General features: G+C 63.6%; 37 protein-coding genes, 1 pseudogene and 1 riboswitch (1 of these 39 running past the window's edge). Of the genes and pseudogenes, 26 read left to right on the forward strand and 12 right to left on the reverse strand.

Annotated features, from left to right (window positions below; translation table 11 throughout):
- Positions 1–234 precede the first annotated feature (234 nt).
- From BR71_RS20470 to BR71_RS20485, 4 genes are all read left to right on the forward strand, one after another.
- On the forward strand, positions 235–654 hold the full coding sequence (locus BR71_RS20470) for a DUF488 domain-containing protein (RefSeq protein ID WP_052370924.1): 420 nt from the start codon (positions 235–237) through the stop codon (positions 652–654).
- A 19-nt stretch (positions 655–673) separates the two neighbouring features.
- Positions 674–1,102: a MarR family transcriptional regulator gene (locus BR71_RS20475; RefSeq protein ID WP_043641965.1), complete on the forward strand. Its 429-nt coding sequence runs from the start codon at positions 674–676 to the stop codon at positions 1,100–1,102.
- A 72-nt stretch (positions 1,103–1,174) separates the two neighbouring features.
- Positions 1,175–1,825, forward strand: a complete 651-nt coding sequence (locus BR71_RS20480) for a response regulator (RefSeq protein WP_043641631.1) — start codon at positions 1,175–1,177, stop codon at positions 1,823–1,825.
- On the forward strand, positions 1,822–3,243 hold the full coding sequence (locus tag BR71_RS20485) for an ATP-binding protein (RefSeq protein WP_043641633.1): 1,422 nt from the start codon (positions 1,822–1,824) through the stop codon (positions 3,241–3,243). The genes BR71_RS20480 and BR71_RS20485 overlap by 4 nt, the downstream gene beginning before the upstream one ends.
- A 1-nt stretch (position 3,244) precedes the next feature.
- Here the strand turns inward: BR71_RS20485 and BR71_RS20490 are convergent, their stop codons facing one another.
- From BR71_RS20490 to BR71_RS20505, 4 genes are read right to left on the reverse strand one after another with little or no spacing between them, the layout of a single operon-like run.
- The gene (locus BR71_RS20490) at positions 3,245–4,645 is read right to left on the reverse strand and encodes an efflux transporter outer membrane subunit (protein WP_162179243.1); all 1,401 of its coding nucleotides are present in this window, start codon (positions 4,643–4,645) and stop codon (positions 3,245–3,247) included.
- A complete protein-coding gene (locus tag BR71_RS20495) occupies positions 4,642–5,652 on the reverse strand; it encodes an HlyD family secretion protein (RefSeq protein WP_208854919.1) in 1,011 nt (336 codons plus the stop codon). Before BR71_RS20495 ends, BR71_RS20490 begins: the two co-directional genes overlap by 4 nt.
- Positions 5,649–6,368 carry an ABC transporter ATP-binding protein gene (locus tag BR71_RS20500; RefSeq protein ID WP_043641636.1) on the reverse strand — a complete coding sequence of 240 codons (720 nt, stop codon included), beginning with the start codon at positions 6,366–6,368 and terminating at the stop codon, positions 5,649–5,651. The genes BR71_RS20495 and BR71_RS20500 overlap by 4 nt, the downstream gene beginning before the upstream one ends.
- A gap of 10 nt (positions 6,369–6,378) precedes the next feature.
- Positions 6,379–7,506 (reverse strand): ABC transporter permease, encoded by a 1,128-nt coding sequence (locus tag BR71_RS20505; protein WP_043641637.1) that lies wholly within the window; start codon positions 7,504–7,506, stop codon positions 6,379–6,381.
- A gap of 752 nt (positions 7,507–8,258) precedes the next feature.
- On the opposite strand from BR71_RS20505, the gene BR71_RS20510 reads away from it, so the two are divergent.
- From BR71_RS20510 to BR71_RS25035, 11 genes are all read left to right on the forward strand, one after another.
- On the forward strand, positions 8,259–14,930 hold the full coding sequence (locus BR71_RS20510; RefSeq protein ID WP_208854920.1) for a type I polyketide synthase: 6,672 nt from the start codon (positions 8,259–8,261) through the stop codon (positions 14,928–14,930).
- A gap of 484 nt (positions 14,931–15,414) precedes the next feature.
- Positions 15,415–19,740, forward strand: a complete 4,326-nt coding sequence (locus BR71_RS20515) for a hotdog fold thioesterase (RefSeq protein WP_043641640.1) — start codon at positions 15,415–15,417, stop codon at positions 19,738–19,740.
- Positions 19,741–22,833 (forward strand): PfaD family polyunsaturated fatty acid/polyketide biosynthesis protein, encoded by a 3,093-nt coding sequence (locus tag BR71_RS20520; protein WP_081862771.1) that lies wholly within the window; start codon positions 19,741–19,743, stop codon positions 22,831–22,833. It begins immediately after the preceding gene.
- Positions 22,830–23,594 (forward strand): SDR family NAD(P)-dependent oxidoreductase, encoded by a 765-nt coding sequence (locus BR71_RS20525; protein WP_043641641.1) that lies wholly within the window; start codon positions 22,830–22,832, stop codon positions 23,592–23,594. The genes BR71_RS20520 and BR71_RS20525 overlap by 4 nt, the downstream gene beginning before the upstream one ends.
- A 250-nt stretch (positions 23,595–23,844) precedes the next feature.
- The gene (locus tag BR71_RS20530; protein ID WP_043641643.1) at positions 23,845–25,101 is read left to right on the forward strand and encodes an SDR family oxidoreductase; all 1,257 of its coding nucleotides are present in this window, start codon (positions 23,845–23,847) and stop codon (positions 25,099–25,101) included.
- 241 nt (positions 25,102–25,342) lie between these two features.
- Positions 25,343–25,975 carry a hypothetical protein gene (locus BR71_RS20535; protein ID WP_156039073.1) on the forward strand — a complete coding sequence of 211 codons (633 nt, stop codon included), beginning with the start codon at positions 25,343–25,345 and terminating at the stop codon, positions 25,973–25,975.
- Positions 25,957–26,736: an amidohydrolase gene (locus BR71_RS20540; RefSeq protein WP_043641646.1), complete on the forward strand. Its 780-nt coding sequence runs from the start codon at positions 25,957–25,959 to the stop codon at positions 26,734–26,736. The genes BR71_RS20535 and BR71_RS20540 overlap by 19 nt, the downstream gene beginning before the upstream one ends.
- Positions 26,737–26,830: 94 nt before the next feature.
- Complete coding sequence (locus BR71_RS20545) at positions 26,831–27,778, forward strand: ABC transporter ATP-binding protein (protein WP_043641647.1); 948 nt, start codon at positions 26,831–26,833, stop codon at positions 27,776–27,778.
- Complete coding sequence (locus BR71_RS20550) at positions 27,771–28,880, forward strand: ABC transporter permease (protein WP_043641649.1); 1,110 nt, start codon at positions 27,771–27,773, stop codon at positions 28,878–28,880. The genes BR71_RS20545 and BR71_RS20550 overlap by 8 nt, the downstream gene beginning before the upstream one ends.
- Before the next feature lie 395 nt (positions 28,881–29,275).
- Entirely contained in the window at positions 29,276–31,441 is a 2,166-nt protein-coding gene (locus BR71_RS20555) for a penicillin acylase family protein (RefSeq protein ID WP_052370926.1), read from the forward strand.
- Between the two features lie 95 nt (positions 31,442–31,536).
- Positions 31,537–31,681: riboswitch (yybP-ykoY riboswitch) on the forward strand.
- 56 nt (positions 31,682–31,737) lie between these two features.
- On the forward strand, positions 31,738–32,718 hold the full coding sequence (locus BR71_RS25035; protein WP_043641651.1) for a sodium:calcium antiporter: 981 nt from the start codon (positions 31,738–31,740) through the stop codon (positions 32,716–32,718).
- A 32-nt stretch (positions 32,719–32,750) separates the two neighbouring features.
- On the opposite strand, the gene BR71_RS20565 is transcribed toward BR71_RS25035, so the two are convergent.
- Positions 32,751–32,969: a DUF3761 domain-containing protein gene (locus tag BR71_RS20565; protein ID WP_043641652.1), complete on the reverse strand. Its 219-nt coding sequence runs from the start codon at positions 32,967–32,969 to the stop codon at positions 32,751–32,753.
- A 236-nt stretch (positions 32,970–33,205) separates the two neighbouring features.
- On the opposite strand from BR71_RS20565, the gene blaCHA reads away from it, so the two are divergent.
- Positions 33,206–34,093 carry a CHA family extended-spectrum class A beta-lactamase gene (gene blaCHA / locus BR71_RS20570; RefSeq protein ID WP_043641653.1) on the forward strand — a complete coding sequence of 296 codons (888 nt, stop codon included), beginning with the start codon at positions 33,206–33,208 and terminating at the stop codon, positions 34,091–34,093.
- Positions 34,094–34,315: 222 nt separating this feature from the next.
- On the opposite strand, the gene astE is transcribed toward blaCHA, so the two are convergent.
- Entirely contained in the window at positions 34,316–35,314 is a 999-nt protein-coding gene (gene astE / locus BR71_RS20575; RefSeq protein ID WP_156039074.1) for a succinylglutamate desuccinylase, read from the reverse strand.
- 652 nt (positions 35,315–35,966) lie between these two features.
- Between astE and speA the strand changes: the two genes are divergently transcribed.
- Positions 35,967–37,847 carry an arginine decarboxylase gene (gene speA / locus BR71_RS20580; protein WP_039755142.1) on the forward strand — a complete coding sequence of 627 codons (1,881 nt, stop codon included), beginning with the start codon at positions 35,967–35,969 and terminating at the stop codon, positions 37,845–37,847.
- A 127-nt stretch (positions 37,848–37,974) separates the two neighbouring features.
- Here speA and BR71_RS20585 read toward each other — a convergent pair.
- A pseudogene (locus BR71_RS20585) lies at positions 37,975–38,259 on the reverse strand (DDE-type integrase/transposase/recombinase); the annotation flags it as partial.
- Positions 38,260–39,084: 825 nt separating this feature from the next.
- On the opposite strand from BR71_RS20585, the gene BR71_RS20590 reads away from it, so the two are divergent.
- From BR71_RS20590 to BR71_RS23180, 4 genes are all read left to right on the forward strand, one after another.
- The gene (locus BR71_RS20590; RefSeq protein WP_043641656.1) at positions 39,085–39,603 is read left to right on the forward strand and encodes a fimbrial protein; all 519 of its coding nucleotides are present in this window, start codon (positions 39,085–39,087) and stop codon (positions 39,601–39,603) included.
- 71 nt (positions 39,604–39,674) lie between these two features.
- Positions 39,675–40,424, forward strand: coding sequence for a fimbrial biogenesis chaperone (locus BR71_RS20595; RefSeq protein ID WP_043641657.1), 750 nt, complete (start codon positions 39,675–39,677; stop codon positions 40,422–40,424).
- A gap of 55 nt (positions 40,425–40,479) precedes the next feature.
- Positions 40,480–43,047: a fimbria/pilus outer membrane usher protein gene (locus BR71_RS20600; protein WP_081862772.1), complete on the forward strand. Its 2,568-nt coding sequence runs from the start codon at positions 40,480–40,482 to the stop codon at positions 43,045–43,047.
- A 28-nt stretch (positions 43,048–43,075) separates the two neighbouring features.
- Positions 43,076–44,044, forward strand: coding sequence for a fimbrial protein (locus BR71_RS23180; RefSeq protein ID WP_162179244.1), 969 nt, complete (start codon positions 43,076–43,078; stop codon positions 44,042–44,044).
- 221 nt (positions 44,045–44,265) lie between these two features.
- Here BR71_RS23180 and BR71_RS20610 read toward each other — a convergent pair whose 3' ends face one another.
- Together BR71_RS20610 and BR71_RS20615 are read right to left on the reverse strand one after the other, a co-directional pair.
- Positions 44,266–44,559, reverse strand: coding sequence for a hypothetical protein (locus BR71_RS20610; protein WP_043641660.1), 294 nt, complete (start codon positions 44,557–44,559; stop codon positions 44,266–44,268).
- Positions 44,560–45,218: 659 nt separating this feature from the next.
- Positions 45,219–46,079, reverse strand: coding sequence for a LysR family transcriptional regulator (locus tag BR71_RS20615; RefSeq protein ID WP_043641661.1), 861 nt, complete (start codon positions 46,077–46,079; stop codon positions 45,219–45,221).
- Between the two features lie 136 nt (positions 46,080–46,215).
- Here BR71_RS20615 and BR71_RS20620 point away from each other — a divergent pair, with 136 nt between their 5' ends.
- The 3 genes from BR71_RS20620 (at position 46,216) to BR71_RS20630 (ending at position 47,545) form a co-directional block, all read left to right on the forward strand.
- The gene (locus BR71_RS20620) at positions 46,216–46,665 is read left to right on the forward strand and encodes a multidrug/biocide efflux PACE transporter (protein WP_043641662.1); all 450 of its coding nucleotides are present in this window, start codon (positions 46,216–46,218) and stop codon (positions 46,663–46,665) included.
- A gap of 94 nt (positions 46,666–46,759) precedes the next feature.
- Positions 46,760–47,212, forward strand: a complete 453-nt coding sequence (locus BR71_RS20625; RefSeq protein ID WP_043641663.1) for a multidrug/biocide efflux PACE transporter — start codon at positions 46,760–46,762, stop codon at positions 47,210–47,212.
- Positions 47,213–47,545, forward strand: a complete 333-nt coding sequence (locus BR71_RS20630) for a DMT family transporter (protein ID WP_043641665.1) — start codon at positions 47,213–47,215, stop codon at positions 47,543–47,545. It abuts the gene before it with no gap.
- Between the two features lie 141 nt (positions 47,546–47,686).
- Here the strand turns inward: BR71_RS20630 and BR71_RS20635 are convergent, their stop codons facing one another.
- The 3 genes from BR71_RS20635 to BR71_RS20645 all read right to left on the reverse strand — a co-directional run bounded on the left by BR71_RS20635 (position 47,687) and on the right by BR71_RS20645 (position 53,097).
- Positions 47,687–49,522 (reverse strand): amidohydrolase, encoded by a 1,836-nt coding sequence (locus BR71_RS20635; RefSeq protein ID WP_043641666.1) that lies wholly within the window; start codon positions 49,520–49,522, stop codon positions 47,687–47,689.
- Positions 49,523–49,807: 285 nt separating this feature from the next.
- Entirely contained in the window at positions 49,808–51,694 is a 1,887-nt protein-coding gene (locus BR71_RS20640; RefSeq protein WP_052370933.1) for an amidohydrolase, read from the reverse strand.
- A 176-nt stretch (positions 51,695–51,870) separates the two neighbouring features.
- Positions 51,871–53,097 carry a diguanylate cyclase gene (locus tag BR71_RS20645; RefSeq protein WP_043641668.1) on the reverse strand — a complete coding sequence of 409 codons (1,227 nt, stop codon included), beginning with the start codon at positions 53,095–53,097 and terminating at the stop codon, positions 51,871–51,873.
- A gap of 117 nt (positions 53,098–53,214) precedes the next feature.
- On the opposite strand from BR71_RS20645, the gene BR71_RS20650 reads away from it, so the two are divergent.
- Both BR71_RS20650 and BR71_RS23950 read left to right on the forward strand, forming a co-directional pair.
- Positions 53,215–56,046: a valine--tRNA ligase gene (locus tag BR71_RS20650; RefSeq protein ID WP_043641669.1), complete on the forward strand. Its 2,832-nt coding sequence runs from the start codon at positions 53,215–53,217 to the stop codon at positions 56,044–56,046.
- A gap of 65 nt (positions 56,047–56,111) precedes the next feature.
- Positions 56,112–57,671: the 5' portion of a deoxycytidylate deaminase gene (locus tag BR71_RS23950; RefSeq protein WP_156039075.1), read on the forward strand. 120 nt of this gene lie beyond the right edge of the window; 1,560 of the gene's 1,680 nt are visible here — the first part of the coding sequence; it begins with the start codon at positions 56,112–56,114; its stop codon lies off the right edge, out of view.

Consider the following 57,671-nt stretch of genomic DNA (forward strand, 5'->3'; position numbering starts at 1 on the left):
CCTCCTTGCCGTACTCAAGTACTGCCAGCGTCGGCGGGCCTTGGCTCAGGTTCTCTGCGAGGTTTTGTTAGCGGCTCTAAGAGCCTGTTCAAAGTCTCGCTCTAGCTCGCAAGACTTTAGAACAGCTTCTAATGGCGGCCCAGCCGCCTTTTTTTGACCATTAAATATCGTAATACGATATTTCTGACGACGCCGCACCGCCTCCGCCGCCAGATGAAATTAAGGAGTGACGCAATGGACGCAACAATCCGCCTGTTGCCGGTGAGCGAATACCGGCCGGGCCTTGAAAACGCTTTTCTGATTGAGGAAACCTGGCCAAAGGGCCTGCCGCGGCAGGCGCTGGACGCCGGCCACTGGCTGAAAAGCGTGGCGCCGGCGCCCGGCCTGCTTAACTGGCTGCGTCAGGATGAACGCCATTGGCCCACATTCTGTGAAGTGTATTGGGCCGATTTGGCGGCAAACCCGCAGCGCTGGTGGCCGCTGTGGAAGGCCAGCCGCAGCGGCGGCCTGGTGCTGCTGCACGCCGGCGGCGGCGAGAGGCAGCCGGCGCAGGCCTTGGCGCAGTTTCTGGGCGACAAGTTGGATGAGATAAAACGCATCGAGGCGGGGGAGCTGGCTTCACCGGTGTGCTACCGCGCTTTGCTGGATGGCTGAGCCGGAGGAGGTGCCCCGCGTGTCTGGCCCCCAGAGCTTTTCCAAGCAGGATTTCGAACGTCTGGCGGATTTCCGCTACCGCTTGCGCCGTTTCCAGCGTTTTAGCGAAGAGGCGGCCCAGCGCCATGGCATCACCATGCTGCAATACCTGCTGTTGTTGCAGATCAAGGGCTTTCCAGGGCGGGACTGGGCCACGGTGGCCGAGCTGGCCGAGCGGCTGCAGTCGCACCACCACAGCGTGGTGGGTCTGATCAGCCGCTGCGAGCAGCAACAACTGGTGGCGCGCAGCCCGGGGCGGGACGACCGCCGCTGCGTGGAAGTGCGGCTGACGCCCAAGGGCGAGGCGCTGGCGGAACGCCTGGCGCGCGAGCACCGCGAGGAGTTGCAGGCCCTGCGGCGGCTGGGCGACGTGCTGTCCCTGGACCACCTGCTGCAAGCTCAGGATTGACGCCGGCGCGGTAGATTTTGCCATGGCGCTCTGGCATGATTTTGACATTGCTTTGGCGTGCGGAGACATCCCGTGAACATATTGTTGGTGGAGGACGACCTGGCATTGGGCGAGGCGCTGGGGCAGGCCTTGCGCCAGGCCGGTTTTCGCACCGTCTGGGTGCGGAGGCTGAAAGAAGCGCGCACCTTTCTGGCCGATGAGCCGCAGGACGCCTTGCTGCTGGATCTGGGGCTGCCGGACGGCGAGGGCCTGCATTTGCTGCAGGAGTTGCGCGGCAACGGATCGACGCTGCCGGTGATCATCCTGACCGCGCGCGACGCGCTGGAGAGCAGGCTGACCGGCTTGCACAACGGCGCCGACGATTATCTGGTCAAGCCTTTCGCCATTCCGGAACTGCTGGCCCGGCTGCAGGCGGTGACCCGGCGCAGCAGCGGCTTCGTGTCGGCCAATTGGCAGATCGGCGATTTATGCATCAACGCCGACACCCGCGAGCTGTCGATGAACGGCGCGGCGGTGGCCTTGTCGCCGTCGGAATTCGCGCTGATATTCGAACTGGTGCGCAAGGCCGGCAAGGTGGTTAGCCGCGAGCACCTGGTGGAGCATCTGTGCTGCGAGTCCGACAACGCGCTGGAGGTGCATGTCCACAATTTGCGGCGCAAGCTGGGTTCGGACTGGATCCGCACCATTCGCGGCGTCGGCTATCTGTTGCCCAAGCCGGCATGATCATTCCCTCGCTGGCGCGGCGTTCGCTCTACCGGCGGCTGTTATGGACCAGCCTGAGCTCCCTGCTGGCGGTATGGCTGGTCCTGTTCGCCTGGTTTTACTGGGAAGTGACCCGAGTGGGGTCCGGCTACCTGGACGGGGATCTGCGCGGACTGGCGCGCACGCTGGCCACTGTGTACAGCGCCGACGTCAAGCCTGGGGAGCGCGTGCGCATCGTCGATCAACTGATAGGCCAGTTTGGCCATGGCTATAGCGAAAAGCCGCCGCTGCGCAGCGAGCTGGCCTACCGCATCGTCGACAAGCGCCAGCATTTGCTGGCGGTGTCCAATACCTGGCCGGAACTGGCGCAGCCTGTCAGTGCCGACGCGCCGGCCAACCAGGGGCGCTGGCGCATCCTGGTGGTCGACGCCGCCGATGCGCCGGTGCAGGTGCAGCTGGCGGTGGCGCGCAGCTTCGTGCAGCGGGTGCAAGCCGAGATCTTGGTCTTCTTTCTGATGCCGCTGATCGCGGCGGTGCCCATCATCATGTTGCTGCTGCGCGTCGGCTACGGCCGCGCCTTGCAGCCCTTGGCGACGCTGGCCACCACCATTACCTCGCGCGATGTGCAATCGACGGCGCCGCTGGCCTGCGCCGATCCCGAATACCAGGAACTGCGGCCGGTGTTCAATTCCGTCAACGAGCTGTTGTCGCGGCTGGCCACCTTTCGCGAAGGAGAGCAGCGCTTCTTCGCCGACGCCGCGCACGAACTGCGCACGCCGCTGGCGGCGATTGGCGCGCAAGTGCATTTGCTGGCGCGGGCGGAGTCCGAGCAGGAGAGGGCGGCGCTGGCGGCCTTGCTGGACGCCAGCATAGGCCGCAGCGGCGAACTGGTGGGCAAGCTGCTGACGCTGTCGCGGCTGGACGCGGAGTCGGCGCGGGTGCGGCCGGTGTCCTTCGACCTGGCGGCGTTAGCGCGCGCGGCCTTGGCGCGGCATGTGCCGCGGGCGATGGAGCGCAACATCACCCTGGCTTACGACGGCGCGCAGACGGCGGCTTGCTGCGGAGACGCCAGCGCGATGGACAGCTTGCTGGATAATTTGCTGGATAACGCCATCCGTTACTGCCCGGACGGCGCGTCCATCAATGTGGAAGTCAGCGAGGGGTTCTCCAATCTGCGGCTGGCGGTGCTGGACGACGGTCCGGGCATCGAGCCGCAGTGGCGTGAGCAGGTGCTGAAGCGTTTTGTGCGCCTGCCCGACAACACCGTCACCGGCAGCGGCCTGGGGCTGGCCATTGTCAAGCGGGTGGTGGAGCTGCACGGCGGCAGCCTGCTGTTGACCGATGGCCTGCACGGCAACGGCCTGGGGGTGGAAATCCGCCTGCCGCGCCGCGCCGCGCCGGAGGCCCCGGCCGCGGAGCGCGGGGCGCAGCCGGCATAGCTCAAGGCGTGGTCTTGTCCGCGCCCTCCCAGCCGCCGCCCAAGGCGGCGATCAGATTGGCCGCCGCCAGCAGCTGCTGGCGGCGCGCGCCTTGCACACCTTGTTCCGCCTGAAGCTGCGCCAGCTGTGCGCGCCATTCCGCCTGGCCGTCGCTGAGGCCCACGCCGCGAGCGTCGCGCTCGGCGCGCAAGCGGCGGCTGGCGTCCACGTATTGCCGCTGCTTGGCTTCCTGGTCCGTGCCGGCGAAATGGGCGGCGGCGGCCGCGTCTTCCACCTCGTACACCGCGCGGGTGACCGCGCCGCGCCAGGCCGCGTATTGTTCTGCGGCGGCAAAGTGCGCGCGCTGGGCTTCGGCTTTGCGCTTGCCTGCGTCGAACAGCGGAATGTCTAGCTGGGGCAACAGCGACCAGTTCAGCACCTTGCTGCCGCGCAATGCGGACCAGCTGCCGGCGCTGATGCCCAGGCCGCCATTCAGCGTCAGCGACGGCCAGCGAGCCGCCTCCGCCTCGTCGATGCGCGCGCGCGCGGCGTCGTAGCGGGCCTGGGCCGCGCTGAGGTCCGGCCTGCGTTGCAGCAGCCGGGCCGGCACTTCGCCGCCCACTTCCGGCAGCCTGAGTTCGCGCAGCGGCCGCGCCGGCGGCAAGCCGCAGGCGTTCGGCATCTGGGCGGCCAGCTGGCACAGGCTGCGTTCTATCCGCTTCAGCGCGTCGCCTTGCTGGGCAAGCAGGCGGGCGGCTTCGCTGGCCTCGCTGTCCGGTTCCAGCAACTGTCTACCGCTGGCCAGGCCGACGCGGCGTTTGGCGGCAACCCCGGCCAGCAGGCGCTGGCGCAGCCGCGCGGCCTCCCGGAGCAGTTCGATGTCGGCGGCCAGCTCCGCCCGCGTCAGCCACAGTTCCGTGGTCTGCCGCGCCAGGCTCAGGCCCAGCGCGTCGAGGTCGCCGCCGCTGGCCTTGAGATCGGCGCGGCCGGCGCGGACCGCGGCGCTGACCCGGCCGCGCAAGTCCACCTCATAGCCCAGCGCCAGCCGCGTGCTGTAGCGGGTGCTGGGGTTGGCGGTGTCTTCGCCCACTTCGCCCAAATCGAACTTGGACAGCTTGCGCCGCTCCACCGATTGTTCGAAGTCCAGCTTGGGGTAGCGGTCTGCGTTGAGCACGCCCAGTTCGGCGCGCGCGGCGTCCAGCCGCGCCAGGCTGGCGGCGAGGTCGATGTTGCCCTCGCGCACCGTCGCGATCCACCGGCTGAGGCCGGGATCGCCGAAACCGTCCCAGGCTTGGGCGTCCGGCGCATGGCCGGGCAGAGCCTGGCTGTAGCGCTCCGGCAGCGCCGGCGCGGGGCGCGAAGGTTCCATCCCGGCGCAGCCGCCAAGCGCCAGGAGCAGGAGCAGAGCGATGGGCCGCATCATGGTTTGCCCGCCTTGTCTTGTCGGGAGATGCGCACCAGCACCCGCTGGCCAATGCGGATTTCCGGCGCGTCCACCAGCGCCAGCACGCATTCAATCACCCGCACATCTTGTTTCTCGTTGGGGTCGTCGTTGTCCGGGCGGTTGCCGAACACCTGGCCCAGCCGCAGCACCTTGGCTTTGTAGACCTTGGTTTCGTCCGCCTCCAGCGTCACTTCCGCCGCCTGTCCGGGCGTTACCACGCTGACGTAACGTTCTTCCAGGTCGGCGCGGACGATGCGCGGCCCGTTGGGGGCGAACATGAACAGCGGCGTCACGTTCAGCGTGGAGGTGCCGTCGCCGGGGCGGGCCTGACGGCGGATGATGCGCCCGGCCAGCGGCGCGCGCACCACGTGCTGGTCCACTTCCAGTTTGCTGGCGGCCACTTGCGCGTCGGCGGTGGCTACCGCCGCCTGCTGACGAGCCAGTTCGGAGGCGCTGAGCCTGACCTGATTGCGGGCGTTGTCTTTTTCCTGTTTGGACACCACCTCGTCGCCGCTTAGCGCGGACACACGTTGCAGCTCGCGCTGAGCGATGGCGTGCTTGACCTGCAGCAGGGCCAGCGCTTGCCGCGCCTCGTCGCGCTCCTGCTCGCGCACCTTCATCGCCAGATTGGCTTCGCGGTCGTCGATCCGGGCCAGCACCGCGCCGGGTTTGACCTCGGCGCCTTCCTCCACGGACACCTCTCGGATAATGCCCGCGCGCGGCGCGGCGATATTGATCACTCCGCCTTCTATGCTGACGCGGCCCTTGGCGATGGCGGCCCAAGGGGATTGCTGAACCGGCGCGGGAGGAGGCGGTTCGGAACAGCCGGCCAGCAGCAGGCCCAGCGCCGGCAGCAGGGCTAGCCGGCAAGAATTTTTGGAGTGGGCTCGGAAAACCGCCGCGAGTGGTTCGAGAGCGCGGAGCAACGCAGCCATCGGGCCGCGTAGCGGGTTTTGCGAGGTCCCCTTGGACGCGTGGCTGCTCATGCTACCTCCATCGGCGTGTTATGGACGCGCAGATCCTTGACCACCTGGCCGTCTTCCAGGGTGATGACGCGGTCGGCGTGCTTGATCAGGCGGTTGTCGTGGGACACGCCCAGCACCGTGGTGCCTTGTTCCTGGGCGATCTGGTGCAAGAGGTCGATCACCACTTGGCCGTTGTGGCTGTCCAGCGCGCTGGTGGGCTCGTCGGCGAACATCAGCCTGGGCCGCTTGACCAGCGCGCGGGCGATGGCGACTCGTTGTTTTTCGCCGCCGGACAGCTCCATCGGCCGCAGCTTGGCGCGCGGGCCCAGGCCCACCAGCTCCAGGGCTTCTTGCGCACGTTTCTCGGCTTCGGCCTTGGTGATCTTGGGGCCGTAGTTCAGGGGCAGCAGCACGTTTTCCAGCGCGGTCAGCGAGGCGAACAGGTTGAAGCCCTGGAATACGAAACCGCAATGTTCCAGGCGGAAGCGGCTCAATTCTTCTATGGACCGCTTGGTCAGCTCCTGCCCCAGCGCGGTGACGCGGCCGGAGCTGGGCGGCAGTAGGCCGGAAAGCACGGACAACAAGGTGCTTTTGCCGGATCCGGAGGGGCCGATGATCAGGGTCAGTTCGCCGGGCAAGATGGACAGCGAGATATTGGTGAGCACGGTTTGCTCGGTCTTGCCGTTGCTGAACGAGCGGTTCAGGTTTTCGCCGACGATGGCGGGAGAGGCGGACATGAAAGTCTCCTTATCGCAATAGGGTAGAAGGCTCGGCCTGGTTCAGCGCGCGCAGCGCGGACAGGCCGGAGAGCAGAGCGATGCCCAGCACCAGGGTGCCGGTGGCCACGCATCCCCACAGCGGCACCTCCAGCGCGATGTGGGCGTGACGGGCGGCGGCCACCAGCAGCGCGCCGACCACGGCGGTGATCACCTGGCCGGCCAGGCCGACCCAGAACGATTGCTCCAGAATCACGGCGCGCAAGGCGGAGGAGGACACCCCCAAAGCCCGCAAGGTGGCGTATTCGCGCAGCGCGGCGACGATGGCGGCCATCAGCGTTTGGCTGGTGATGACGATGCCGACCAGCAGGCCCAGCGCGGAGGAAAACAGGAAACCGGAGCCGGCGCCGGACTCGAACAGCCAGTAGGTTTGCGACTGAGCGGAGAATTCCTCCGCGGTCCAGACCTGGAACGGTTTGAAGCTGCCGCTGGGTTGCAGTTGGTCGCGCACCTGCTCGGCGCGGTTGGGGTCGCGCAGCCGCGCCAGGAAGTAGTCGGTGGCGTCGTTGCGCAGATTGGGATCGATGCGGCGGGCGGTGTTCAGCGAGGTCAGGATGTTGGCGCCGCCCATTGCGCGCATACCGTTGACGGTGCCGCCGATACGCACCCGCTTGCCGCTGAGCTCGGCGTAATCGCCTATCTTGACCCCCAGTTTTTCCAGGTCGCTTTCATCCACCAGCACGGTGCTGGGCACCGTCAGTTCCTGGCGCAAGGCCGGGGTCAGCAGGGTGGCGAAAGTCATCGCCTGCGGCCGCGGGTCAATGCCGATCAATACCGCGCTGAGTTTGCCGCCGCCGGGCCGCTGCCAGTCCGCCATGGTCCAGGTGAAGCGTTCCACCGCGGTGACTTCCGGGTGCGCCCACAGGTTGTTCTCGGTTTTGCCGGGAATGGGGCGGGCCAGGTCCACGCTCTGGGTGGCGGGGTAGCCCACCCAAAGGTCGGCGCTGGAGCGGTCGATGTAGACGCCTATCGAACTGAACATGCCGAGGAGCAGGCTGAGTTGCACCTGAACCAGCAGGCCGGCGAATGCCACCGCCAGCACCGCGGGCAGAAAGCGGCGCCACTCGTAAATCAGCGAGGCGCGAGCGAGGGAGACCATGGTCAGGTCTCCACGCTGGGGCCGGACAGGCGGAGGGGATGAGTAGGCTGGGGCATGACTGTCTCCGGAATGAAATGGAGGCAGTATGCCCATTCCTGCTTAGGGTTTTCTGAGCGTTGCCAATGGTAATTAAGGGAACGGCGGCGAATAGGATTTTGGCCGATTAATACCACTGGTATTGGTTCGGACGTTGAATTTAAATGTCGCGCCAATAAGCCCCTGTTCTTATTGCTTGCTCAGACTCTCCTCAGTTTTCTTTTTTATGACCGCAAATTTTATTTTTCATTAAAGGATTTTACAAAAAATAATGACTTTGGCATCGGTGTGTCAATAAAGATACATTATAAAAATCAATAACTTATGTCGTTGTGTATATTTTTTCTCCAGATCTGTGGAGGTAAATCAACCAACTGCAAGAAAGCGCTAAGGAAATGCTAAGATTTCAACGTCATAATTTTACAAAACCGGATTTGGCAGCTTGGTTGGTAAAGATTTTGTCAAGTTTTTATCGCGGTTTTTAATGTGGTTTGGGTAATGGGCAGCAGGCGCGTGCGACGTTTGGTCGGGCGCGAATTCGATCCAGGCTTTGCGTGCGGGACCGGATTTAAAGAAAGGCAGTCGACCCTGGCCGTGCGGCCGGCGATTGCGCTTCCCGGTTGGTGCGCGGCGGCAAGCGAATGATGCGAAACAGCAGGTTCACCGCGGGAGGAGCAATGAGCAAGACCTTATCGAGCAGGATTGGACCAGGGACGTTGGATATCGCGATTGTGGGCATGGCCAGCCACTTTCCCGATGCGGCCACCTTATATGATTTCTGGACCAATATCGTCGACAAGAAGGATTCCCTGACCGACATCGACCAGAAAGACGGCGATGAATACTGGCGCAAGGAAGACTATTACAGTGCGGACCCGAGCGCCGCGGACAAAACTTACGGCCACCGCGCCGGCTTCGTGCCGGCCATCGATTTCGATCCGGTGGAATTCAAACTGCCGCCGCTGATGCTGGAGTCCATCAGCACCGCGCAAATCTTCGCGCTGCACGTGGCCAAGCAGGCAATGCTGGACGCCAGGCTGGTGGGCGAGGACGCGCTGCCGGTGGACAAAGACCGGGTGGGGGTGATTCTGGGCGGCGCCGGCAACGGCAACACCTCGTTCTCGCTGGCTTTCCGGCAGCAGGAGCCGTACCTGCGCAAGGTGCTGAACCACGCGGGCCTGCCGGGCGCGGTGGCCGACGAGGTCATCGATCGCGTCAATCACCTTTACCTGGAGTGGAATGAGGACAGCTTCCCCGGCTTCCTCGGTAATGTCGCCTGCGGCCGCATCGCCAGCTATTTCGATCTGGGCGGCACTTCTTACATGGTGGACGCCGCTTGCGCCAGCAGCCTGGCCGCGATCAAGGCGGCGGTGGGGGAACTGGTGGACGGCAGCTGCGACGTAGTGCTGACCGGCGGCGTCAACCTGGAAAACTCCATCTTCTCCTTCCTGTGCTTCAGCAAGACTCCGGCCTTGTCCAAGAGCAACCTGTCGCGTCCCTTCGACGAATCTTCCGACGGCATGATGCTGGGCGACGGCGTCGGCTTCCTGGTGCTCAAGCGCCTGGAAGACGCCGAGCGCGACGGCGACCGTATCTACGCGGTGATCAAATCGCTGCAGGCTTCCAGCGACGGCCGCGCCAAGAGCATTTTCGCGCCGCGTCACGAAGGTCAGGTCAAGGCGATGCGCCGAGCCTATGAGCGCGCCGGCATCTCGCCGGCGGAAATTCAGTTGGTGGAGGCGCACGGCACCGGCACCCAGTCCGGCGACGAGACCGAGATCAAGAGCCTGCGCGCGGTGTTCGAAGCCGGCGGCGCCCAGCCCGGCTCGGTGGCCATTGGCAGCGTCAAATCGCAGATCGGCCACACCCGCTGCGCCGCCGGCGCGGCGGCGATGATGAAGGCGGCGCTCAGCCTGTACCACAAGGTGCTGCCGCCCACCATCAACGTCAGCCAACCCAGCCGCGAACTGGCGGACAGCGCCAGCCCCTTCTACGTCAACATCGACAGCCGGCCGTGGTTGAGCCCGGTGAGCGGCGCGCCGCGCCGCGCGGCCTTGAGCGCTTACGGCTTCGGCGGCACCAACTACCACGCCATCATGGAGGAGCACCAGGCGCGGCCGCAGGGCGATTTCCGTCTGAACCTGCGCCCGGAAGTGGTGTTGTTGCACGCGGACGGCCCGGAACAACTGCTGGCGCTGGCCGAGCACAAGCTGGAGTCCTTCCGCGCCGCAGACGCCGGCTATCAGTTCCGCCTGCATCAAGGCGCCGCGGCGCGGGCGCCGGCCAATTCCGCGCGCCTCGCCTTCGTCGCAAGCTCGGCCGAACAGGCCGCCGGTTTGCTGGACGAGGCGATCAAGCTGCTGCGGGCGCGTCCGGATCAGGACTGGGAGCACCCGCTGGGCATTTATTACAAGCGCGAGGCGGCTCCGTTGGCCGGACGCGTGGTGGCCTTGTTCCCCGGCCAGGGCGCGCAGTACGTGAATATGGGCCGCGATATCGCCAACGATTACCCGGCGATGCGCGAAACGCTGGAAGGTCTGGACGCCGCGGCGCACGCCGACGGGCTGCCGTTGCCGTCCGCGTCCATCTTCCCGCCGCCGGCCTTCGACGCGGAAACGGCGGATCGCCAGATGGCGGAACTGACCCAGACCCGCACGGCGCAGCCGGCGATCGGCGCGATCAGCGCCGGCTACTACAAACTGTTGAGCGGCCTGGGCCTGCGTCCGGACTTCCTGGCCGGCCACAGCTACGGAGAAGTGACCGCCTTGTGGGCCGCCGGCGTGCTGAGCGACGAGGACTTCTACCGGACGTCGCTGGCGCGCGGCGCGGCGGTGGCCAGCCCGGTGCCGGGCGGCGAGCCGGGCGCGATGCTGGCGGCTTCGCTGCCGGAGAGCGAGGCCAGCGCGGTGCTGGAACGCTTCCCGGAGCTGGTGGTGGCCAATTACAACTCGCAGCAGCAACTGGTGTTCGGCGGTGCCAGCGACATCATCCGCCAGGCCCATGAGTTTCTGAACGAGCGCAAGGTGCGCAGCCAAGTGCTGGCGGTGTCCGCGGCCTTCCACACCGACTTCGTGCGCCACGCTTGCGCGCCGTTTGAAGCCAGCTTGGCTGGGATTCCGTTCCAGGCGCCGCGGGCCGCGGTGTACTCCACCGCCAGCGGCGAGCGCCACGCCGACGACCCGGCCAAGATCAAGCAGTCGCTGATCAGCCAACTGGTCAGCCCGGTGCGCTTCCAGCAAACCATAGAACGCATTCATCAGCAGGGCGGTTACTTGTTCGTCGAGATCGGTCCCAAGGGCATCTTGGGCAAGCTAGTGGCGGACATTCTCAAGGACAAGCCGCACGCGGTGGTGTCGCTGAACCCCAGCGCCAACGGCGAGGAAGCCCTGCAATTCAAACGCGCGCTGGCGCGGCTGGCGGTGGAGGGCGTGGAGCTGAGCTCCACCGATCCGCAGGCGGCCTTGCCCTTGGCCGCGGCGCCGAAGAAAAAGTCGCTGACTTACAAGATGAGCGGCGGTTTCTTCTACTCGGAGAAAGCCAAGCAGCGCCGCGCGCACGCCATGCGCAAGGATACGCGCGTCATCGACGCCTTCATCGACGAGCGGCTTGCCGCCAGCTCGCCGCCGCTGGCGCCGGAGACGGAGCGGGATAGTAGGGTAGTGGTGGAAACTTTGGTCGACAACAGGGACGACATGATGTGGCTGGAGCCCATCCATGTCATAAGCGGAGAGGGAATCATGCAACGCAGTAGCTCGGACAACGAAGTATTGAGCGTATTGGACGCGCAGATCCAGGCGCAGAACATGCTCAGCCAGGTGCATCAGCAGTTCCAGCTGAATCAGAAGGATTACATCCAGCTGCTGGATTCGCTGATGACCAAGCAATACACCTTGCTGGAGAAATTCCAGGGCAGCCAGCAATTGACGGAGGTGGTGGCCAGCCTGGGCCAGAGCCTGCAGCTGCTGGACAAGAATCAGGAACTCTACCACGTTAATCACGAGCACTATTTTGACAACCAGCAAGCCTTGCTGGGCGCCGATGTCGCCGCGCGCGGCGGCCAGGTGGCCGCGCGTCTGCAACAGCGCGCGCCGCTGGAAGTGAGCTTGCCGACCCCGCGCGCAGCGGTGGAATTGCCGGCGGCCGCTCCCCTTGCGCAGCCTGCCGTCGCCCCTTCCGCGCCGGTGGCCGCCGTGACCGAGGTTCAGGCGCCCAAGCCGAAGCTGCAGGACATCCCGCAAGCCGTCGCCCCGGCCGCGCCGGCTCCGATGGCCGCGCCCGCTCCTGTAGCCGCCGCGCCGGCCGCCGTCGCGATCAGCGCCGAAGACCAGGCCCTGATTCAGCGCTTCGAGGCCTTGACCGAGGCTGACCTGATCAAGCAACTGATCGACATCGTCAGCGACCGCACCGGCTACCCGGCGGACATGATCAATGAAGAAATGGACCTGGAAGCGGACCTGGGCATCGATTCGATCAAGCGCCTGGAAATCTTCGGCGCCATGTTCGACCAACTGTCCGCCGAAGTGCCGCACTTCCAGGACATGGAAAAACAGAAGGACATGGAAACCTTCGACATCGACGCCTTCAGCAACATTCGCAAGATGGGCGGCTTCTTCAAGCAAACCATCTCCGAACTGCTGACCGAACTGAAGCAGGGTTCCGCCGCCGCGCCGGCCGCGGAAGCCGCTCCGGCTCCGGTGGAAGCGCCGGCCCCGGTTTCCAGCGAACCCGCCTTGCACGAAACCCCGGCGGCGGAAGCCAAGCCCTTGCGTCAGCTGGGCGTGGTGTCGTCCACCAAGAAACTGGTGGCCGACGTTGCCGTGGAGGACTCCGCAGCAAAAAAATCCCTAGCTGAGCCCCGGGAGACGGCATCTGCCCTCGCTCAGCAATCCCCTGTAAGTGATGCCCATACGGTAACCGCGTCCATCCATCGTTTTCAGGCGCGGAAACAGGCTTTGCCCAAGCCGGACCTGCTGGAGCTGGCCGCCGGCCGGCTCTGGCTGCTGACCGACGACGGCAAGGGTTTAAGCGAAGAAGTGGCCAAACAGCTGCTGGCCCACGGCCAACAGGTGGCGCGGCTGGTATTCAAGTGGCAGCAGGCCAAGGGCCAGCGCAAGGCGATCAAGCACGTGAACGACTACGTGTTGGAACGCGCCGACGAGCTGGCGCTGGAGGACGTGCTGTCGCGCATCGCGGTGGCCGAAGGGCAGGTGGGTGGCTTCATTCATCTGCAGGCGCCGGCCGGCAACGTCAAATCGCTGGCCAACGCCTTCCCCGCAGCCGAGTACGACACCGCGCAAGCGCTGTTCCTGCTGGCCAAGCTGCTGCAGCCAGCGTTGGCGCAGCCCGGGCCGGGACGCGCGTGCTTCTTCGTGGCCAGCCAGCTGGACGGCGAGCTGGGCACCGCCCGGCGCGCCGCCTTCCCGGTGGCCGCCGCTGGCGTCAGCGGCCTGAGCAAGGCGCTGAACATAGAGTGGGAAGATGTGTTCTGCCGCACGGTGGACTTCGATCCCAAATGCGGCAAGAGCGCCATCGCCGCGATGTTGCTGGAAGAGCTGCGCGACGTGCAGTCCGACGTGGCCGAAGTGGGCCGCGGCGTCAAGGGCGAGCGGATGACGCTGGGCTTCGAGGCGGCGCCGACCGATCCTCAGGCCGTGGCCAATATCGACGCCAAGACCGTGTTCCTGGTCACTGGCGGCGCGCGCGGCATCACCGCCGAGTGCGTGATCGCGCTGGCCAAGCGTTATCCGGCCCGCTTCGCGCTGCTGGGCCGCACCCGCATCGACGCGCCGCTGCCGGAGTGGGCGGAAGGCGGCGGCGAATTGGCCGAGCTCAAGGCGCGCGCCATCCGCCACCTGCAGCAGCAGGGCGAGACGGTGACGCCGGTCAAGGTGGACGCCTTGCTCAAGGACGTGCTCCAGCTGGCCGAGGTGCGCGCCACCATCGCCAGTATCGAGCAGGCCGGCGGCCAGGCCATCTATCTGGCTTGCGACATCGGCGACGCCAAGGATGTGGCGCGGGCGGCTGCGGAGGCGCAGCGGCAGCTGGGGCCCATCCGCGGCATCATCCACGGCGCCGGCAACCTGGCGGACAAGCGCATCGAGAAAAAGACCCCGGCGGATTTCCGTTCGGTGTTCCACACCAAGGTGAAAGGGCTGGAGAACCTGTTGGCGGCGGTCAAGCCGGACGGCTTGCGCCACCTGGTGCTGTTCTCTTCGGTGTCGGGCTTCTTCGGCAACGCCGGCCAGACCGATTACGCGATGGCCAACGACGCGCTGAACAAGTTCGCCTACCTGTACCAGACCCTGTACCCGAAACAGCAGGTGCGCAGCATCAACTGGGGTCCGTGGGACAGCGGCATGGTCAACGACGTGCTGAAGAAGGCCTACGCCGACCGCGGCCTGGCCATCATCCCCACCTCCGTCGGCGCGCAGTTTTTCGTCGACGAGTTCGCCGCCGGCCTGGTGCCGCAGGTGATCGTGGGCGGCGGCAGCTACAAGGTGGGGCGCAAGCAGAAGACCCTGCCGGCGCTGACCCGGGTGGAGCGCGAGCTGGACCCGGCCGTCAACGGCTTCCTGGCCGATCACGTGGTGGGCGGGCAGCCTGTGCTGCCGGCCACCGCCGCGGCCGGCTGGATGGTGCAGCTGTGCGAAGACCTGCTGCCGGGCTACCGGCTGGAGACGCTGACGGACTTCCGCGTGCTCAAGGGCGTGGTGTTCGACGCCGGAGAGCAGCGGCGCTTCATCGCCGAACTGAGGCCGGTGGACGAAGCCGGCGGCAACGGCGACCGCCACACGCTGGACGTGAGCATCTTCAACCAAGTGGACGGCGCCGCGCTGAACCGCTACCAGGCGCGGGTGACCATGACCCGGCTGGCGGCGGAGCAGCCGGCGGACGGGCCGAAGGCGCCGACCGGCGCGCCGCTGGAGCATCCGCCGCTGTACGGCGACATGCGCGACGGCGCCTGGCTGTTCCATGGCCCGGCCTTCCGCGGCGTACAGACCTTGTTCCGTCTCGACGGCCAGGGCCTGCAAGCGGGCGGCCGGCTGGCCGCCGCGGCCGGACAGGGGCAGTTCCCGGTGAACTCCTTCAACCCCTACCTGGCGGACGTGGCGTTGCAAACGCCGCTGGTCTGGCTGATGTCGCAGTCGGACAAGGCGGGGCTGCCGCTGCAGATCGCCGAGTGGCGGCAGTACGCGCCGCTGGCTTTCGACCAGGCCTTCTATCTGAGCATGGCGGTCACGGCGCAAACCGCGACCACTCTGCTGGCCGACGTCATCGTCCACAGCGCCGACGGCAAGGTGTACAGCAAGCTTTCCGGCTTGCAGTTCACCGTGTCGAAGAAGCTGCGGCAGTTGATGTGCGACCCGGAGGCCAGTGTGGCGGTGTGACGCGAGCAAGGCCGCGCCCGCGGGCGCGGCCGGTCCTACAGCCGAGGCGCGGCGGCGGAGCGTTCGCCTGACCGCCGCCGCACTCGAAATCGGCCCGCGCCGGTTCAATCCTGATCCCGCGCCGCCGCCCGCCGCTTCAACAGCGGCCGGCGGCGGAGGGGGACGGTTGCGCCCAAGGTTTGGGAATGTTGGCTCTACTTTCAGGATCTGTTGACGTTTGTTTTTCTGTTGCGTTCGCTCCCAGGCGGATGCAGCGCGCGAAGCCCGCCTCGCCGCAGTGTCATTCACTGCCAGAGGCGGGCGACAAAGCGAGGCGCCGGCTGGGAGCGAACCCAGGGGCTGACCGGGAAAAGAACCCTCTACGGCGTTGTAAGGCTTGGCCTTGGTTCACCAAGGCCTGCGCCCTCCGCCTTGTAGAACGCACTTTTCTCGGTCAGCGCAGCGAGAAAAACAAACGTCAACAGATCCAAGACACGGAAGCATTATGGAAGAAATTGCCATTATCGGATTAGGTTGCCTGTTTCCAGGCGCCGAAACGCCAGAACAGTACTGGCGCAACCTGCTGGAGCGGCGGGATTGCACCTCGGAATTGAGCCGGGAAGAGCTGGGCGTGGACCCGGCGCTGTATCGCCATCCGGTGCCGGGCACCGCGGACAAGATCGCCTACAACAAGAACGGCCATGTGCGCGGCTTCAAGCTGGACGCCGGCCGCTACCGTCTGCCCGCCGCGCAGTTGGAGGCGCTGGACCCCTTGTTCCAATGGACGCTCTACGCGGCGGAACAGGCGCTGATCGACGCCGGACAGGGCGCCGCCCACAGCGCCGAGGCGCTGGAGCGCTGCGGCCTGATCATCGGCAATATCGGCATGCCCACGCACGCCGGCAAGAAACTGCTCAACGGCTTCTATCAAGGCATCCTGGAGCCCTACGTCCAGGAGCTGCTGCAACGCGACGATTTCCATTTCCGCCAGCCCTGGCAGGCGGAAGGCTTGTCCGATCTCAATCTGATGACCGGCAGCCACAACGCCACGCTGGCGGCCCAGGCGCTGGGCCTGGCCGGCCCCAGCTTCGCGCTGGACGCGGCCTGCGCCTCGGCGCTGTACGCCATCCGCGTGGCCAGCTATTACCTGCAAAGCGGCAAGGCCGATCTGATGCTGGCCGGCGCGGTTTGCCACGCCGACCACATCTATATCGATCATGGCTTCAATGTGCTGCAGGCCTTCCCGGCGGACGGCCAATCGGTGCCGTTCGACCGCAACTCCCAGGGCCTGAAGGCCGGCGAGGGCGCCAGCGTGATCGCGCTCAAGCGCTACGCCGACGCGGTGCGCGACAAGGACCGCATCTACGGCGTGATCGAATCCATAGGCCTGTCCAACGACGGCGGCGCCAAGCACATTCTGGTGCCGGACCTCAACGGCCAGTTGCTGTCGCTGAAACGCGCCTACGACGGCGTGGACAAGAACATCGATTATCTGGAATGCCACGCCACCGGCACCCCGGTGGGCGACCAGGTGGAGCTGGGTTCGGTGGAGACCTTCTTCGCCGATCAGGCGCAGCGGCCGTTGATCGGCGCCAACAAGGGCAATATCGGGCATATGCTGACCGCCTCCGGCATGGCCAGCATTCTCAAGGTGCTGCTGGCGATGCGCAGCGGCGTGATTCCGCCGACGCTGAACGTGGAAGACATGGTCAGCACCCCGGGCGGCCAGCTGGACATCCGCCACGTGGTGCGCGATACCACGCCGTGGCCGCAACGCGGCCAGGCCAAGCGCGCCGGCATCAACGCCTTCGGCTTCGGCGGCGTCAACGGCCACATGGTGCTGCGCGAACACCGCGCCGACGCGCCGGCGGCCGCCTGGCCGCAGCTGCCGGCGGAGCAACAAAGCCTGGCCATTGTCGGCGTGGGCGTGGCCCTGGCCGACACCGAAACCCCGGACGCCTTGCTGCGGACGGTGGCCGAGGGCCGCAGCCACTTCCGTCCGCTGCCGCGCACCCGCTGGCTGGGTCTGGAGGGGCGCGCCGACGTGCTGGGCGCGCGCGGCTACCGTCAGGCCCCGGCGGGCGCCTATATCGAGCAGTTCGATTTCGACTGCAAACGCTTCAAGCTGCCGCCCAAGGTGGTGGGCAGCCATCTGCTGTCGCATTTGTTCCTGATGCCCATCGCCGAGCGCGCCTTCTACGACGCCGGCTATCAGCTGGACGGCCGGAAGCGCAATATCGCCGTCATCGTCGCCGGCGACGTGGACTACAGCTGCTCGCGCTACCAGGCGCGCAACGAAATGGCCTGGCAGGTGCGAGACAGCCTGGCGCACAGCGGCATCTCGCTGAGTGAGGCGCAGACCGCGGCGCTGGAAACCATCGTCAAGGACAGCTTGTTCCCGGAGCCGTATCCGGAGGGCATCACCGGCGGCATCGGCAATGTGGTGGCCAGCCGCATCGCCGCCCACCTGAAGCTGGACGGCCCGGCCTTCTCCTTGTGCGCGCATGAAAACGCCGCCTTCAAGGCGATAGAGCTGGCGCAATTCATGTTGTCCGAGCAATTGGTGGACGCGGTGATCGTCGCCGGCGGCAGCTTCGCCGGCGGCCTGGAAAACGTGTTGTGGGCGCCGCGTCGCGGCGCCGGCCATGTCGACGCGCCGGTGGGCGAGGGCGGCGGCGTGGTGGTGCTCAAGCGCGAGCAGGCGGCGCTGGACGCCAAGGACCGCGTCTACGCGGTGATGCGCGGCCTGGCCATCGGCCACGCCTGCGGCGACAGTACCGAATTCCAACCCGTGGCGGACGCGGTGGCGCGTTCGGCGGCGGCGGCCTTGCGCCAAGCCGGCGCGGATCCGGCGTCGGTGGGGTATCTGGAGCTGAGCGGCGGCGCGCTGGCCAGCGACAACCAGGTGGAGATCGACGGACTGTCCCGGGTTTACCGCGACAGCGGCGCCGCCGCCGGTTCGGTGGCCGCCAACTACGGCCAGCTGGCCTCGGCCCAAGGCATCGTCAGCGTGATCAAGGCCGCGCTCTGCCTGTATAGCCGGCAACTGCCCGGCGCGGCGGCGTTGGCCGCCTATCCGGAGGACGCGCTGCGCGCCGTGTTCCGCGCCGGAGAAACCGGCGCGGCCTGGCTGGCGCCGGCCGGCGGCCTGAGGCTGGCGGCGGTCAACAGCCTGGGCCTGGACCGAGGCTACGCCCACATGATTCTGCAGGAGCCCGGCGAGGCCAATCGCCGGGAAGCCCGGACGCCGACGCCGCCGCAGACGGGCGGTCCGGCCCTGGTCGCCACCGTGCACACCGGCCGCGAACACACCATCGCCGAGATGATAGTCAACGACGCCAACCGCGCGCTGTTCGGCAACGTCACGCCCTGGCGGCGTCCGCAGCCGGCGGCGCAACAGGCGCAGCCGCTGCCCGCCGCCGCCGTGTCGGCGGACAGCGAGGCGCCGGCCTTGCAACGTCAACAGAGCCGGCAGGCGCAAACCCAGCTCAGCTATCTGCAGGCGGAACAGCGCTTCTACCAGCGCATCGCGCAACTGCTGGGCGCCGGCGCGCCGGCCGGCCGGCCCCGCGCGGCCAAGCCCAAGGCGGCGCCGCCGCGTCCACGCCCCTTGTTCGACGAAGCCCAGTTGGTGGAATTGACCGACGGCTCCATCGCCAAGGTGCTGGGCCCGGATTACGCCGAGGCCGACAGTTATCCGATCCGCACCCGCATGCCGTCGCCGCCGTATATGTTCGCCTCGCGCATCACCGCGCTGTCGGCGCAGCCGGGCAAGCTGGAGCCGTGCTTCATTGAGTGGGAGTACGACCTGCATCCCGACGCCTGGTACGTGTCCGACGGACTGGTGCCGGCCTTCGTGTCGCTGGAAGCCTCGCACGCGATGATTGTGGCCTTCACCTATATCGGCTGCGACCAGCTGTTCAAGGGCCAGCTGCGCTACCGGGCGGTGGATAGTCAGACCACGGTCTACGGTCCCTTGCCCAAGGCCGGCGAAGTGCTGCGCGGCCGCGTCAACATCAAGTCCTTCCTCAAGGTGGGCAAGAACGTGCTGATCGCCTACGAGTACCTGTGCTACGTCGGCGATAGGCTGAGCTTCAAGCTGGAGGCTAATTCCGGTTTCTTCCTGCCCAAGGACATCGAAAAGTCCAAGGGGGTCAACACCGCGCCCTATCTGACGGCCAAACAGCCGGCGGAGCCGTTCCAGCCGCCGCTGCGCTGCGGGCGCGATGCCTTCGACAACAGCCATATCGAAGCCCTGCAGCGCGGCGATTTCGTCGCCTGCTTCGGAGACGCCGCCTATGCCGCGCCGCGCGCGCCGCGTTTGTACGCGCCGGCGGCCAAGATGCTGGACCGAGTGGTGTCGATCTCCGCTTCCGGCGGCGCTTTCGGCCTGGGCGAAGCGGTGGCCGAGCGCGACATCGACCCCAGCCATTGGGTGTTCCGCGCCCACTTCAAGAACGACCCGGTGATGCCCGGCACCTTCCTGGTGGAAGGCTGCGAACAGCTGGTCAAGTTCTACCTGTGCTACCTGGGGCTGTACTCCTTGCCGGGACTGGCGCCGCACGCGCTCAGCCCGCACAGCTACAGCGCCAAGTTCCGCGGCGAAGTGAAGTGCGAGGCGGACACCCTGCGTTACCGGCTCACCTGCAAATCCATCCACTGCGACTACCAGGCCGACGGCCAACTGGAGCGGATGGCGCTGGTCTTCGTCGCCGAGATCATTTACCGCGGCAACGTCATCGGCATTTGCGACAACCTAGGCGCCGGCTTCAGCCGCGCGCCGGCAGCGGCGGGCGCATCCGCGCCGGCCCTGACAGCGATAGAGGCATGAATGAACCAAGACAAGCTTTGCGTGGTGCCGCGCTTTGCGGCCCCGGTGTACAAATGGCAGGGCCATGCCGGCAAATTCCAGCAGACGCCGGAACAGGCCCAGGCCCAGCTGCTGGACCTGGCGCGGCCGCTGCACGTGCTGCGCCAGCAGGACGCGGTGTTGCTGGAACCCGCCGGCGGTCTGGCCGGCAACGGCCAGGTGGATTGCCTGGGCATGGTGCCGGCGATGTTGCCGGAGTACTTCGGCGATCCGTCCTTCCTGCATGACTACGGCGTGCGCTTCGCCTACTACGCCGGCGCCATGGCCGGGGGCATCAACTCCGAGGACATGGTGATCGCGCTGGGTTCGCGCCGCATCCTCAGCGCCTTCGGCGCCGGCGGCCTGACGCTGGATCGCATCGGCAGCGCCATCCGCCGCATCAAGCAGGCGCTGCCCAACGGCCCGTACGCCATCAATCTGCTGCACAACCCCAGCCAGCCGGACTGGGAGATGAACTGCGTCAAGCTCTTCATCGAGCAGGACGTCAAAGTGGTGGAGGCTTCGGCCTACGTCAACCTGTCCGCCGCCATCGTCTACTACCGGGTCAAGGGTCTGGAAGCCGGCGACAAGGGCGCGGTGATCCGCCGCAACCGCGTGATCGCCAAGGTGTCGCGCCGCGAAGTGGCGCAGCACTTCCTCAGCCCGGCGCCGGAAAAAATCGTGCGCAAGCTGCTGGCCGACGGCCTGATCAGCGAGCGCCAGGCGGAGCTGGCCAAGAAAGTGCCGATGGCCGACGACATCACCGTGGAGGCGGATTCCGGCGGCCACACCGACAACGGCCTGCTCAGCTGCATCTTCCGCTCCATCGCGGAACTGCGCGACGAAATCTGCGCCGGCCAAGGCTACCCGTTCACGGTGCGCGTCGGCGCCGCCGGCGGCATCGGCAGCCCGCACGCCACGCTGGCGGCGTTCTCGCTGGGCGCGGCCTACGTGGTCACCGGCTCCATCAACCAGGCTTGCGTTGAAGCCGGCACCTCGGACCCGGTCAAGCAATTGCTGGGCAAGGCCAAGATCGCGGACATGGCGATGGCGCCGTCGGCCGACATGTTCGAACTGGGCGCCAAGGTGCAGGTGCTCAAGGGCGGCAGCATGTACGCGGTGCGCGCGCAGAAGCTGCACGGCTTGTACAAGCAGTACCCCGGCCTGGAGCACATCCCGGCTGCCGAAGTGGCCAGCCTGGAACAACAAGTGTTCCGCCAGCCGCTGGCCCAGGTGTGGGCCGACACCGAGGCTTTCTTCGCCGGCCGTGGCAATCAGGCGCTGATAGACGCCGCCAACGCCAATCCCAAGAAAAAGATGGCGCTGCTGTTCCAGTGGTATCTGGGCCAATCCTCGCGCTGGGCGATCTCCGGCGTGGCCGAGCGCGCGGTCGATTACCAGATCTGGTGCGGCGCGGCGATGGGCGCGGCCAACGAGTGGCTGCAGGGCAGCGAACTGGCGCCGGTGGCCAAGCGCAAGGTGGCCGACATCGCGGTGGAGCTGATGGCCGGCGCGGCGTATCTGAGCCGCGTGGCGGCCTTGCGTCAGCTGGGCGTTTTGACGCCGCCGCGGCTGGACCGTTACCGCCCGCTCAGCGCCCGCATGGCGGCGCTGGACGAAGACGACATCGGACCCGAACCCGAATTGAACGACATCCCTTCATCAACCGTAGCACCAACCGCAGCATCACAGGGCAAGCAAGAGGAGAGCAGGAATATGGAAGGCAATACCAAGCTGTCGCTGATCAAGTCCAAGGATTTTTACAAGCAATGCTGGGAGCTGCTGCCGGGCGGCACCCATTACAACTTCGGCGACCCGGAACGGCCGCTGGTGGTGCCGTTCAACCGCGGCCGCAATTCCCGGGTATGGGACCTGGACGGCAACGAGCACCTGGACCTGTTCTGCAAATTCGGCGCGCTTTTCGTCGGCCACCACAACGAGGCCTATAACGAAGCGCTGATCCGCTACATGCAGAAAGTGACCTCGGTGGACACTTGCGACCTGGAGGTCGAAGTCTGCGAACTGATGGTCAAGCACATCCCTTGCGCCGAGATGATCCGCTTCTGCCTGAGCGGCACCGAGGCGGTGCAGAACGCGCTGCGCCTGGCGCGCGGCTTTACCGGCAAGCAGCGTTTCATCCGCTTCCACGGCCACTACCACGGCAACGCCGACAACATCATGGGCGGCCGCAAGCGCCAGGACCTGAGCTTCCCGGTGCCGGAAACCTTCAAGGGCGACCTGCTGGACACCCTGGGCCGCGCCGACGGCGCGCTGGAAGACCAGTCCTTCATGCTGCCGTGGAACGATATTCAGGTGCTGGAAGCCACCATCGAGCGTTACCACAATGAAATCGCCGCAGTGTTGATGGAGCCGATCTGCGTCAACGGCGGCGGCATCTTCCCGCGCGAAGGCTATCTGGAGCGCGCCAAGGAAATCTGCGAGAAGTACAACATCGTGCTGATCTTCGACGAGATCATCACCGGCGTGCGTCTGGGCCTGTCGGGCGCCCAGGGCATCCTCGGCGTCACCCCGCACTTGTCCACCTTCGGCAAGGCGCTGGGCGGCGGTTCGATGCCGATCTCCGCCATCGCCGGCCGTCGCGACATCATGGATCTTTACACCCGCGGCAAAGTGATTCACGCCGGCACCTTCAACGGCTACCCGTTGGGCCTGGCCGCGATCAAGAGCACTTTCGAACTGATCGAACAAGACCCGGGCTGCTACGAGCGGATGGGCCGCTTCACCGAGCAGATCTCCGACACCTTCATCAAGGCCGCCCACGCCAACGATCTGCCGCTGGTGGTGCAGGGCATGCCCACCGCGCTGGTTTACCACTCGCAGGACACCATGGTGGACCGCTCCGAGGGCTATAGCGACAAGGTCAAGTTCTGCGACATCATCATCCGCGAAATCTCCAAGCGCTACGGCATCCAGTTCTCGCCGCTGTCGCGGATCTACTCCAACTTGCTGATGAATCAGGACGACGTGCGCTTCTTCGAGGAACGCATCTTCGACGCCATGGCCAACGCCCGCAAAGTGATCGACATCGCCTTCAAGGAAGGAGAGGTGGCGTGACCCGGCAAGTCGCCGTCGTCACCGGCGCGGCAGGCGGCTTCGGCAGCGCCATCGTCAAGTCGCTGCTGGAAGTGGGCTACGCGGTAGCCGCCACGGATGTGGACGCGGCGGGGCTGGAGCAGCTGGGCCGGGAGCTGGGCTGCCCGGACAGCCTGCGCGGCTTCGTCATGGATGTGACGGATTCCGCCAGCGTGGACGCGGCCAGCGCCGCCATCGTCGAACGCATGGGGGCCAACATCACGGTGCTGGTCAACAACGCCGGCGTCATCGGCCGCGGCTACTGCACGGCGGAGAAGAGCGGCGAGCTGGCGCGACGGGTGTTCGACGTCAACCTCAACGGCGCTTTCAACGCCACCGCGGTGTTTTCCCGCCACATGGCGCGGCTGAAATACGGCCGCATCATCAACATCGCCTCGGTGGCCGGCATCTGGGGCGCGGCCGGCGGGTCGGCGTACGCGGCATCCAAGGCCGGCCTGATCAAGGCGTCGGAGTCTTGGGCGCGGGAGCTGGGGCCGCTGAACATCTGCGTCACCGCGATCGCGCCGGGCATCTGCAAGACCAAGATGCTGGGTCAGTTCGTCGACCGTCAGATGGTGGAGCACTCCGACGAGACCATCGTCAAGTCCATCGTGCCGGTGGGGCGCTGGGGGCTGCCGGAGGACATCGCCGAAGTGGTCACCTTCCTGGCCACCTGCAAGACCAACTATCTGAACGCCACCGTTATTCCCCTGGATGGAGGCATGAGGGTAGGCACCCTGTAAGAACCTGTCCAAGGCTTGCCCCGCTTCGCCGATACGGCGTTGAAACCGGTTTCGCCTTGTATCGCTCTAGCTCGCGAGACTTGGATCAGGTTCTACAACATCGCGAGACGCAGAACCGGGGGCCGGCTATGCCGGGCCCCGGCTGGAATCAACCAAAGGGGACCTCGAAAAGCCGTAGCGAGCACGGAGCAACGCAGCTTTCGGGCCACGCGGTAGGTTTTTCGAGGTCCCCCAAATCAGAGGTGAAGTCATGGATTACCGAGCCAAGACCAGCGTCAAGAACATCGTGCTGACCGGCCCCACCGGCGTGCTGGGGGGCCGTTTGCTGCAGGAAATACTGGCCACCACCGACGCCAACGTCTATTGCGTGGTGCGGGCCGAGAACAAGGACGCCGCGCGCGCCCGCATCGAAGACGTGCTGTATTGCTACGATGAAGGCCGCAAGCTGTCCACCGAGGCCTGGCGCATCATTCCGGTGCTGGGCGACATCAGCCAGCCCATGCTGGGCCTGGACGCCAGCGCCTACCGCGACCTGGCCCACCTGGCGGACCTGGTGCTGCATTGCGCCGCCAACGTCAGCCTGGTGGCCTCCTACAACAAGATCGCCCCGGTCAACGTGGGCGGCACCGCCAACCTGATCGAACTGTGCCTGGCCGGCAAGGCTCCGCTGGTGTTCACCTCCAGCTTCAGCATGGTGGGCGACAAGCTGTATCAGCCGGACTTCGTGCTGCGCGAAACCGATCTGGACGTGGGCCAGGGCTTCGTCAACATGGATTACGAGCGCTCCAAGTTCACCGCCGAGCGCATGGTGCACGAAGCCGGCGAGCGGGGCCTGAACTGGGTCATCGTGCGTCCGGGCAATATCTGGGGCGACAGCCGGACCGGCTGCTACCCGCTGAAGCAGACCAAGGTCAAGGGCATTTACTACGAGATGCTCAAATCGCTGGTGGAAACCGGGCTCACCTTCGCCTCCGACGAAGCCTTCGATATCTCGCCGGTGGACTACGTGGCCCAGGCCACGCTGTTCGCGGCGATGAATCTGCAATCCAGCAATCGCCGCACCTACAACCTGACCAATCCGCGCCCGATCAGCTACGACGGTATCGTCGCCCGCCTGCGCGGCTACGGCTACATCCTGCGCGACGTGCCGTCCAAGGAGTACTTCGAAGCGCTGCAGGAAGGCCGCATACACCGCGGCGGCGCCGGCTACCGTTCCACCTTCACCGATCTGATGGCCATCTTCTACGACGGCAGCGATTGCAAGGAACACGCCAAGTACGACACCAGCGAGATCCAGGAACTGCTGGCCAATACCGACATCCGCTGCCCGGACTCGGACCAGGCACTGTTTGGGCGCTATCTGGACTACGCGTGCAAGGTGGGCTTCCTCAACGCCCCGTCGGCGCAAACCCCGCTGGCGGAAATCAAGCGTCACACCAGCATGGCCGGCGGCTATATGGAGAGCCTGTACGACGCCGACCTGAGCGACGCGGCGGCGGTGCGCTGAGATGCTGGCCGACGAGGAAGCGCTGATTGAAGCGCCGGGGGAGCTCGAAAAACCGTCGCGAGCGGTTCGAGAGCAAGACGCACCGCGCGCAGCGACCGAGATAGTACAAGGAGTACAGCGAGGGAGCCTGTGGCTGAACGAGGCTGTCGCCTCGCACGCCAACGGAGCAACGCAGCTATCGGACCGCGCAGCAGGTTTTTCGAGGTCCCCACCGGCCGCGGAACTGCTGCTGGACTACCAGGTGCTAAGCAACGGCGAGCCGATAGGCCGGCTGCGCACCGAGCGCCGCCGCGGCTGGCTGGACGATCTGCCGGTGCTGCAGGTCAGCAACCGCATGGACCTGCGCTGCAGCGGCCTGTGGTTCGACTACTCGCTGCAATCGGACGAGAGCATGGACTTCGGCGCCGACGGCCTGTGCCGTTACGCCGGCGTCTCCGACGAGGACGGCGACAAGACCGTGATCAAGGGCCGGCTGCGTCAGGGCGTGCTGACCCTGCGCCTGCACGACGGTCAGCTGGAAGTGCGCCGCTTCAAGCTGGGCGATTTCGACGCCAGCAGCGAAGACGCCGCCGAGCGCTTTCTCGTCGGCGGTGGGTCCGAGGCCACGCTGCGGGTGCTGGATCTGGAGCACTTCGACATCGACGAAGTCCGCTATCAGCGGCTGCCGGACGAAACGCTGGACCTGCTGGGCCAGCCGCGGCGGACGAGGGTGGTGGCCTATCAATCCAAACGGCGCAAGATCAGCGGCACCGGCTGGTATCTGTCCGACGACGGCGGCGAAGTGCTGGTGCGCCAAAGCAGCCGCGAACGCGGCGACCACAACGAAGTGATATTGACCCATTGGGAAAGCAAACCATGCCAAATCAAGACTTAGCCGTCACCCTGGTGCAAAGCGACATCGCTTGGGAGTCGGTGGATCAGAACCTGCAGCGGATGGAGCGCCACCTGAGCGCGGTGAACGACAGCCAGTTGATCGTGCTGCCGGAAATGTTCACCACCGGCTTTAGCATGCGGCCGGAAAAGATAGCCGAAACCATGGACGGCAAGGCGGTGCAATGGCTGCGCGACACCGCGCGCGCCAAACGCGCCGACCTAGTGGGCAGCGTGGCGATAGAAGACCAGGGCCGCTACTACAACCGCCTGTTGTGGGCCAAGGCAGACGGCAGCCTGTTCAGCTACGACAAGAAGCATCTGTTCAGCTTCGCCGGCGAGCACGAGCACTACACCCCCGGCGACGCGCCGCTGATCGTCAAGGTGGACGGCTGGTCCGTGGCCGCCTTCGTCTGCTACGACCTGCGTTTCCCGGTCTGGTCGCGCAACAACAAGAGCCAATACGACCTGGCGCTCTACATCGCCAGCTGGCCGGAACGCCGGGCCAAGCACTGGCAAACGCTGCTGCCGGCGCGGGCGATAGAAAACCAGGCCTTCGTCATCGGCGTCAACCGCGTGGGCGTGGACGGCAACGACATCCGCTACAGCGGCGACTCCATGCTGATAGACCCGCTGGGCGACACCCTCTACCACGGCCGCCAGCTGGAAAGCGTGTATCAGGCCAAGCTGTCGCGCGCGCAGCTGGACGATGTGCGCGCTCAGTTTCCTTTCCTGAAGGATGCGGACCGTTATCAACTCGTTTGACAGGGCGGCGGCAGTGAAAAGAGGCGGATAAGCCCTGCGGCTGCGCGGGGTTTTCTGCTGCTTAGGTTCTCCTTCGGCTCCTACGGAAAGTGAAATGCACCAAGCCACAACAAGAGAAAAAGTCATCGAATTCCAATCGGTGACCAAGCGCTTCAACGACTACACCGCGGTCAACGACGTGTCGCTGGACATCTACCGCGGCGAATTCGTCGCCCTGCTGGGCCCCAACGGCGCCGGCAAGACCACGTTGGTGGAAATGCTGGAGGGGCTGAAGCAACCGGAGGCCGGCTCCATCCGCATCCTGGGCCGCAGCTGGCAGCAGGACGAAAGCTATCTGCGCCACCGGCTGGCCGGGGTGCTGCAGGAGTCCTTGTTCATCAACAAGCTGCGGGTGGACGAAACCGTCAACCTGTTCGCCAGCTTCTACGGCCGGCCGCGCAGCCGCGCCTACGAGGTGCTGGAACTGGTGGAGCTGATCCCCAAGCGCAAGGTCATGGTGGAAGGGTTGTCCGGCGGCCAGCGTCAGCGGCTGGCCCTGGCCATCTCCATTCTCAATCAGCCGGAAATCCTGATTCTGGACGAACCCACCACCGGCCTGGACCCGCAAGTGCGGCGCGGCACCTGGGATATCCTGCGCAAGCTCAACAAGGAGCTGGGCTCCACCATGTTGCTGACCACCCACTACATGGAAGAAGCCGAATACCTGTGCGACCGCATCTGCATCATGCATCAGGGCCGCATCCTGACCCAGGGCACGCTGGACGAACTGCTGGCGGCGCACGAGCCGGGCGAAGTGGTGGAATACCGGGTGAAGAGCGGCGCCGGCGGCGCCGAACCCAAGCACAAGGACAACATCATCAGCTACAGCTACGACCAGGCATCCGCCAAGGCGCGGCTGCTGGTGCGCAACGGCTCCGCCTTCCTGTTCCGCCTGTCCGAGTTCATCCGCGAACAACAAATCGACATCGACGAAATCATCGTGCGCAAAAAAACGCTGGATGATTTATTCCTGTCACTGGCCGGCCGAGGTTTCCATGAATAACGCCTTGCTCAATCTGATCATCACCCAATTCCGCCAATACCTGCGCGAGCCGCAAATCCTGTTCTGGTCCTTTGGCTTCCCGCTGCTGCTGGTGTGGTTGCTGGGCGTGTCCTTCTCCGGCGGCGAAATCAAGGAACGGACCATAGGCGTGGTGCTGCCGGCCAATGTGCAGGAACAGGCCGCGGTGCGCGCCTGGATCAGCAAGGTGGAAGCCCGCAACCAGCCGCTGTCCAGCGTCATCAACGCCGACGAGATCAAGCGCGGCCACCTGATCCGCATGAAATACCGCTTCCAGTACTACCCGGACCGGGAATCGGTGCTGCGCGGCCTCAAGCGAGGCGACGTGCAAGTGTTCATGGAACCCAGCGCCGACAGCGGCAAACGCATCTACTACCTGGACCCGCAGAACAACGAGGCGCTGCTGACTTACTTCTTCCTCGGCGACGACTCGGACGCGCTAAGCCAGGCGGTGGACAAGAATATGTCGGTGCTGGACAGCCCCGGCCTGCGCTATATCGACTTCCTGGTGCCCGGCCTGGTGGCGATGGCGGTGATGGAAACCTGCCTGATCGCCGTCGGCTGGTCGCTGATCGAAAAGCGCGCCACCCGCGTCACCCGGCAGATGCGCATCACCCCGATGCGCAAGACCGATTTTCTGCTGGCCCATGTGCTGGCCTGCCTGGTGTTCAGCCTGCTGGAGACCCTGGTGCTGTATCTGTTCGCCAGCAGTTATTTCGACGTGCACGCCCAGGGCGGGGCGCTGCCCTTCATCGTGCTGCTGCTGGCCGGCAATGTCTGCTTCGCCGGCATCGCCATACTGGCCGCCTCGCGCGCCACCAAGGCGCAGACCGCCAACGGCCTGCTGGAGATGACCATTCTGTTCCTAGTGATCTTTTCCGGCATCTTCTTCAGCTACAAGCACTTCCCGGACTGGATGGTGTCGGTGATCGAGGTGCTGCCGCTGACCATACTCGCCGACGGCATGCGCATGATTTTCGTCGAGGGGGCCGGGGTGCTGGAAATCGCCCGTTCGGCGGTGGTGCTCACGCTGATCGGCATTGCCGGCTTCGTCAGCGGCGCGCGGGTGTTCCGCTGGTACTAGGGGCATGAGGCATCCGCTGCGCGGATGATGGTTTTGATTGCCGGGGCTGCCCGGCGAGCAGGGAGAGGATATTTGCTTGGCCAAATATCCTCTCCACTCCTAAAGGCCACCCTGCAAGCCTGGCCTGCGGCTTCCCGCCGGGGCCCGTCAGACCCGAGGCGCGGCTGAACTCGCGATTTGCTAACGTCAAATCGCTCAGACAAAGCAGCCGCTTAAGACCTCGGGCCTGGCACCCGTCGGCAGTCTTGAAGGGACCTGGGGCGCGTCGGATTCGTGTTTGTCTTCGCACCCAACAAGCGACTAAGGGCGCATCACTTGAGTCACTCGCCAGGCTGCAGGAGCAGGGGAGCCGCTGTGGCTGCAGCGCCATGAACGCATTGAAAGGAGGAAGGGTAGTGAAACGCTTGATCCTCGCCCTATTGGGCATCGCCATGCTGTCCTTGCTGACGGCCTGCGAACTGGACGACGACGGCAAGCCGCGCGGCAGCCAGGTGCTGTGGGACCGCAGCGGCGTGCCGCACATCTACGCCGCTCGCGCCGACAGCCTGGCCTACGCCTTCGGCCGCGCCCAGATGCAGGCGCATCCGGAGTTGCTGCTGAGGCTGTACGCCCAGGGCCGCGGCCGCGGCGCTGAGTACTACGGCGCGGTGTTCGAGGCCGGCGAACCCTTTCCCAGCAATATGGCGGAAGTAGACCGCCTAGTGCGCGCCATGGGTTTCCCCGAGCGCTCCAAACAATGGCTGCAACAGCAAAGCCCGCGCATGCGCGCCTACCTGGACGCCTTCGTCGCCGGCGTCAACGACCAGGCCGCGGCCAGTGGCGGCCTGAGCCCGGCGGCGCGCGCGGTGTTGCCGGTGCGCAGCGAAGATGTGCTGGCCCACACCCTGCGCATCTTCTTCAGCTATCTGAGCGGCGCCACCGCCACCGGCGCGGCCAATTGCTCGCTGATCTACCCGGACGCGGTGGCCACGCCCGTCAATCTGATCGGCGGCTCCAACGGCTGGGCGCTGGGGCCGGCCAAGAGCCGTTCCGGCAACGCCATGCTGCTGGCCAACCCGCATTTGCTGTGGGGCGGCAGCCACACCTGGTTCGAAGCCCAGTTCAAGAGCCCGGAATACGATATCTACGGCGCCACCCTGGTGGGCCTGCCGGTGATGCGCATCGGCTTCAACCAGCGGCTGGGCTGGGTGCATACCGTCAACACCCAGGACGGCTGCGACCTCTATCAACTCAAGCTCAGCGGCCGGCAATACCTGCTGGACGGCGTGGCGCGCGATTTCGAAACCAAGCGCGAAACCCTGTATATCCGCCAGCCGGACGGCAGCCTGCAAGCCGAGCAACTGACCTTGCGCCGCGCCGAGCAGGGCCCGGTGTTCGACAAGGACGGCCAGAGCTACGCGCTGCGCATCGTCGGCGTCGACCAGCTCCAGACACCCGGCGTGCTGGAACAATGGTGGGACATGGCGCAGGCGCCTGACTTCCTGGCCTTCCGCAAGGTGGTGGCGCGGCTGCAAAATCCTTACCACAACATTATCTACGCCGACGCCCAGCGCAATATCTGGGCGGCCTTCGGCGGCCTGACCCCGCGTCGAGCCGGCGGCGACGCCGCCTACTGGGCGCAGCCGGTGGACGGCAGCCGCAGCGATCTGATCTGGCGCCAGGCGCTGCGCCTGGACGAATTGCCGCAGGCGACGAATCCGGCCAGCGGCTGGGTGCAAAACTCCAACAGCGCGCCCTGGTATATGAGCAAGCCGGCGCTGGACCCGGCCGCCTACGCCGCTTATCTGTCGCCGCGGATCTCGCCCTTGCTGCGCGAACAGCGCGGCATCGAGCTGATCGAACAGACTCCAAGCTTCACGCTGGATACGCTGCTGAGCGCCAAGCACGACACCCGGCTGCTGCTGGCGGACCGGGTGCTGGACGATTTGATCGGCTATGCGCGCGCTTCCGGCGACGCCGGCCTGATTGCCGCGGCGCAGGTGCTGGCCCAATGGGACCGGCGCAGCGACGCCGCCAGCAAGGGCGCGGTGCTGTTCGCCGCCTGGGTGGCGGCCTCCGGCGGCGAAGACGCCTTGCCTTACCGGCAGAAGGCGGACCCTGCGCAGCCTTACAGCACGCCGGCCGGCCTGCGCGACGCCGGTTTCGCGCTGAGCAAGCTGGGCGCGGCGGTCCAGGGGTTGCAACAAGCCGGCGTGCCGCTGGACGTCGCCTTTGGCGAAGTGTACCGGCTGCGGCGCGGCCCCGCCGGCGGCGCGGCGCGGCTGGACCAGCCGGCCAGCGGCGGCGCCGAGGGCCTGGGGGCTTTCCGCACCTTCAGCTATATCGGCGATAGCGACGGCCGCCAGCGCGTCATCTTCGGCGACACGTTCACCGCGCTGGTGGAGTTTGGCCGGCCGCTGCGCGCCAAGGTGATCAATACCTATGGCAACAGCAGCCTGCCGCAATCGCCTTACTACGGCGACCAGTTGCCGCTGGCGGCGCAAAACGGCATGCGCGACGCCTTGCTCAAGCGCGAGCAGGTGGAGGCGGCGCTGGCCAAGCGCGAGTGGTTCCGCCGCTAGCCGGCCGGCAAACAGGCCGGAGGCGGGCAAGCGCCTCCGGCTCCGCATGACGAGAGACTAGGTTTGCGCCATTGAGTCCGGGCTGGCACAATGGCGCCGTTGTCATTGGGGAGTAGCCATCTTCGGCCCCGCCGAAGAGGCCGCGTCAACAAACTTGAGGAGCTTTCCTCATGGCGCGGTCAGCGGCCGGCATTGCCGGCGCCGCCAAGCGAGACCTTTGGCCACGATGCGTTTGCCGCCGGGCAAGCCGCGTCGTTGCGCCATTGTCCATTCGCTTGCCCGGCCCAAGACCATCCATGCTGTTGACCCTGTTGTTTCTGCTCGGCCTAGCCGTCCTGATCTATCTATCCTGTCAATACTTCGTCAACGCCATCGAATGGTGCGGACGCCACCTGAACCTGGGCGCCAGCGCCGTAGGCACCGTGCTCGCCGCTTTCGGCACCGCCTTGCCGGAGAGCGCGGTGACTTTGACCGCAATGGCCTTTGGCGACACGCCGCAACATAAGGACATCGGCGTCGGCGCGGCCTTGGGCGGGCCGCTGGTGCTGGCCACGCTGGCTTACGCGGTGGTGGGCTTTGCCCTGTGGCGCAACCGCAGCCGGCTGGGACGCGGCGATTATTTGCTGCGCGTCGATCATCGTCGGCTGGCCGGCGACCAGTTGGCCTTCCTGTTCGTCTTCGCCCTGAAGGTGGCGCTGGGCTTGGTGGCCTTCGCCGTCAAGCCCTGGCTGGGCGTGCTGTTTCTGGCCGCTTACGCAGCCTATGTCTGGCGCGAGATCCGCAGCGCGGACACCGCGCCGGAAGAGGAGGATCTGGAAGCCTTGAAGCTGCGCGCCGGAGGCGGCCTGGGCTGGGCGGCGACGCAGGCCTTGTTGGCCCTGACGGTGATCGCGGTAGCGGCGCACGGCTTTGTCGCGCAGCTGGAAGCGCTGGCCGGCCATTGGGGCGTGGCGCCGCATTTGGTGGCCTTGCTGCTGAGCCCGGTGGCCACCGAGCTGCCGGAAATCATGAATGCGCTGATCTGGCTGCGTCAGGGCAAGGAGCGTTTGGCCTTGGCCAATATTTCCGGCGCCATGATGATTCAGGCGACGATTCCCAGCGCTTTCGGCCTGTTCTTTACCCCGTGGATGTTCGATAGCGTCTTGCTGTGGTCCGGCCTGGCCACGATGGCCGCGATTGCAGGGTTGTGGCTGTTGTTCCGCCGCGGCAGCGTGGACGGCCGCTGGCTGCTGGGCGCGGGCGCGGTGTATCTGGTGTTTGCCGGCTGTCTGGTGTGAGCCGGGTTGAGCGCTTGCTCAACGCCGTATCGTCAAAGCGCGCAGGCGCCGGCCGGCGCTTTGGCGGAACGGGGACGGGCCGGGCTGTGAACCTCTACGCTGTCGGAGTTGGTGTGGCAGTGTTCCAGCCACCGCTCCTGTGCCGGCGCGCTGGCATGGCGATAGCGGTGCGGGGCTTTGGCTTGAACCGGGGAGGCAGACAGGGTCAGGCTGAGGCCCAGAAAGCCGGCGATGCGCCGCCGGATCGGCATGCGGAACTGAGCTGGATTTTTTCTGTCATTCGATTGTTTAATGATTCATTAAAGCTGCTTGAATCTGTCCATGATGCTTTGGCGTGTCGATGCAATGAATTCAAGCCAAAAAAATAGGTACTACATTTTAGTTCATTGTCATTTTGCGGGTAAGGACAATGCGCATCGGGGGAACTAAACCGCGATGGCCGGCCGTGTCATCGGCCGCGTCGTCATACCGATCTGGGGATGGAACTATGGATTATTTCGCGCAGCGGCGCGCCTTGCTGGCGGCCTTGGCCGCCTCGCCTTTGATTTTGGGTTGTGCGCGTCCGCCCTTGCGAGTGCCGGGTGATGCGCCGACGGCGCGGCAGCTGGCGGAGCTGGAACGCAATGCGGGCGGCCGCATCGGCGTGTTCGCGCAAGAGGTGGACAGCGGGCGGAGCCTGGCCTATCGCGCCAATGAGCGCTTTCCGATGTGCAGCACTTTCAAGTTACTGCTGGTGGGGGCCCTGTTGCAGCGCAGCGCGACGCAGCCGGACTTGTTGTATCGCCATGTCAGTTACCGGCGGGAGCAGTTGATCGATTATTCGCCTATCGCCGAACAGTATGTGGAGCAGGGCATGTCGGTGAAAGACCTGTGCGACGCGGCGATGCGCTTCAGCGATAACACCGCCGCCAATTTGTTGCTGGAGGAATTGGGCGGGCCGCAGGAAGTGAACCGTTTCGCCCGCTCGCTGGGCGATGGCCTGACTCGTCTGGATCGGATCGAGCCGGAACTGAACCGCGCCGAGCCGGGCGATCCGCGCGACACCACCACGCCGGCGGCGATGACGGCCAATCTGCATGCCTTGCTGTTTTCCCCGTTATTGCCGGAGCGGCAGCGCGGGCTGTTGAACGACTGGCTGCTGGGCAACACCACCGGCAACCTGCGCATCCGGGCCGGTTTGCCGGCGGAGTGGCGGGTGGGGGACAAGACCGGCAGCGGCGGCCACGGCGCCGCCAACGATGTGGCCGTGGCCTGGCGGCCGGGCAAGTCGCCGTTGTTGCTGTCGGTGTTTTACTGGGGATCGCCGGCGATGATGGATGAGCGCAACGCGGTGATTGCCGCGGTGGCGAGGGTGGCCGCCGCCGAGTTTGCTTGAGCTGCCGCGCGTGGCGGGCAATCCTGCCGGAATGAAAAACGCCGCAACCTTGGTTGCGGCGTTTTTGCGCGCGGATCTACGAGCCTGTTCAAAGTCTCGCGAGCAAGAGCGAGACAAGGCGAAAACGGCTGAGAAAGCGGAATGGTCAAGTGGTACATGAGCATTTTGAGCTGGTACTCACCGTGCAAGGCTTCACGAAGCGCCGCAGACTTTGAACAAGCTCTAAGGCAAGCGCGCCGGCTCCACCACGATGCCGGCGCGCAGGCCGGGCTTGACCGTGGGATTGGGAAACAGAATGCGCTCCTCGCCGCCGACGGCCACGTAGCGGTGCTCACCGTCCTCGGCAATCAGGAAACCATCCGGCAGCGCGGTGAAGTTCTCCACGTCGTCGGCCAGGTGCAGGCGGAAAGCCTCGCTGTGTTTGACGATGTCGTACTTGGCCTGGAACAACGGCAGGTCGCCGTCGCGGTAGCCGGGCAGTTCTTGTTCCGGCTCGGACAGCAGCCGGCGCAGCGCCTGGTCGATGCCGGCGAAGCGGGACAGGTCGTTCTGGCCAAACGGCCGCGCCTTGCCCAGCTCCAGCGTGAAGGCGTCCGCCTGGCAGTGGCGGCTGGTGAAGTAACTGAAGGTGTTGGCCGGCTGGCTGTGCAGCAGCACGGTTTCCACCTGGCAGCTTTTCAGCCAGGCCAGTTGCTCGCGGCTGTGCAGGCGTTCGTGGATATACGGATAGATGGCGAACTTCTCAAACACGGAGCCGCGGATGGCGGTGTGCAGATCGTAATGCCAGCGGCGGCCGCGGGCGGAGGCGAAGAAGCCCGCCGCGGCCTGTTCCAGCCTCGCCGCGCGCGCCGCTTCGCGCGCGTCCGGTTGGCGCGCGTGAGCGCCGTTGAACAGCCGGTTCATGTCGTAATCCAGATAACGCTTGCCCAGCCGCATTGCGTCCAGATTGCCGAAGATCACCAACAGCCGGCAGCGCAGCGTCAGCTTGCCGCCGGCGATATCGGCCAGGATGGCGTTGAGCACCTCTATCGGCGCGGTTTCATTGCCGTGCACGCCGCTGGACAGCAGTAGGGAGTCGTCGGCGGCGTCGACGGGCTCCAGTTCTACGACACCGTAGTCCAGCCAGCGCGCCCGCACGCCTGAGTGGAGCAGCCATTCGGCGGAGGCCGAGGAGGCGGGGTTCATGGTCCAGGACAGAAAATCGTGGTGATGCTCGCGCATGGGCTGGCTCGTGCTTGCGGCTAGTGATGACCGGGGCATTGTAACCAGAGCCGGCGCGGCTGGTGGCGGCGCGTGGCGCAGATTTGAAAAAACATGCCGTGTTTGGCTTAAAAGCCTTGTCTGGCGAGGCTTGGCGAGCCAGATCGCGCTGTGGTTTTTTTAGAGGGCGGCTTAGGAGGCTGGGCCACGTTGTTGTTGAATATTTTGGACAAGCCCATTGTCCGAACAACAAGGCCTTCGCCCGGAGAAACGGCCGCTGGCCGGCATGAGGAAAATATAGGGGGCTGTTTTTGCTCAAGCCTTGCCGGACAAGGCTTGCCGGGCTACCCGGCGCGGGCTTGTCGATTAAATTGGACATGCGGATTTTTATACATTTTTTTACTTGTCAAGCAGCGTGATGTTGTTACAATCCGCGCTCGTTTGCAGCTTTGCAAACCTACAATTCAATTGTTTCGCTCCGACATCCCAGGCCCACATAAAAGCTGTTCAGCCCGAAAGCCGCGCACTAAGGAGCGGGGTTATCCATCATAAGGATGCTCCTGCGGCTGGCTCATCGCTTTTTCGGCGGCGGCCTGGGCGCGTCCTTTGGAAATCCCTGTCCACCCACCGCGCGGGGTTCAGGGCTTTCCGTCAGTTCTTGAGGGGAAAACTCATGGCTTGGTCTGTGGCTGATAGCCGGGCGTTGTATGGCATCCGGCATTGGGGAGCGGGGTACTTCGACATGGGCGCCAACGGCAATATCGTTGTGCGTCCCAATGTGCGCCAAAACAAGGAAATCGACCTGCATCGCCTGGTGGGCGAGCTGTCCGGCAAGGGCCTGGACCTGCCGCTCTTGGTGCGGTTTCCCGATATTCTGCAAGACCGCGTCACCCGTTTGTGCGCGGCTTTCGACAAGGCCATAGCCGAACAAGGCTACGGCAATCGTTACACCGCCATCTATCCGATCAAGGTCAACCAGCAAGAAGCGGTGGTGAAGAGCATCATCGCCACGCCGGACGTGTCCATCGGCCTGGAAGCCGGCTCCAAGCCGGAACTGATGGCGGTACTGGCGCTGTCGCCCAAGGGCTGCACCATCGTCTGCAACGGCTACAAGGATCGCGACTACATTCGCCTGGCTCTGATGGGCGAGCGCCTGGGCCATCAAGTATTCATCGTTATCGAGAAAGAGTCGGAAGTCGAGCTGGTGATCGATGAGTCCCGCAAGCTGGGCATCCGTCCCAATATCGGCATGCGCGTGCGCCTGTCCTCGCTGGCTTCCAGCAAATGGGCGGACACCGGCGGCGAGAAGGGCAAGTTCGGCCTGTCCGCCGGCCAGCTGATTTCCGCCGCGGACAAGCTGACCGCCGCCGGCCTGGCCGATTGCGTGCGCCTGATGCATTTCCACATGGGGTCGCAGATCGCCCATATCGGCGATTACCGCAGCGGCTTCGGCGAGGCCATCCGCTACTTCGCGGAACTGCGCGCGCTGGGCCTGCCCATTGATCACGTGGACGTGGGCGGCGGCCTGGGCGTGGATTACGACGGCACCCATTCCCGCAACGACAGCTCGATCAACTACGACATGGACGAGTACGCGCATGTGATTGTGTCCATGTTGTCCGAGTTCTGCGGCGAGAACGGCATTCCGCATCCGCGCATCCTGTCCGAATCCGGCCGTGCGATGACCGCTCACCACGCGGTGCTGATCATGAACGTGACCGATGTGGAGCGCCTGCCGGACGAAGTGCCGCAGGTGGACGACCTGGCCGCCTTGTCGCAGCCGGTGCGCAAGCTGTTTGAGCTGGTTCAGCTCAACGACGACGATCTGGTCACTGAAATTTACTACCGCGCCAGCCACTATGCGTCGGAAGTGACCGACCTTTACGCCTCCGGCCGCCTGTCGTTGAAGGAAAAAGCGCTGGCGGAAGACGTGCACGCCGCCTTGTGCCGCCGCTTGCACCGCCAGCTGCAAGCCAGCCAGCGTTCGCAGCGTCAGGTGTACGACGAACTGACCGACCGCCTTGCCGACAAGTACTTCTGCAACTTCTCGGTGTTCCAGAGCCTGCCGGACACCTGGGCCATCGATCAGATTCTGCCGATCACCCCGCTGCACCGTCTGAACGAGCAGCCCACCCGCCGCGCGGTGCTGCAGGACCTGACCTGCGACTCCGACGGCAAGCTCAAGCAGTACGTGGACCAGCAGAGCATTGAATCCAGCCTGTCCGTGCACGAGGTGAAGCAGGGCGATGAGTATCTGATCGCCGTGTTCCTGGTGGGCGCTTATCAGGAAATCCTGGGCGATATGCACAATCTGTTCGGCGACACCGACTCGGTCAACGTCTATGTGCGCGACGGCGGCGAGCTGGAGTTCTCCGGCGTGGAAGAGCACGACACCATCGAAGACATGCTGCGTTACGTGCACCTGTCGCCGGAAGACATCCTCAACCGTTACGAAGCCAAATCGCGCGCGGCGGACCTCAGCAGCGAAGAGCGCAGTCTGTTCTTCGCGGAGTTCTGCCGGGGTCTGAAGCAGTCGTCCTACTTGTCGGTCTGATTTGACGCTCAAGAGCTCGCGCCTGTAAGACTTCATGATTTGGTAATAGTCATGCCTCGGCTTCGGTCGGGGCATTTTTATTTGAGCTGACGCGACAGGCGCTGGGCCTGGGGACTTAATACGCCTAATTGTCGCGGCAGTTCGCGAGCTGGCTCATGCCAGGCGCCAAATGGTGCGCTTTCAGGAAGTCCTGTCAGTCATCACCACTGAACAGACTCTCCTGGTCGGAATGCACCAGCGCCTTCTGCTTTGGCTGGCGTGGCCATACCGCCATCAACAAGGCATTCAGCACCAACTCTCCATCGATGCGTGATGGCATCAACCAGCCAATGGCCTGCCGCCAGAGCCGGTCCAGCACCACGGCCAGGTCTAGCCAGCCCTCATGCGTCCGGGGGTATGTGATGTCAGTCACCCGGGCTTTATCGGCGCACCCTGCGTCTCCAGTTGCTCATCCCACTACCAAAGCCGAATTCCTGCTGGAGGCGTTCCCAAGGCACGCCTGTGGTGAGAACAAGCAGGATGTCGTTGAGCGTTCAACATCATCCTGCCGGGTCGTCCGCCTTGGCGGAGGAGGCGGCTGTAATCACTTCCGGAATTCCTGACTGACAATTTTCCGTTTTATCTCCGCTAGATGCGGGCATGTGCCCCCTGTGCCAACAGGCTTTGTTCGCGGGTTTTAAGGTTTGAGGCGAGGGAGCAGGGACGGCGTGCGGGGAGGATGACGCCGGTTATCCGGAGGAGGAAGCGGTTCATTGCCAGGGCGCGGGATTCATCACAGGAACTTAATAGCGTGGGCGCTCGGCCGTGTTTTTATCGCGATTTGGCCTGTTTGGGGACGGTTTATCGTTCCAGTGAGCACGATGTGACGAATATGCCACAGTAAGCGGGGCTGTGATTACAGTGACGCGCGTCTTGTCTGGTGTGGCCGGGCGTTGGCGCGGTTTTCATTCGTAATAATTTTAAACTAATTGTGATTTGTGTTGTTTTGCATGTTTATTTATATTGCTCGTCATGCATTTGGTTGTACTTGTGAAATCTGATTAAATCATTTGTTTTCAATGTGAGAGAACGGAAGCAGAAGATCAGATGGAGCCGATGCTTTCCCGCCTTGGGCGGGAAAGCTAGATAGCGGGTTTTCGCCGCGCTGGCGTGACGAAGCTATGGGAGCGTCTTTCCACTTGGAAGGACGCGCATTCGGACGCGATAAGCGCCCGGCAATCGCAATGGAGCATGAGCAATGAAGAAGCTTGTTACCGTACTGGCCGCCGGCCTGAGTTTTTACGCCGCGGGCGCGTTGGCTGCCGACGGCACCATCACCATCAATGGCAACATTGTCGCCAATACCTGCACGATCAACAGCACTGGGGGAGCCAGCTTTACCGTCACCCTGCCCACCGTCGGCGTATCTTCGCTGGCGACTGCTGGTCAAACCGCGGGCTCTACCCCGTTCAGCATCAATCTGAGCAATTGCCCCGCCACACTGAAAAACGCAGTGACCCACTTCGAAATCGGGCCGACGGTGGATGCTGCTACCGGCAACCTGAAGAATGCCGGCGCGGCCACCAATGTGGAAGTGCAGTTGCTCAACAACACCCTGCAGGCGATCAACCTGGCCAACAACACCAACTCGCAGATAGTGCCGATCAGTTCCGGCACAGCGACGCTGAACTACTACGCGCAGTACATCGCCACCGGCGGCGCGGCCGGCGCAGGCGCGGTGAACACCAGCGTGCAGTACTCGATGACTTATCAGTAAGCGACGTGGGCAGTCGTTGCCAGCCGCGCTGTGCGCGGCTGGCGTTTCAAGTCAGAAAATAGGCAGAAGTCATGACAGCATTCGTAGTCCGCGGCGTTGCGATCTGGGCCGCCCTTACTTTCTTCACCAGCGCGGTCGCCAACGCTGGCGTGGTGATTTCCGGTACCCGGGTGGTGTACAACGCCGCTGACCGCGAAGTGACCGTCAAAATCAACAACCCCGGCAAAGCGCCTTCGCTGGTGGAGGTGTGGGCCGATGCGGGCAACGAGAAGTCGACGCCGGATACCGCGGATGCGCCGTTTCTGATCATGCCGCCGATTTTCCGGGTTGATCCTGCCAAGGGGCAGACCCTGCGAATCACCTTCACAGGCGCCGATCTGCCTCAAGACCGCGAATCGGTGTTCTGGTTGAACGTGCTGGATATTCCGCCTTTGCCCAAGAGCGCCGAGGAGCAGCGCAACTTCATGCAGGTTGCCTTCCGCTCGCGGATCAAGTTGTTCTACCGCCCCAAGGGCCTGCCCGGCAGCGCCGACGACGCGGCCGACAAGCTGAGCTGGTCGCTGCAGGCCGAGCCCAACGGCAAGGGCTATCTGCTGCGCGCCACCAATGCGGAGGCCTACAACGTGTCGCTGAATCGCGCGGTGCTGACGGCAAACGCCCGTTCCTACGAGACCGACAGCGGCATGGTGCCGCCCGGCGGCAGCAAGGATTTCCCCCTGAAGGACTTGAAGTCCAAGCTTGGGGGCAAGTTGCAGTTCAGTTACGAGAGCATCAACGATTTTGGCGCGGCAGTGATGCACGACGCCGCTCTGGCCCCCTGACCATTCGGGCGGCCGCCTGTTGTCCGGTCGCCTGCGCAGCAAAACGGATTGCGCGATGAAACCTTCCTCGACTCGATTACAGGCTGAATGCTGGAGCCTGTCGCTTCTTGCCTCGCTTATTTGCGGGTTGTTCGGCGGCCCTTTGGCCTGGGCCGATGCGCCGGCGGCGCCGACATCACCGCCGGACGATGTACAGTTCAATCCGGCGTTCTTGACCCGGCCGTCAGGCATGCCGCCGTTGGGACTAAGCCGTTTCAACCAGGCAGGAGGGGCGCTGCCCGGCAATTATCGCGCCGACGTGTACGTCAACGATGCCTGGATCGGCCGTCGCGACGTGCTGATGAAGGAGCGTGATGATCACAAGGTGTTCGCCTGTTTCAGCCGAAAGGCGCTGGAAGAGATGGGCGTGGATTTCAAGCGCCTGGAGCAGCAGCCGGAGAGCGCGCCGATGCAGGACGAGCCCTGTCGGGATATTGCCCAACTCGTGCCCGGCGCCTTCTCCGGCTTCAATAGCGGCGATTTGCACCTGGACGTCAGCGTGCCGCAGAAATACCTGCGCGCGCATGCTCGCGGCTATGTCGATCCCCAATACTGGGATGCCGGCGCGCCCTTTGCCGGCTTCCTCAACTACAACGCCAACGTCTACCGTTACGACACCGGATCCAACGGCGCGTCCACCCAATATTATCTGGGCGCCAACGCCGGTCTGAACCTCGGCATGTGGAGGCTGCGCTATAACGGCACCGTTACCCAGCAGGATGGCGGCAACGGCAGCCAGCGTCATTACCAGGGGACGTCGGCCTACGCCCAGCGCGACATCACCGACTGGCGCTCGGTTCTGACCGTCGGCGACAACTTCACGCCGTCGGACTTGTTCAACAGCGTGCCCTACCGCGGGGTGCAGCTCAATTCCGACGACCGCATGCAGCCGGAATCGATGCAAGGCTATGCGCCGGTGGTGCGCGGCGTGGCGGAGACCAACGCCAAGGTATCGATCCGCCAGAACGGCAACCTGATATATGAAAACACCGTGCCGCCGGGCGAGTTCAGCATCGACGATTTGTACAACACCGGCTTCGCCGGCGATCTGAACGTGACCGTGACCGAGGCCGATGGCCGGGTGCGCACCTTCGTCGTGCCCTACGCCTCGGTGCGGCAGCTATTGCGTCAGGGTCAATCGCGCTATTCGGTGACGGCTGGGCAGTGGCGGGACAGCACGCTGAGCCAGCATCCGGACTTCATGCAAGCCACCTACCAGCGCGGCGTGAATGGCAGCTTGACGCTGTACGGCGGCGGCATCGCCGCCGAACATTACCAGGCCGGCATCTTCGGCGCTGGGCTCAATACCGCCATCGGCGCTCTGGCGCTGGATGTCACCCAGTCCTGGGCCAACCGCCTTCCCAATGTCGCGGGCAGCGAAAACATGAGCGGTCAGAGCTATCGCCTGGCTTATAGCAAATTGCTGGAAAGCACCAACACCAACTTCACGGTAGCGGCGTACCGCTACTCCACTACCGGTTATCTGCAGTTCCGGGACTATGTCAATCTGCTGAATCAGAACGGCATGGTGTACCGCACCCGCAACCAGTTCCAATTGAACGCCGACCAGCCGCTGCCGGCGGGCTGGGGCAATGTGTACATCAGCGGCTCGACGCAGGACTACTGGAATCAGCGCGGCCACGACGTGACCTATCAGGTTGGTTACAACAACCGCTTCAAGGGGGTCAACTTTAGCCTGTCCGCTGGCCGGCTGCACGATGCTCTGGGCAACAACGTCAACCAGTACACGCTGAGCGTGTCGATGCCGCTTGGCCGCGCAGCGCACGCCCCGCTGCTGACCGCCAGCGTCAACAGCAATAGCGATCACAGCGGCAGCACTCAGTTAGCAGTCAGCGGCACCAGCGGCGAACTGAGCAACCTGAGCTACAACGTCTACGCCAGCGATACCCGCGCGCCCTCAGGCAGCAGCAGCGGCGGCGGTGGAGCCAGCGTGCAGTACGCCAGCTCGGTGGCCACGGTCAGCGTCGGCGGCAGCAGTGTTGGCCATTCCTCGCAAGTCAATGCCGGGGTCATGGGGGCCCTGGTGTTCCATCCGGGCGGCGTCACTGCGGCGCAATCGGTGGGCGAATCGTTCGCCGTCATCAACGCGCCGGGCGCGGCGGGCGCGGCGGTCAACAATACCAATGGTGTGCGCGTCAATCAGGACGGTTACGCGGTGGTGTCGTCGTTGATGCCGTACCGGCAGAACGAAGTCTCGCTGGACCCGAAAGGGATGAGCGAGAACGTCGAGCTGCAGGAGACCGCGCAACAGGACGCGCCGCGCGCCGGAGCCATCGTGATGCTCAAATTCGCCACCGAACAGGGCAAACCCGTCATCGTGACTTTGAAGCGGGCCGACGGCAGCGCCGTGCCGGTGGGGGCGTCGGTGCTGGCCGACAACGGCGACGTGCTGGCGATGGTGGGGCAGGGAAGCCGCGTCTTCCTCCGAGGCATGGAAGGGAAAACCTTGCGGGCCAACTGGGGTAGCGCGCGGGATCAACAGTGCCGCTTCCATTATCCGCCCTCGGCACGACTGAATGGCGCGGGTTATTCGATAACCGAAGCAGTATGCGATGCCGAGTGAAGGCTAGCGATCAGAAAGCGAAAGAATGATGAGCCAATCGATTATCCGCGTGCTGCGCGCCTGGCTGTGCGCGATCTTGCTGTGCCTGCCGGTGACCAGCCATGCCCTGGCTTGCTGGAATGGCGCCAGCTCCTCAGGCAGCGTGACGTCCACCTTGAGCCTGCCCGGCAATCTGTACGTTTCCGCAGCCGTGCCAACCGGCACGGTCATCTGGCAGTCGCCCTTGCAGACCATCAGCGTCTATTGCCAGCAGAGTCTGGGCGAGAATGTGTATTTTTGGGTCAATCCCAAGAAGGTGGCGCTGGCGGCAGGCCTGCAGGTCGGCATCATCTTCAACGGGCAGACTTACACGCAGTCGAACGGAGCGATCAATACCGGCATCTTTGTGCCGGTTGCGGGCACCATCTCCAAGACGCTGCAATACTCCATCGTGCTGCTCAAAACCTCGGGCGCGCCGTCCAGCGGTACCGTGGCGGTTAGCCAGTACTCGGTGTTTCAACTGGACGGGGTTGGGGGCTTGAATGGTTATCCCGGGGTCAACTACAACCAGTTGATCAACGGCTCGGTGACGTTCACGCCTGGCGGTACTTGTAATCTGAGCACAGCGGATGTCAACCGGGTGGTGACCCTGCCAACGATAGGCGTCAGCGCCCTGCCTGCGGTGGGCAGCGCGGCGGGTAGCGTCAGCTTCACGATTACCGCGAACAACTGCTCGACAGCGCTGCATACCGCCACCTTCAGTTTTTCCGGCACGCCGGATGCGAATAACCCCATCCTGTTCGCGAATACAAGCGGCACGGCCAAAGGCGTGGGGGTTTTCATGGGAACGCTGGCGGACGGGCGGAATATAGGAGCGAACAGCACCAACAACACCCGAGTTGTGAATATCCAGTCGCAGACGGCGCAATTGCCTGTGTTCGTCGAATACATGCGGACAACGACGGTGGTGCCTGGCACGCTGCAATCGGTGGTGACGCTCAATATGCTGTATCAGTAATCTGATTTTACGGGCAAAGCAAACGCCGCCGCCGCGGAGTGTCCGCGGCGGCGGCGTTTTTGAGTTCTCACGGCGCTGAGAACGTGTCTACGGTCTAGCGAGCATGAGCGAGACAAGGCGAAAACCGCTGAGAAAGCGGAATGTACAAGTAGTGCATGAGCATTTCGAAGCGGTTTTTTTAACACCGTATCGCCGCAGCGCGGCAGATCGTAAACAGGTTCTTAGTTGTATACGACGGTAACGATCTGGCCTTCGGTGAACTGGCTGGTCTTCACATTGCTGATCGTCACGGACTGGGTGTTGTCCATGCCGGAGCAAGTAGGGCCGGACGAAATCTTGCGAGCGGCCTGATACAGTTGCGGATGCGAAGAGTAGCGGACCAGTGTGCTGGCTTCCTGCGCGCACGGCTCTTTGACGATGGCGCCGGAGAAGCCGATGACACCGCCTTGGGCAGCCAAGGTCAAGCCGGATTGCATGGCCGCCAGCGCAGCCAAGGTGGTGATGAATTTGTTCATATTGAGCCTCTACTGGATTCGTTTTGCCTGTTTCAAGCAGATTGCCGGCCCGCTTGTCGCTGTTTTGATCTCTACCTTGTTTAAACTGAAGGTAATGATCTGTAAAGTTTTATGAATACCGAGTGTAGTTGTCGGGCTTGTTAAATTCAATATTGAAAATTGTTTAATTATTGGTAATTAATTATTTAATATGAGAATTTGGCGGAGCCGGTGGTTGACTGCAGAAGGTTTTGGCTGGATTGGTCTGATGGCTAAGACGGAGATGCATGTGGATTTTGCATGATTGTTTGGGTGAGAGCTGTTGCGCGCAGGATGCAGTCAGTCGTTGAGCGCCGGCTGGGGCGTCTCAGTGATGTTCGCAGTGGAAAATCCGGTTCAGTTCGTTAGAGCCTGTTCACGATCTCGCGTGCAAGAGCGAGACAAGGCGAAAACGAGCGGAAAAGCGGAATGGTCGAGGGGTACATGAGCATTTTGAGCTTGTTGTTAACGCCGTATCGCCGTAGCGCAGCGGATCGTGAACAGGTTCTTAGGAGGACGCCGCGTCGAAGACGTAGCCTTCGCTATCGAAATCGCGCAGCGTGGCCGGATTGGTGACGCCGCGTTCGGTGGCCCTGCGCGCCATCCCCCGCGTGGGGCTTGGCCGCGGCGCGGCGGCGTAGTCATGAGCGCAGCAGCTGCTCGCGCACCCAGACGGCGGCCATGCCCAGCGGCCGCCGCCGCGACCACACCAGATCAATGTGGCGCGCCTTGGGCCAGCCCGGCGCGCGCAGCTCGCGCAGCCGCTCCGCGCCGAAGGAGTCCGCCAGCCAGCGCGGCAGCTCGGCCCAGCCCGCGCCCAGAATCGCCATCTCCAGCAGCATCAGATAGCTGGGCGCGAACCAGCAGCGCCGGCTTATGGTTTCCGGTTTGCTTTCGGTATAGGTGTTGAGCCGCAGTTCGCGGTGGCGGCTCAGCGCCTGCCGGTCCACCTGTTCCAGCGCCGCCAGCGGATGGCTGCGCGCCACATACAGGGCCACTTCGCTAACCTCGCCCAGCGTGGCGTGGCCGATATCGGCCGGGTACTGCTTCTGCGCCGCCATGCAGCCCAGGTGCGCGCGTCCGGTCTGGATCAAATCCAGCACATCGTCCTGTTCGCCCACCAGGCATTCCAGTTCCAGCGCCTCGAAGTTCTGTTCCAGTTGGCGAGTCACTTCCTGAAAACGCGAAGACTGATACGTGTCCGACAGCACCAGGGTCAGCCGGGGCTCCAGCCCGGCGGTCAGCAACTGCGCCTGCTGATTCAATTCATCGCCAATCGCCAGCATCTGCCGTGCATAGCCCAGCAGGTGGCGGCCGGCCTGGGTCAGCGTGGGCTGGCGGCTGCCGCGGTCGAACAACTGCACCGCCAGGTCTATCTCCAGGTTGGCGATGGCCTCGCTGATGGTGGACTGACTTTTGCCCAGCCGCCGCGCCGCGGCGGAAAAAGAGCCCAGTTCGGCGGCGTTGGCAAACGCCGCCAGCGCGTCTAGCGACATACTCATATCGGTTTCTCCGATTAAACCTATCTTTATCCTATCCGAAAAACCAATAAAAATCGCGTCATTGTCTTGCTAATCAAGCCGCGGCGCAGCAGATCGCAAACTGCTTCCAAACGCCGCGGCGGATCAAGGAGAATCGATGCATGTAAAGAAATCCTGGCTGGAACGCGCCTTCTACGCCGTGACTTACGAACTGTGCGCCATCAGCCTGCTGATGTTGTTGGCTACGCTGCTGCTAAAGCAGGACACCGCGCAGATCGGCATGCTGGCGCTGATGATGACCAGCGTGGCGATGTCGTGGAACATTGTGTTCAACAGCCTGTTCGAACGCTGGGAGCGCCGCCGCGGCTGGGCGCGCACGCCGGCGCTGCGCGTGGTGCACGCGCTGCTGTTCGAGGGCGGGCTGGTGACCCTGCTGGTGCCGCTGGCGGCGTGGTGGCTGCAGATCAGCTACTGGCAAGCCTTCTTGCTGGACATCGGCTTCTTCCTGTTCTTCCTGCCCTATACCTTCGTCTTCAACTGGCTGTACGACGGGCTGCGCGCCAGCCTGCTGCGGCGCCTGAGCCGCGCGCGCGCCGGTCTGGCTTAATGCATCGGTTTTACCGATGGTTATTATTTTTCAACCATCCGAAAAACCAATCAGAATAGCGGCTGTCTTTATACGGTCATGATTGGGAAATAACATGAACAAACAAAAATCCTGGCTGGAGCGCGGCTTCCACGCCGTGATGTACGAGCTGTGCGCGATGGCCATGCTGGTGCCGCTGGCCTCCTTGGTGATGGAGCAAAGCCTGCTGCATATGGGCGCGCTGGCCTTCATGATGTCCACCGCCGCCATGATGTGGAACGTAGTGTTCAATATGTTGTTCGACCGCATGGAAGCGGCGATGGGCTGGAGCCGCACCGTGGGCGTGCGCACCTTGCATGCGCTGATGTTCGAAGGCGGGTTGGTGATCATGCTGGTGCCCTTGGCGGCCTGGTGGCTGAACGTCAGTTACTGGCAGGCCTTCCTGCTGGATTTGGGCTTCTTCGCCTTCTTCCTGCCTTACACTTATATATTCAACTGGCTGTACGACTCGCTACGCGCCAAACTGCGCATGCGCGGCGGCAAGCCGTGCGCTGAACTGGAGTCTTGAATGAAAACCTGGTTGTTCCTGGCCGTCGCCATCGTCAGCGAGGTGATCGCCACCTCCTCGCTGAAAGCGTCGGAAGGCTTTACCCGCCTGGGCCCGTCCTTGCTGACCGGCGCCGGCTATCTGCTGGCCTTCTACATGCTGTCGCTGACCCTGCGCCAGATCCCGGTGGGCGTGGCGTACGCGCTGTGGTCCGGCGTCGGCATTGTGCTGGTATCCATCGTGGGCTGGGTTTTATATGGGCAGAAGCTGGATGCGCCGGCAATGATAGGCATGGGCTTGATCGTGGCGGGGGTGTTGGTGATGAATTTGATGTCCAAGTCCGTGGCGCACTGAAAACCTGTTTACGATCGTCAGCCCGTTCTTGGCTTGTGAGACTATGAACAGGCTCTGTGAAGGCCGGGCTCCAATCCGAGTCCGCAACGCAAAAACCGGCCGGGAATCCCGGCCGGTTTTGTTTTGCGCGTTGGGAGCCGCTCAGTGGGTGTCGGGGTTTTGATAGACCGGCTTGCCGGCCAGCCAGGTTTGATGGATAGGAATGTCGCGCAGCGAGCCGGCCGGCACCGACGGGTCCAGCGGATCCTTTTGCAGAATGACCATGTCCGCCAGCTTGCCCGGTTCCAGCGAGCCGACGATGTGGTCCATATGGCATTGCCATGCGGCGTCCAGCGTCACCGCGCGCAGCGCGGAGATGCGGTCCAGGCATTCCGCCGGGTTCAGCGGCTGCCGTTCCGGGTCCGCCTCCATCACCCGCGTCACCGCCTGCTCCATCATCCGCAGCGTGCCCAGCGGCGACACGAAGTGGTCCGAATGCAGGCTGATGCGAAGGCCGGCCTTGAGGGCGGACTGGCAGCGGTCCAGCATCTGGGCGCGCTCGCGGCCCAGAATGGTGGTCTTGAACACCTGGCCCCAGTAGCCTACGTGGCCGATCAGGAAGCTGGGCGACAGTTTCAGCCGCGCCATGGTGGCGATGCTGGCGTCGCTCAGCAGCGAGCAGTGCTCAATGCGCGAGCGCAGCGCCAGTTTGGGATTGGGCGTGCCGTCCTTGGCGTTTTCGTCGAACAGCGCCAGCTCGAAGCTAGCCAGCACATAGTCCACCGCCTGATCGCCGTTGGCGTGCACCAGCACCGGCCAGCCGGCGTTCAGCGCGGTTTGCAGCCGGGTGGCGAATGTGGTCGGCGGCGTGAAGTTGAGCAGACCTCGCGGCGAAACGCCGGGCACGTGGTGCTCATCCGCGCAGCAATAATCCTGCGATTGGTAGCCGGTCAGGCCCTGATTGGAACCGTCGGCTATCAGCTTGAGCGCGCGGACGCTGAAGCGGTCGTCATCGTGCTTGTTATGGTTGAGCTGATAGGTTTGTAGCCACTGCTCTTGCAGCCAGTCTGGGTTGCCGTACAGCGCGGCGCCTATCCGAACCGGCGCCAGCGGGCTCTGGGCGAAGGCGCGCATCAGCGTGATTTCCAGCGGCCCCAGGCCGGCGCCCAGGCCGGCATCGAATAGCGTGGTGATGCCGTTGGCGGCAGCGTCGTGTAGAACTTCCTGGACCTTGGACAGCACATGCGGCGCGGCCAGGCCGGGGATCACCGCCAGCAGCTTGCCAATCTCGGCCTCGGTGGTTACGCCCTTGTTGTCGGTCGACAAGCCGGCCAGTTTCATCGCCGGCGTGTTGGCGTAGCCCAGATGGCTGGAGGCGTTGATCAGAAAGATAGGTACTTCCGAGCTGATGTTGTCGAGGAAGTCCAGATCCGGCTCTTCCCAGGGGCACATCAGCGAGGGATCGACGGCAAAGCCGGTCAGCCAGCGCGGCTCGCCGTTGAGGGTGTGGCCGCTATGGCTGGGCAGTTGGCCGCGCAGTTGTTCGGCGACCCAGGCCAGATTGTAGCCCGGCCGCAGGATCTGGCCCTCGAAGGGGCTCAGATTGATCCAGTTGCGGTACAGCGCGCTGGGCAAGATGTGTGTGTGCGGATCTATCATGCCGGGCAGCAAGGTTTTGCCGCGCAGATTGATAAGCTCGGCGCGCGGCTGCGCGCGCATATCGGCTTCCACCTGCTGCAGGCTGCCCACGGAGATCACCTTGCCGTGGGCGATGCCCAAGGCGTCCACGCGGCTGGGCTGGCCGCCTTGCAGCGTATAGATGGGCCCGCCGTGAAAGATTGCCGCGTCCTGATGCAGCGCCAGCTTGGCGCGTTCTACGGCAGTGCGGACCAAGCTGGCCAGGCTCTCGGTCCAGTTATGGTGTTGCAGTTCATCCAGTTGCGAGGACAAGCTGGGCAGAGTGCAACACGCGCAGCCGGGTTGATGGGGTAGGGACATGGGGCGCTCCTGTGCATGGCGTCGGGACGGCGCGGCGACGCCGCGCACAGGGTGAATTATATGCCAATGGCAAGCTTGCGAGGCTGACAAAAGCTGAGCAAGGCCTCGCCTGCGCTGGGCCCATGCGGCGCCGCGCGCCTCAGAACCTGTTCAAAGCCTGCTGCGCTTCGTGGAGGGTTGCACGGTGAGTGCACGCTCAAAATGTTCATGCACCCCTCGACCATTCCGCTTTTTCGCTCGTTTTCGCCTTGTCTCGCCCTTGCTCGCGAGGCCATGAACAGGCTCTCAGGCCGGCGGCGCGGATTCCGTCGCGCATCCCAGCTTGGCATGCAGATACACCGGCGCGCCGGAGCGCCAGGTTTGCAGCACCGCGATATCGCGCAGATTGCTCACCGCCGGGTCCAGCGGGTCCTGCTCAAGCACTACCAAGTCCGCCAGCTTGCCCGGTTCCAGCGAACCGACGATATGGTCCATATGGCACTGCCAGGCGGCGTCCAGCGTTACCGCGCGCAGCGCGCTGAGCCGGTCCAGCCGCTCCGCCGGGTTCAGCGCCGGATTGCCGCCTGCCTGTTCCGGCGCGGCCTCCATCACGCGGAATATCGCCTGCTCCATCATGCGCAGGCCGCCCAGCGGGGTGACAAAGTGGTCGGAGTGCAGGCTGATGCGCAGGCCGGCGCGCTTGGCGGACAGGCAGCGGTCCAGCAGCTTGGCGCGCGCCTCGCCCAGAATGGTTTGCTGGAAGGCGCGGCCCCAATAGCCGACGTGGCCTATCAAAAAACTGGGCGACAGCTGAAGCTGCGCCATCTGGGAGATGTGCTCGTCGGTCAAGAGCGAAGCGTGCTCGATGCGATGACGCAGCCGCGTGCCGGCGCAATCCGGCCGCAGCGGCGCTAAGGGGTGGTTGAGCGCGTGTTCGTAAGCCTGCAGCACCTCGTCGATGGCGCGGTCGCCGTTGGCGTGCACCATGGCCGGCCAGCCGTGCTCCACCGCCTGCCGCAAATGCGGGGCGAAGGCGCTGGGCGGGCGGAAATTGAACAGCCCGGTGGCTGGCACATTGGGCACCTGGTGTTCCGGATAGCATTTGTAGGCCTCGGTCTGAAAACCGGTCAGCCCTTGGTTGGAGCCGTCCGACACCAGTTTCAGCGCCTTGATGCTGAAGCGCTTGTCCTCCATGCCGTTCAGGTCCGGGCGGAACAAGCGGGTCCACTCGTCCATCTGCCGGGTTTCGTTGGAAAACAGCGCGGCGGCGATGCGCACCGGGTTCAACGCGGTCTGGGCCACCAAGTCCAGCAGCAAGACCTCGAACAGCCCTTTGCCGGACCCCAGGCCGGCGTCGAACAGCGTGGTATTGCCCATCTTGGCCGCGCCGTGCAGCACCTGGCTGATGCTGGAAAGCAAGGCGGCCGGGGACGGGGAGGGCAGCGCGGGCATCATCTGCAGCACCTGCTCCTCCACCAGCACCCCCTTGCATTCCGGGCTGATGCCGGCTTTGGCCAGCGCCGGCGCGTTGGCGTAGCCGATGTGGCCGGAAGCGTTCATCAGGAAAATCGGGAGTGAGTCGCCAAACTGGGCAAACCAGTCCAGGTCCGGTTCGGTCCAGACCCGCATCAGCGAAGGATCCAGGCCGAAGCCCAACACCCAGGCCGTGCCGTCCTTGGCCTTTTGCTGTTTTTTGGGATCGGCCAGCGCCGCGCGCACCGTGTTTTCCACGCCCGCAATGCCGTAATCCGGCGTCAGCGTCTGGCCGGAGAACGCGCCCACGTACTGCCAGGACGAAAACAGCGCGCTGGGGAGGATGTGCATATGGGGATCGACGAAACCGGGCAGCAAGGTGGCGCCTTCCAGCGACATCTCCTCCGGTTTTTTATGCCCGGCGGCGGCCATGGCCTGCCGCACCTCCTCGCATGAACCGGTGGCCGCAATTCGGCCCTTGGCGATGCCGATGGCGTCCACCGTTTGCCGTCCGCTGCTGGCCAGGGTATGGATGGGCCCGCCGTAAATGATCAGCGTCTGAGGCGGCGAGGGCGGCAGCAAATGTTTTTCCTGCTGGCGGATCAGCCGCTTGGCCTCGTCCTGCCAGTCGGGCCGCTCGGACAGCTCATCGTGCAACTGAGCCAACAAAGGAAGAGTGCAGCAGGCGCAGCCTGGACCGTGCGGGTGATGATGGCTCATGGCGGATATCCGGTTGAAACGCCGGCTCCGGGGGAAGCGCGGGGCCGCGCGGAAGGAACGGAAAAAGCGATGTCATTATAGGCGGCGTCCCGGCGCAAACAAACGGCGAACTGGCCATTTGGGCGGGGAGCGGCCAAGAGCGGGGCAAAGCGGCAAAGCGCCGGCTATGACGCTCTTCAGCCGCCGCACACCTGATTGCGGCCATGCTGTTTAGCGTGATACAGCCGTTCGTCCGCCAGCTTCAGCAGCCGGCTGACCTCCGGCATGTCCGACGCCGCCACGCCAATGCTCACCGTATAGCGCAGCCCGCCCTTGGCGGTGGTCAGGATGCAGCTCTCTATCGCCAGGCGCAGGCTCTCCAGCCGGCACACCATGTCCAGCTCGATGGGGCTGGGGCTGAGAATCACAAACTCCTCGCCGCCAAAGCGCGCCACAATGCCGTCCGGGAAAAACTGCTCCATCAGCCGCGCGGTGTTGCAGATCACCTGATCGCCCACATCGTGGCCGTACTGATCGTTCACCCGCTTGAAGTGGTCGATATCCAGCACCGCCACACCGTAGCCGTTCTTCAACTGCATCACCTGCTCAAAAAAGTGCCGGCGGTTGGACAAATTGGTCAGCGGGTCGCGGTCCGCGGTTTCCTTCAGGGATTCCAGGTTCTCCACAAACTCCACATTGCGGGTGACGCGGCAGAAAAACTCCTCAAAATTAAACGGCTTTTGCAGAAAGTCGTCCGCCCCCGCCTTGATGAAGCGCGTGGTCATGGTGGGGTCCTGGTTGCCGGAAATGCCGATGATGGCCAGGCGGTCGTGATCCAGAAAGCGGCGTATCGTGCTGGTCATCCGCACCCCGTCCATGCCCGGCATGTCGTTGTCGCTCAGCACCAGCTTGATATGCTTGTCGCGGTGCAAAATCTCCAGCGCCTGCTTGGCATCCTCCGCCTCCAGCACCTGATAGCGGTGGCGCTCCAGGTTCTCGCGCAGAAACTGGCGGTAGGACGCGGAATCGTCCACCACCAGCACTTTGATGCCCGGGTTCTTGCGAATGCGGGTCAGCATCCGCATCACGTAATCGAAGGCGGCCGGGCTTTCCTTGCTCACGTAATCCACCACCGGCAGCTGCAAGATGCGGTCGCGCACCTCGCCGTCGGTGCGCGAAGTCAGCACGATGGTGGGAATCGCCTGCTGGAACAACAGCGGCAAATGCTCGCCGGCGGGAGAGTCCGGCAGGTTGTAATCCGCCACCGCGGCCAGGAAGTGCTGGCCGGAGGCCAGCGCCTCGCGCACCTCCAGCTGCGAGCACACCGGCAGCGGCGATAGGCCGATTTCCTCCACCATGCGGCACAAGGGGCGGATCAACACCATGCTGTCTTCAATCACCAAAACGCGCGTTTCTTCGCTCATCGTCCGCTTATCCCTTGGCTACCGCCTGATTCGCCCGCGCCGGCTCTCGGAGAACACTCCAAAACCGGGTATAATCGACCCATTTTTTCCATTCTAGAAGAACTACGATTCATCACCATGGAACTTGCCAAAAGCTTTGAACCCGGCGACATCGAACGTCGCTGGTACGCGCAGTGGGAACAGGCCGGCTACTTCAAGCCCAGCATGGACACCGCCAAACCGTCCTTCGCCATCCAGCTGCCGCCGCCCAACGTCACCGGCACCCTGCACATGGGCCACGCCTTTAATCAGACTATTATGGACGGTCTGACCCGGTATTACCGGATGAAGGGCGACAACACCGTGTGGATTCCCGGCACGGACCACGCCGGCATCGCCACCCAAATCGTGGTGGAGCGCCAACTGGCCGAGCAAGGCATTAACCGCCACGACCTGGGCCGCGACGCCTTCACCGCCAAAGTGTGGGAATGGAAAGAACAATCCGGCGGCACCATCACCAGCCAGATGCGCCGCGTGGGCTGCTCCGTGGATTGGGGCCGCGAATACTTCACCATGGATGACACCCGCGCCGAAGTGGTGACCGAAGTCTTCGTCCGCCTGTTTGAACAAGGCCTGATCTATCGCGGCAAGCGCCTGTCCAACTGGGACTCCAAGCTGGGCACCGCCATCTCCGACCTCGAAGTGATCTCCGAGGAAGAAGACGGCCACATGTGGCACATCAAATACCCGGTGGTGGGTAGCGACGAATTCGTCACCGTCGCCACCACCCGTCCGGAAACCCTGCTGGGCGACGTGGCCGTGGCCATCGCCCCGGACGACGAGCGCTATCAGCACCTGCTGGGCAAGCAGCTGGAACTGCCGCTCACCGGCCGCCAGATCCCGGTGATCGCGGACGAATACGTGGACAAGGAGTTCGGCACCGGCTTCGTCAAAATCACCCCGGCGCACGATTTCAACGACTACCAAGTGGGCAAGCGCCACAGCACCCAGCTCATCAACGTGATGAGCCTGGAAGCCAAAATCCTGGCCAAGGCCCAGATCTTCGGCTTCGACGGCAGCGCCCAGGGCACGATAGAACTGCCGGCCGCCTACGCCGGCCTCAGCACCCAGGACGCGCGCAAAGCCATGCTGGCGGACCTGCAAGCCCAGGGCTATCTGCTGGACACCAAGCCGCACAAACTGATGGTGCCGCGCGGCGACCGCACCGGCACCGTGATCGAGCCGCTGCTGACCGACCAATGGTTCGTGGCCATGGATAAAGTGGCCCTGGACAAAGACGGCAATCCGGACCCCACCGGCCAATCCATCGCCGCCAAAGCCATTGAAGCCGTGGAAAGCGGCGAAGTGCGCTTCATCCCGGAAAACTGGGTCAACACCTACAACCAGTGGATGAAAAACATCCAGGACTGGTGTATCAGCCGCCAGCTGTGGTGGGGCCACCAAATCCCGGCCTGGTACGACGAAGACGGCAACATCTACGTGGCCCGCAGCGAGGCCGACGCCCAGGCGCAAGCGCCGGGCAAGACCCTGCGTCGCGAACAAGACGTGCTGGATACCTGGTTCAGCGCCGCCCTGGTGCCGTTCTCCACCCTGGGCTGGCCCAACGACACCCCGGACCTGCGCGCCTTCCTCACCTCCAACGTGCTGGTGACCGGCTACGAAATCATCTTCTTCTGGGTTGCCCGGATGATCATGATGACCAAGCACTTCACCGGCAAGGTCCCGTTCCGCGACGTGTACATCCACGGCATGGTGCGAGACCACGAAGGCAAGAAGATGTCCAAGTCCGAGGGCAACGTCATCGACCCGGTGGACCTGATCGACGGCATCGCGCTGGAACCGCTGGTGACCAAGCGCACCACCGGCCTGCGCCGCCCGGAAAAAGCCCCGGCCATCGCCAAGGCCACGGAAAAGCTGTTCCCGGAAGGCATTCCGGCTTACGGCACGGACGCGCTGCGCTTCACCATGGCCAGCTACGCCACCCTGGGCCGCAGCGTCAACTTCGACTTCAAACGCGCCGAAGGCTACCGCAACTTCTGCAACAAGCTGTGGAACGCCACCCGCTTCGTAATGATGAACGTGGAAGGCAAGGACTGCGGCCAGGACGAAAGCCTGCCGCTGGAATACAGCTTTGTTGACCAGTGGATCATCGGCCGCCTGCAACAGGCCGAAATCGACGTCACCAACGCGCTGGAAACCTACCGCTTCGACATCGCCGCCCAGACCATTTACGAATTCATCTGGAACGAGTACTGCGACTGGTACGTGGAACTGGCCAAGGTGCAGCTGCAAACCGGCAACGAAGCCCAGCAGCGGGCCACCCGCCGCACCATCGTCCGCGTGCTGGAAGTGGCGCTGCGCCTGACCCACCCGCTGATGCCCTTTATCACGGAAGAGCTGTGGCAGACCGTGGCCCCGCTGGCCAACGCAAAGAGCGCCCCGTCCATCATGCTGGCCCCGTGGCCGGCGGCGGACGCCGGCAAGATCAACGCCGCCGCCAACACCCGCATGGACGCGTTCAAGGACATGGTCAACGCGGTGCGCAATCTGCGCGGCGAAATGGGCATTGGCCCGGCCGTCAAAGCCCCGCTGTTCATCGAAACCGGCGACGCCACGGTGGCGGACTTCGTGCCCTACCTGAAACTGCTGGCGCGGCTGACCGAAGGCTCCATCGTTGCCGCGCTGCCGGAAGACGACGCACCGGTGGCCATCTCCGGCGACGCCCGCCTGATGCTGAAGGTGGAAGTGGACAAAGCGGCGGAAACCGCGCGCCTGACCAAGGAGCAGGGCAAGGCGGAAGCCGAACTGGCCAAGCTCACCGCCAAATTGGAAAAGCCGGGCTATGTCGACAAAGCCCCGGCCCACTTGGTGGAGCGCGACAAGGCGCAGTTGGCCGAGTTGAACGACAAGCTGGACAAGATCAAGGTGCAGTTGGCTAAGCTTTCATGATGTTGTAAAAATAAAGCACGCTTTGCGTGCTTTATTTTGTCTTATTGATATGACAAGGGGGTTTTGTGGATAATTATAATAAAGAAATTTATGAGTCATTATATCAAGAACGAGATGATTTTATTTTATTGGGTTTGACAGGTTGGACTGGGAGTGGGTGCTCTACTGCAGCACAGATACTTTCAAATGAAAGGTTTGATAGTATTAAATTGCCGGATGTTAATTTGTTGTCGGGAAATGAAAAAAGAAAAGCGCTTATAGTATATAACTATGCGCGTTCACAGTGGACGCAGTTTACGGTAATAAGTGTAAGTGCTGTACTAACTATGTTTCTGTTGGATGTAAGTGTAAGGGCTCGCAATTTTTTTTTAAAAGAACTGGAGTTAGCCTCCTTTAGGAGGCTGTTTGAAGATTTTGATGCGGTTGGGTTTAAAAGGTTGGGCCCACATGAACAATATGAAAAAGCTTTTCAGTTGAACGATAGGGTTAAAAGAAATATAGAGTTGTCTGAGTATACTAAGTTGTATCAGGCGATTGGTAATAAGGTAAGAGCATTTGGTACGATTGATGGGAAAGTGGCGGATGGTAGTGCAATACAAAGGATACCAAAAAGAATAGCTCAAGTGGTAAATGCTTACAGGAAGGCTTCGAGTGATTCTGGTGTTAAGAAAAATTATTATGTGATTGATGCGATTAGAAATCCTTTTGAAGCATCTTATTTTAAAGATAGATTTTCGGCATTTTACCTAGTTGGAATTACTGTTGATGATAGTGTGCGTCGAGCAAGACTATTGAAGAAGGATATGGATTATTCTAGTGTCGCAAGGTTGGATTTTAAAGAAGGGGCACCAATTGATAGCTTGGATGTGTCCAAAGAGGAGCGGGATAAATTAAAAGAATCTGCTGATGCTGCTTTGCATGGCAAGGTGGCTAGTCAAAACGTGAGTGCTTGTCTTGGGAAGTGTGATATCTATTTGAGCAATCCAGATGAGAGCTATGTTGAAGGGCGTTCAAACCCTGCTGCGTTAGCTGATAAGCTGATAACTTATGTATCTCTTATGCGGAGGCCAGGGTTGATAACGCCCACGTCAATTGAGCGATGCATGCAGATTGCCATTACTGCAAAGCTGAATTCTGGGTGTTTGTCTAGGCAGGTTGGTGCAGTGGTTACTGATGATAATTATTCTGTTTTATCTATCGGGTGGAATGATGTGGCAAGAGGCCAGGTCCCTTGTTTGTTGAGAAATGCAGCATACTATCTTCGAGGGCATGATCTGGATGCTTATAGTAAATTTGAACTAGAAAATGAAGGATTTCAAAGTAAGGTTAAAGGTAAATATATTGCGATTGTGCAAGATGTTCAAAAAAAGGGAAGAGTTTTTTCGTATTGTTTTAAGGATGTATATAATAAAATGACAGGTATAAAAAACCAGGTGCATACAAGAGCACTACATGCTGAAGAGAATGCTTTTCTTCAGTTGGCGACACGTGGAGGAGGTGCTGCGGGTGGGTGCCTGTTTACAACAGCAAGTCCATGTGAACTATGTTCAAAAAAATCTTATCAAATTGGGGTAAAGAGAATTTACTATATTGACCCTTATCCAGGTATTGCAACATCGAACATT

The organism is Chromobacterium haemolyticum DSM 19808, from assembly GCF_000711885.1.
Taxonomy (GTDB): Bacteria; Pseudomonadota; Gammaproteobacteria; order Burkholderiales; family Chromobacteriaceae; genus Chromobacterium; species Chromobacterium haemolyticum.

Bases quoted from the DNA above. Each gene is read 5' to 3' on its own strand.
- BR71_RS20515 (WP_043641640.1), top strand. From the start codon at position 15,415: ATGGAAGAAATTGCCATTATCGGATTAGGTTGCCTGTTTCCAGGCGCC.
- BR71_RS20640 (WP_052370933.1), bottom strand. From the start codon at position 51,694: ATGAGCCATCATCACCCGCACGGTCCAGGCTGCGCCTGCTGCACTCTT.
- BR71_RS20620 (WP_043641662.1), top strand. From the start codon at position 46,216: ATGCATGTAAAGAAATCCTGGCTGGAACGCGCCTTCTACGCCGTGACT.
- BR71_RS25035 (WP_043641651.1), top strand. From the start codon at position 31,738: ATGCTGTTGACCCTGTTGTTTCTGCTCGGCCTAGCCGTCCTGATCTAT.
- BR71_RS20595 (WP_043641657.1), top strand. From the start codon at position 39,675: ATGACAGCATTCGTAGTCCGCGGCGTTGCGATCTGGGCCGCCCTTACT.
- BR71_RS20550 (WP_043641649.1), top strand. From the start codon at position 27,771: ATGAATAACGCCTTGCTCAATCTGATCATCACCCAATTCCGCCAATAC.
- BR71_RS23180 (WP_162179244.1), top strand. From the start codon at position 43,076: ATGAGCCAATCGATTATCCGCGTGCTGCGCGCCTGGCTGTGCGCGATC.
- BR71_RS20470 (WP_052370924.1), top strand. From the start codon at position 235: ATGGACGCAACAATCCGCCTGTTGCCGGTGAGCGAATACCGGCCGGGC.
- BR71_RS20545 (WP_043641647.1), top strand. From the start codon at position 26,831: ATGCACCAAGCCACAACAAGAGAAAAAGTCATCGAATTCCAATCGGTG.
- BR71_RS20530 (WP_043641643.1), top strand. From the start codon at position 23,845: ATGGATTACCGAGCCAAGACCAGCGTCAAGAACATCGTGCTGACCGGC.
- BR71_RS20645 (WP_043641668.1), bottom strand. From the start codon at position 53,097: ATGAGCGAAGAAACGCGCGTTTTGGTGATTGAAGACAGCATGGTGTTG.
- BR71_RS20615 (WP_043641661.1), bottom strand. From the start codon at position 46,079: ATGAGTATGTCGCTAGACGCGCTGGCGGCGTTTGCCAACGCCGCCGAA.
- BR71_RS20485 (WP_043641633.1), top strand. From the start codon at position 1,822: ATGATCATTCCCTCGCTGGCGCGGCGTTCGCTCTACCGGCGGCTGTTA.
- speA (WP_039755142.1), top strand. From the start codon at position 35,967: ATGGCTTGGTCTGTGGCTGATAGCCGGGCGTTGTATGGCATCCGGCAT.
- BR71_RS20505 (WP_043641637.1), bottom strand. From the start codon at position 7,506: ATGGTCTCCCTCGCTCGCGCCTCGCTGATTTACGAGTGGCGCCGCTTT.
- BR71_RS20500 (WP_043641636.1), bottom strand. From the start codon at position 6,368: ATGTCCGCCTCTCCCGCCATCGTCGGCGAAAACCTGAACCGCTCGTTC.
- BR71_RS20610 (WP_043641660.1), bottom strand. From the start codon at position 44,559: ATGAACAAATTCATCACCACCTTGGCTGCGCTGGCGGCCATGCAATCC.
- BR71_RS20600 (WP_081862772.1), top strand. From the start codon at position 40,480: ATGAAACCTTCCTCGACTCGATTACAGGCTGAATGCTGGAGCCTGTCG.
- BR71_RS20630 (WP_043641665.1), top strand. From the start codon at position 47,213: ATGAAAACCTGGTTGTTCCTGGCCGTCGCCATCGTCAGCGAGGTGATC.
- blaCHA (WP_043641653.1), top strand. From the start codon at position 33,206: ATGGATTATTTCGCGCAGCGGCGCGCCTTGCTGGCGGCCTTGGCCGCC.
- BR71_RS20650 (WP_043641669.1), top strand. From the start codon at position 53,215: ATGGAACTTGCCAAAAGCTTTGAACCCGGCGACATCGAACGTCGCTGG.
- BR71_RS20495 (WP_208854919.1), bottom strand. From the start codon at position 5,652: ATGAGCAGCCACGCGTCCAAGGGGACCTCGCAAAACCCGCTACGCGGC.
- astE (WP_156039074.1), bottom strand. From the start codon at position 35,314: ATGCGCGAGCATCACCACGATTTTCTGTCCTGGACCATGAACCCCGCC.
- BR71_RS20565 (WP_043641652.1), bottom strand. From the start codon at position 32,969: ATGCCGATCCGGCGGCGCATCGCCGGCTTTCTGGGCCTCAGCCTGACC.
- BR71_RS20590 (WP_043641656.1), top strand. From the start codon at position 39,085: ATGAAGAAGCTTGTTACCGTACTGGCCGCCGGCCTGAGTTTTTACGCC.
- BR71_RS20520 (WP_081862771.1), top strand. From the start codon at position 19,741: ATGAACCAAGACAAGCTTTGCGTGGTGCCGCGCTTTGCGGCCCCGGTG.
- BR71_RS20625 (WP_043641663.1), top strand. From the start codon at position 46,760: ATGAACAAACAAAAATCCTGGCTGGAGCGCGGCTTCCACGCCGTGATG.
- BR71_RS20490 (WP_162179243.1), bottom strand. From the start codon at position 4,645: ATGATGCGGCCCATCGCTCTGCTCCTGCTCCTGGCGCTTGGCGGCTGC.
- BR71_RS20635 (WP_043641666.1), bottom strand. From the start codon at position 49,522: ATGTCCCTACCCCATCAACCCGGCTGCGCGTGTTGCACTCTGCCCAGC.
- BR71_RS20540 (WP_043641646.1), top strand. From the start codon at position 25,957: ATGCCAAATCAAGACTTAGCCGTCACCCTGGTGCAAAGCGACATCGCT.